Below are 55555 nucleotides of genomic sequence, written 5' to 3' on the forward strand. Positions count from 1 at the left end.
GAATTTGCCGAGATTGCGCAGGACGCCGTATTGGCGCGAGCTGCCGATCTCGAGATTGTCCCGCACGCTGAGCTCGCGGAAGACACTCGGCACCTGGAACTTGCGGCCGATGCCGGTCCGGGCGATCTCGAATTCGCTGAGCTGGTGGATCTCCTTGCCGTCGAAGACGATCGCGCCGGAGGAGATCCGCGAACGACCGCAGATCAGATCGAGCGTCGTGGTCTTGCCGGCGCCGTTTGGGCCGATCAGGCAGCGCAGCTCACCCCGATTGACCGTGAGGTCGAGGCCGTCCACGGCGACGAAGCCGCCGAAGGATACCTTGACGTTGCGCAGAGAAAGCTGCGCCTCCGCCGCGCCGGTCATGCCGCCCTCCCTGCCGGAGCGCCGGCGGCATCGACGGGGCGGGACTGCTGCGCCGCGGCTTTCTGGGGTATGTCGCGACGGCGCAGGCCGGAGACGATGCCGGCCAGTCCGCGCGGCATGAACAGCACGATCAGGACGAACAAGCCGCCCATCACCAGCGTCCAGGTGCTGAGGAAGGTCTCGGACTCCGACAAGCTTCCCTGCACCCCGGTCACCAGCAGCGCGCCGAGCATGGCGCCGAGCAAGCTCTGGCGGCCGCCGACCGCAACCCAGATGACGATGGACAGGCTGAGCGGCACGCCGAGGAAGGTCGGCGAGGCGAACTCCATCACGATCGTGTAGAGCATGCCAGCCAGGCCTGCGATTCCGGCGGAGGCTGCGAAAACGAAGGTCTTGTAGCGGGCGACGTCGTAGCCGAAGAAGCGGACGCGCTCCTCCTGATCGCGGATCGCCTGCAGGATCAGCCCGGTCTTCGAGCGTGTCAGCGCGAGCGCGGCGAAGAGCGCCAGCGTCAGGCTGCCCGCGACCAGGAAATAGGTCGAGCGCGCATAGGCGTCGAAAGTGATCCCCAGCACCTCGAAACGGGCGAGGTCGGTGATGCCGTTGAAGCCGCCGGTATAGCTCTGCTGGTCGATGATGATCAGGTTGACCACGACCATCGCGGCCAGCGTGATGATCGCCGAATAGACGCCGGCGACGCGCCCTCCGAACATGAACCAGCCGAGCAGCGCGGCGAAGGCGGCGGGAACGAGGATGCCGGCCGCGACGGCGAAGGGCAGCGACTGGAATGGCCACCAGAGCCAGGGCAGCGCGGTGACGTTGTTCCAGACCATGAAGTCCGGCAGACCCTCGGCGCCGGTATGGATCGGCACGGTCTTCAGCTTCAGCGCCATGGCCATGCAATAGGAGCCGATGCCGAAGGTCGTCGCCTGGCCGAGATTGAGGATGCCGGCATAGCCCCAGGACAGGCTCAGCGCGACGGCAAGCATGCCGAAGATCAGGTAGCGCGCGAATTTGTTGAGCAGGAAGGCGTCGTCGATGAAGGCCGGGATCAGGAGGAGCGCCAGGCAAACGGCCCCGTAGATCGACAGCTGCAGGATTGGTTTGTTGGACATTGGTAGGTTTCGTCTCATGAAGGTGTTAGGCGCGGATGCGGGGCGTGAAGAGCCCCTGCGGCCGGAAGCGGATGATGACGACGACCGCGGCGAGCACGAGCGCCTTGGCGATGGTGTCGTTGCTGAGATAGGCGAGCGCGCCGGTTAGCTCTCCGAGCAGGCCGGAGCTGACGACCGTGCCGAACAGGCTCTGGACGCCACCGACGACGACGACCATGAAGGCGTCGACGACATAGCCCGTGCCCATCTCCGGCGAGACGCTCTTGAGCGGCGAGATCAGCGCCCCGGCCAGCCCGGCGATGCCGGCGCCGTAAGCGAAGGTCAGCTGATAGGCGCGGCCGGCATTGATGCCGAAGCTCGAGGCGATCTGGCGGTTCTGGGTGATCGCCCGCAACTGCAGGCCGATCGAGGTATGGCGGTAAACGTACCAGGTCAGGGCGAACAGCCCGAGTGCGACCGCCAGCACGAACAGGCGATAGGCGGAATCGGTGGCGCCGAGAATGTTGACGCTACCCGAAAGCGCCGCCGGCATCTGGACATAGCGCAGTTCGCCGCCCGCCAGCAGGCGCACGATCTGCTGGGCCATGACGCCGAGCCCCCAGGTCGCGAGGATGGTATCGAGCGGCCGGTCATAGAGATGCCGGATGACCAGATATTCGATGGCGAGGCCCAGCAGCGCCACCGCGACGAAGATCGGGATCAGGCTCGGCAGCAGCCCCCAGCCGAGCTGGGTCTGCAACAGCCAGGCGCAATAAGCTCCGAGCATCACGAACTCGCCATGGGCGAGATTGATGACGCCGGTGACGCCATAGATGATGGCAAGACCGAGCGCGACGAGCAGCAGGATCGACGACAGGCTGAGCCCGGTCAGCAATTGAGAAACGACGAAATCCATAACGAACCTGTCCGGAGGCGTGCAGGGCGGCCGCGTGGCGCGGCCGCCGGCGAAATCGAAAGATCAGATTTCCTTCAGCCCTTCGGCCGTGCACTTCTGGTTCGGATAGGCGCTGTAGGGGTTCGGCTCGAGCCAGTTCGCCGATTGCTTCAGGATCTTGAACTGCCCGTCCGACTGGCACTGGCCGATCTTGGGATGCAGCCAGCAATGCAGGTTTTCGGGCTCGACCTTGACCAACCCCTGGGGCGCCTGGAACTGCTCGCCCTTCAGGGCCTCGCGGATGGTGAGCGGGTTGATGTCGCCCGCCTTCAGCTTCGCCACCGCCTGCTTGAACAGATAGATCTGGAAATAGGCCGATTCCGACACGAAATGCGTGACCTTGTCGGCGCCCCAACGCTTTCGGTAGGCCTCGACGAACCGCTTGTTCTCGGGTGACTCGTGCACCATGAAATAAGGAGCCGAGGTGAAGTGGCCGGCGGCCGCATCACCGCCCATCGCCGCGACCTCGTTTTCCGAAGTGGTCAGGCTCGCCATCGGCATCGTCGCCGGGTCGAGGCCGGCGGCGCGGTACTGCCGGTGCAGCGCCACGACCGAATCCCCGACCACGGTAGAGAAGATCACGTTCGGCTTCTCGGAGCGGAACTTATTGATCACCGATGAGAATTCGGAATGTCCGAGCGGAACGTATTCCTCGGCGATCACCTCGGCGCCGAGGCTCTTCAATTGCTTCTTGCAGTAGTTGTTCTCTTCCTTCGGGTAGATGTAGTTCGAGCCGATCATGTACCAGCGCTTGCCGAACTTCTCGACCAGCCAGGGCACGAAGTCGTCCTGCTGCTGATTGGGGACGGCGCCGGTATAGATGACGTTCTTCGAGCACTCGCGGCCCTCATAGAGCGTCGGGTAGAAAAACAGGTTTGCCTGCCTCTCGAAGACCGGCAGGACCGCCTTGCGGCTGGCCGAGGTATAGGACCCGAACACCGACACGCATTTGTCGCTGAGCACGAGCTTGCGGGCCTTCTCTGCGAAGGTCGCGGGATCGGACGCCGGATCCTCGACGACGGGCACGATCTTCATGCCGTTGATGCCGCCGGCGGCGTTGATCTCCTCGATCGCCATGATCGTCGCCTTGTTCAGCGACTCCTCGATGATGGCGGTGGTGCCGGTGAGAGAGAAGAGGACGCCGACCTTGATCTGCCCGCTCTGGGCATAGGCCAGCGAAGCGTTCTTCGACCAGATATGCGGAAACCCTGCGGCGGTGAAAGCACCCGCCGCGGCAGCGTGTTTGATGAATGTGCGCCTGTCGTTTTTCACCCTCTTCCCCTTTTTTCTTGCAAAAGAAAAAGCCCCGAGCGGCGCCGTCCGGAGGGACGGAGTCGTTCGGGGCTTCTTCGCCTCGGAATGTGGACTGCGGCAGCTTCGCCGCGCAAACGCGTATCGAACTGGGCCTAGAAAACAAAAAACCCCACGCTTCGCTTCCGCGACTGCGTGGGGGCATCATGACCCGCTATGTGCCGACGGCGTCCTTGCCGTCTTGAAACTATAGCAACGCTAACTAAGCAAATCATGCGAGTCAATCACGGCCGTGGCGACTGCCGCGATAGTGACGCGCTTTTCCATGGCCTGCTTGCGCAGGAAGTTATAGGCCTCGTCCTCGGTCAGGTTCTTGAGCCGGATCAACAGCACCTTGGCGCGCTCGACAACCCGCATCGTGCGCAGATTCTCGTCGAGCTTCTCGATCCGGCCGCGCAAGCGCCGCTCGTACTGAAAATGCTCGCGCGCCAGCATCAGCACCGACTGGATCACCCGCGACGAGGCCGGATAATGCAGCAGGCCGTGCGCGGCGCAGTTGTGGATGAGCTTGAGGTTCAGCGGCGCCTTGCCGTCATCGACCAGGATCAGCGCCGAGGAAGGCTCCCCCGGAACCCAGGGGATGCGCTGCGGCAGATCCGCAGACAGCGCACAGAAGATGGCGTCGTATTGCAACGGAATCTGCGACGGCAGCGGCCAGATATGCCGCACCGTGACGCGCTGGCGTTGCAGTTCGCGGATCAGGAACTCGCCATGGTCGTCGCGCTCGACCATCACGGCGATATTGAGTTCCGGTTCGACGGAACCCTGCCGCGCCGGTCGTTCGGAAACGGCGGCGCGGGGCTCGGCGGGATGCGGCCCGCCAGCGCGTTCGTATGCGTAGCCTGACATCGCCATGAAGCTGGTCGCCTCTTTCCCGTCGCGGCCGGTGGCCATTCCAATATGTTCAGCAGAGCTCGAGCGTGCGGCCCTGTCCCATCAGATAGGGGTCGGACTTCACGCTCGTGGCGGACTGGAAGACGATATCGAACTGCCCGTTGCGGTTGGCGCGTCCGATCCGTGTCCAGACATCGGCGTGCCCCCAGACCGGGTTGATCGAGACGCAGCCCTGCGGCGCGTCGAATTCGGCACCCATGACCCAGGAACGCAAGCAGCGCGTATCCAGCGAGTTCGTCGCTTCCAGTGACTTCGCGAAGACATTGACCTGGAAGTAGGACGATTCCAGGCACATGTTCGTCGGCTCGTCGTCGCCGTAGCGCTTGTGATAGCGGGCGACGAAATCCGAATTGCGCTCGTTCTCGACACATTGGAAATAAGCCGCGGCGGTGTAGTGGCCCTCGCCGACATCGTGGCCCATCGCCCGGATCTCGGCCTCGGTGGTGGTCAGGCTGGCAATCGGGACTGTCTTCGGATTCAGGCCGAGGTCGTGATAGGCCTGATAGAGGAAGGTGGTGGACTCGCCGACGACGGTCGAGAAGATGACGTCGGGCTGGGCGCGCTTGATCTCGCGCAGCAGGGGCACGAACTCGCTGCGGTCCGCTTCCAGCCGCAAATACTGCTCGCCGACGACCGTGCCGCCATTGCTGCGGACGAGATCGCGCATCACCCGGTTGGACTCGCGCGGATAGATGTAGTCGGAGCCAATGAAGAAGAAGCGGGTGCCGAATTGCTGCATCAGCGCCCGGCAGAGCTGTACGGAATTCTGGTTCGGCGTCGCGCCCGTATAGATGACGTTGGGCGAAAACTCGAAACCCTCGTAAAGCGTCGGATACCAGAGCAAGCCGTCGAGCCGCTCGACCACGGGCAGGACGGCCTTGCGACTCGAAGAGGTATAGCAGCCGAAAATCGTGCTGACCCCGTCCTCGACCATCAGTCGCTTGGCATATTGCCCATAGGAACGGGCATCCGAGCCCGGATCGTAGATCACCGGCTCGATCGGCCGACCGTGAATACCGCCGCGATCGTTGATCTCGTCGATCGCGATCAAGGTTCCGCGCAGCTGCGTCTCTTCGATGACCGACATGAAGCCGGTCCGCGAAAACAGCACGCCCACACGCCACGGAGCGGATGTCCGCTCCGCGCAACGAACCGCTTTTTTCATCGATTCTTTTCTCCTCCCGCGTCCCTCAACGCGTTGGGCGGCGTCTCGTTTTTTGCGCTCGCCCTGAGTAATCCCTGCTCAGGCAACCCCTTCCGGCCGTCTCTCCGCCAAACAAAAATGCCCCCACGACCGGGGTCGAGCCCGATCGATGGAGGCAGCATCGCCTGTTATGTTTCCGCAGCCTCGTCGCTGCGCCTGTAACGCTAACGGCATGAATGCTAGTTTCAGAATGCCGGGTGTGTCAACGAGATGAGAGCTTGGCTGCGCCAGATCGTCGAAGAGATACCCGACTGGCCGCTCACAGAGGCGATCGGCTCAAGTCGGCGGTGCCAGCGCATAGGCCTGAAACACCGCCCCATAGAAGCAGCCGGACGCCACAAGCACGAAAGCGTGCCAGATCGCATTCTGGAATGGCAGGCTTTCCCAGACGTGGAAAACGACGCCTATCGAATAAAGGAGGCCGCCTGCGAGAATGAACCATAAGGTGGTCGCTGGTAGAAGCGCGACGCTGTCCCAGATTGAAAGACCGCTCCACCCGATCAGGAGATACAGCGCAATCGAAAGCCGATCGAGCTTGCCCGGCAAAACCACCTTGAGTCCGATACCGGCGGCGGCCGCGAGCCATACGATCGCCAGAAGAGCCTGAGCGAAAATGCTCCCGCTCAGCTTCATCAGAAATGGGGTGTAGGTCCCGGCGATGAGGACGTAGATCGCGGAATGGTCGAAGCGCCTGAGAAACCATTTGCGCGGCGAGACTGGCCACATGTTGTAAGTGGCCGAGACGATGAGAGTTGCGAGGAGAGCCGCGCCATAGATCGAAACGGGGATCAGATCGAACAGCGGAGCGCTGTTCGCGACTTGAACGATCAGTGCCGCGACAGCAACCAGCCCTAAGACAACGCCGAGCACATGGATCACGCCATCGGCCCAAAGTTCGGCGCGCCTGAAGACGAAGCGTCCAATGACGGGGGCGTTCACAAAAGTTCCTAACACGCTTGAGTTGGTTCGGCAGGTACGCGGTACCGGTGTCATCTCAGTGTCGTTGCCTGGGCGGCGGCATGATGGTGCCTGCGAGCTCTCCAGTTGGCCAGTCGGGATTGCCGACTTGGGTGGAAAGCAGCGATCGAATAGCACAGCCTCGTCGGCGAGCTTCCCCCGAAACAGTCGTGGAGACAGCCGATGCGCCGCTCGCTTGCGCAGTTAACAACACTTTTGGGACTTGCAGCCCTGCACCCTGCAGATGCCGTTCTTCGGGCGGGCGATCGGCGATGATGCTCCGGCCCCGGCTCAGCCGTCGAGGAAGGTGGCGATCTCCGGCGAGGTCCGCAACGTCGCCAGCTCCTCCGACGTCGGCAGCGCCGGGCGGTCGCGGCTCGCGTCGACCAGACAGAGGAAACCGAGTGGCTCGTCGGGTGCGGCCCGGAACTGGTGCCAGGTCCAGCCGGGGATGGTGACGAGGTCGAACGGGCCGATCTCGCTCACTTCAGAGCCGACGAGGCAGCGTCCATGGCCGCGCACGATCATGACGCCGTGGACATGGCCATGGCGCTCCAGCGTGGTGTGGCCGCCCGGGGCGACCTCGAAATAGCGCAGTTCGCCGGCGAGGTCGGGCCGCGAGAACAGGATCTGGCGCGAGACATCGCGGAACGGCGCATCGCCATCCTGCTTGTAGGCGAGGCGTTCGACACCTTGCCAGGCAAAATCGCTCTGATGGCGGCGCAGGAGCGCATCGTCCTTCGTGGCGTCAGACATGAGATTCCGCCCGGGCTTCTGCCTGCGAATGGTGGTGGACCTTGGCGACGAACTCGGCCGTGGCCTCGCTCAGCCTGTCGCCTTCGGCGAGCAGGTTGCCACCGATCAGTAGCATGACATCGCGGCCATAGAAGTCGAGCATCTCCGGCACACGCGCTACGCTCATCCCGCCGGCCGGCACCGGGGCTGCTGCTGCGAGCCCGGGCTCGGGCGCGAGCGCGGCCTCGGCGATGCGCCGGCAGGTCTGCGCGGAATAGCCGAAGCGGCCGCCATGATTGGGGAAGATCACCGCGTCGACGCCGACGAGCCGCCAGAGCTTCGTCAGGCAGGCCGGGTCGATCCGCGCTGCGCCCGCCAGACTCGGATGGGCGAGGAAGGCGATATCGGGATAATCGCGCCTGAGCTGCTGGACATTGGAAAGACCGAGGATCGCCGGCGCCACCATCGCCGTGTCGAGGCCTTCCTGGGCGATGATGCGCAATTGCTCACGCACGGCGTCGAGGCTGCCGGAGAGGCTAGGGACATAGCGGGTCGGATGGCCGGTCCGCGTAGTGGCGCGGCGCACCGCGGCGGCACAGGCCGAAACGCGCTGCGCGAACGGGCTGTAGGCTTGCGCTGCCAAGCCATGATCGTCCTTGACGTAGTCGATGTCGCCAAGCGCGAAGGCCTCGGCCAGCCGCGCCAGCTCCTCCGGCGGCAGCCCTTGCGGCTTCAGGGCTGAGCAAGTCAGGGCTCGCCCTGCCGCATTGACGCGGCGGCGCAGGCCGTCGAGCCCGATCTGCGGGCCATCGCCGAAAGCGGCACGCAGCTCGGGCGGCAAGGCGAAGTCGGCGAGCGTCAGGTCATCGTGGAGCGAGGAGTTGCCGAACAGCATGTTGAGGAGCTGGCCGGCATCGTCGCCCACCGTGGCGGCAGAGAGCAGGATGCGGATCGCATGCACCCCGTTGCCCATGGGCTCGACCGCGACGACGCGGCCGAGGATCTCGCCGAGCACATAGGGATCGTCGACGGCCTCGGGCGGCATCTCGATGCTCTGCTCGACGGCGATCGCCCTGGCACGCGCCTGGGCATCCTCGGGCGAGCCGCGCAGGTGATAGGTGACTTCGATCCAGCTCATCGTCGATCCCGCCGTGGCGGGGCTCCGCCATTCCGTTTCACACCACCATTATAGCGCCGCCGGCGCGGAGGCACCTCAGCGCAGCGCGAAGCCGAGTGCAGCCAGCGCATCGCGCATGCGGTCGCGTCCGCTCAGGGATTGCGGCCCGGCGACCCGGGCGAGCGCCTGCCGCGACCATGGGATCTGCGGGGTTCGCTGCTCGCTCTGGAAGCCTTGGATCGCCGCGTCATAGGCCGCGACCGGTTCCGGCGCATAGCCGGCACCATATTGTTCGCGGTGGAGGACAAGCGCGGGCGAGAGGCGCGGCTTGATGCCGGTGACGACTTCGGGGGCGGGGTAGCCGACGCACAGGCCGAAGACGGGAAGCACCTTCGGTGGCAGGCCGAGCTCGCGCGCGACCCGCTCGGGATCGTTGCGCAGCGCGCCGATATAGACCGTACCGAGGCCGAGGCTCTCTGCAGCCAGCACGGCATTCTGTGCGGCGAGCGCTACGTCGATGATCGCGACGAACAGGGTCTCGAGATAGTCGAGAGCCTCGACCGCATGCTCACGAGCGGCCCCGAGCTCGCCCAGCCGGCTCAGATCGGCGAGGAAGACCAGCAGGGTCGGGGCCTGCAGGATGTGCTTCTGGTTGCCGGTGACCTCGGCAAGCCGCGCCTTGCGGGCGGGATCGGAGACGGCGACCACGCTCCAGGTCTGCAGGTTGGACGAGCTGGCGGCAGATTGTGCGGCGGCGACCAAGGTCTCGATCGTGCCTTCGGCCAGCGGGTCGGGCTTGTAGGAGCGCACCGAGCGATGCGCCAGAATCTGGCCGATGACTTCGTTCCAATGCGCAGGCTCTAGCTGGCTCTCGGCGCGATAGCGCGCCCGCAACAAGGCCCTCGGATCGTCTCCAGCGGAGGCCTCGGAGATTGCCGAGGGAGGAGCATCGGCGAAATGCAGGGCAGCGGTCATCGATGGAGATCCGTGCAGAAAGGCATGGGTCAATGCGAGCGACAGCGGCATCAGCGCGCCATGCCCCAGCGCCTGATCGTCGTCTTTTCGATCGCCGCGAAGACAAGGTTCTCGACGATGAGGCCAATCAGGATCACCAGCAGGAGGCCGGCGAAGACCTTGTCGGTGTAGAGCTCGTTGCGGTTCTGGAAGATGTACCAGCCGAGGCCGCCGCGGCCGGAGGAAGCGCCGAAGACGAGCTCGGCGGCGATCAGCGTGCGCCAGGCGAAGGCCCAGCCGATCTTGAGGCCGGACAGGATCGCCGGCAGCGCGGCCGGCACCAGGATGCCGAAGACATAACGCAGGCCGTTGAGCCCGTAATTGCGGCCGGCCATGCGCAGCGTCTCGGGCACGCCCTGGAAACCGGCGAAGGTGTTGAGCGCGACCGGCCAGAGCACCGAATGGATCAGCACGAAGATCAGGCTGCCCGAGCCCAGGCCGAACCAGAGCAGCGCCAGTGGCAGGAGCGCGATCGCCGGCAGCGGGTTGAACATCGCGGTCAGCGTCGAGAGCAGGTCGCGCCCGATCTGGGTCGAGATGGCGAGCGTGGTCAGCAGGAAGGCGAGGGTCAGCCCCGCCGCATAGCCCTGCGCCAGCACGACCAGGGAGAGCCGGGCGCGTTGGAGCAGTTCGCCGCTGGCCAGCCCCTCGACCAAGGCCTGGACCGTGGCGAGAAAGGTAGGCAGCAAGAGCTCGTTGTCCTGCCAGCGCGCCAGAGCCTCCCAGAGCAAGGCGAGCACGACGAGGATCAAGCCCTTGCGCAGCCAGCCCTGCCCGGCGAGCCGCTCGACCAGCGGACGCGGACGCTCAAGTGCCGTCGCGACGAAGGGCGGCAGCGGCTGGTCGTATTCCGGCCGGATCGGCGGCTGGGCGAGGCTCATCGTTGTGCCTCTCCCGCGCCGGCGTGCTCATGCTCGAACAGACGTTCGTGCAGGCGTCGGACGGCGGCCTGGAACGGGGCTCCGCCGGTGCTGGCAAGATCGAATTCGTGGCTGTTGAACTCTGCCCGCAGCCGGCCAGGATGGGCTGAGAGCACCGCGACCCGGTTGCCGACGATCAGCGCTTCCTCGATCGAATGGGTGACGAAGAGCAGGGTGAAGCGGGCCTCATCCCAGAGCGCCAGCAGCTCCTCCTGCATCCGGCGCCGGGTCAGTGCGTCAAGTGCGGCGAAGGGCTCGTCCATCAGGAGGATGCTGGGCTGCATCGCGAGCGCGCGGGCGATCGCGACCCGCTGCTTCATGCCGCCGGAGAGCTGATGCGGATAGCTGTCGGCGAATTTGGCGAGCCCGACCTTCTCGACATAGTGGCGCGCCCGCTCGAGGGCCTCGCGACGCGGCAGCGTGCGCGAGGCCGTCAGCGGGAATGCGACGTTCTGGAGGACGGTCTTCCAGGGCGGGAGCTGGTCGAATTCCTGGAAGACGACGATGCGGTCGGGGCCCGGTCCGACAACCGGCCGGCCGCCGAGCCTGATCTCGCCCTCGACCGGGGCGATGAAGCCGGCGACCGCCTTGAGCAGGGTCGACTTGCCGCAGCCGGACGGGCCGAGCAGCACGAAGCGGTCGGCCTCGTAGACGTCGAAGCCGACCTGGTGCGTGGCGCGCACGATCGTCTCGGCCGTACGGTATTCGAGGCTGACGCCGTCGACCTGCAGCAGCGGCGCGGGCAGGGCAGGTGCAGCCTGTCCTTCGCCGGCTGTCGTTATGGCTACGCGGGCGGGCAAAGGCAGCGGGCTGTCCTGCGGCCGTCTCTCGGCGACGAGCGTCATGCCGGCGCTCAGCTGCCCGCGGCGATGCGCGGATCGGTGAAGAAATAGTCCGTCAGCGCCTTGGGCTCGTTCTTGATCGCGCCGACGCGGTGCAGGAACTGGCCGAGGCCGAGCGTGTTCTGCGGCTCGACCTTGAAGGTCACCTCGGGGTTCTTGATGACCTGGAGCAGCAGTTTACGGTCGCCCTTGCCGCCATTGGCCTTGAGATAGATATCGGCCGCCTGCTCGGGATTGTTGGTGATGAACTTCGCGGCTTCGTCGAGCGCGTCGAGGAAGGCGCGATAGGTCTTCGGCGCCTCCTTGTAGAATTTCTCGGTGCCGTAGAGCACGGTCGACGAGGCCGGCCCGCCCTGGACGTCGTAGGATTTGAGCACGATGCGGGCGTTCGGGTTCTCGGCCAGCTCCTGCTCCTGGAAAGGCGGGTTGCCGAAATGGCCGGTGATCTCGGTGCCGCCCTTGATGATCGCGGCGGCGGCTTCGGGATGGGGCAGGGCGACGCTGATCTTGTCGAGCTTCGCAAATTCCTTGTCGCCCCAGAGCTTGGCCGAGGCCCATTGCAGGATGCGCGACTGCACGGAGACGCCGACGGCGGGCAGGGCGATCCTGTCCTTGTCGGTGAAGTCGGCGATCGTCTTCACATTGGGATTGTTGCTGACGAGGTAGTAGGGGAAGTTGCCGAGCGAGGCGACGCCCTTGACGTTCTGCTTGCCCTTGGTGCGGTCCCACAGCGTGAAGAGCGGGCCGACGCCGGCGCTGGCGATCTCGATCGAGCCGGAAAGCAGCGCGTCGTTCACAGCTGCTCCGCCGGAGAGCTGGGTGAACTCGACCTTGATGTCGACGCCGGCCGCCTTGCCGTGCTTCTCGATCAGCTTCTGCTCGGCCGCGACGTCGAGCAGCAGGTAGACGACGCCGAACTGCTTGGCGATGCGCAGCTGTCCCTCGGCGGCGGCAGTCGCCCCGGTGAAGCCGAAGGACAGCGCTGTACCGACCATCAAGGCCGCTGCCTGCCGCCGCGACAAAAGCTTGCTGGAAACCGGCATGGCGAAACTCCAAAAATGCTGAGCCGGCCCGGGCCGGGACGTGAATGAGCGATGTCGGAAGCTTGGGAGGCAGTTCCGTCCGCGTCAACGAGAATGTTCTTTTTGAAGAACGATCAAAGAGAGAGATTTGTTACCTGTCACGCCGCTGATGGAGATGATTACCCTTTCACCATCACTTTGTGTATCGTCTGCTCTGCGGAATATGAGGTCAGGCGAATTATTTTGGCGCAGTCGTTCTCTTTAAAAAACGCATCCTTGATGTGCTCGGCGCGATTGCGGCCGCGCCGAGTGATACCGGAGCCGCTCGCGATCTCGGCTTGCGAAGCATTCGCTGCTTGGGGGCTGTGAGCAGGCGCGCGACCTGCTCGACGTCGTAACCGGGCCCTGGGCCCGGTTCAGCGGAGGACAGTCGTTCATTCGCGGCAGGCGGCGCGATCCTCCCGGCGCGCAAGGCTCCTGCGTCTGCACGAAAATCATGGCGATTCCGGCAATCTCGCTCCGCCCGTCGATGATCCCGGCAGGACGATGGCCTCGCCGCAATCATCGGCGAGGCCGCCCTTATGTCAGTCAGAATCCGAGCTCAGCAGGATCGGCACTCGAACGGGCTGATCCGGGCCTGGCCCTGCAGGACGACGATCCGTTCCGCGACGCCATCCGGCTTGACGCGGATCACCCCGTCATCGGCGCATTCGTCGAGGAAGTAGGCGGGGAGCCCGGCACGAAGGGCCTTCTCGATCGATTGCTTGCGAAATTGCTTCAGCTTCTCGGTATCCATGGCGAAGCTCCGTTGCGCGATGCGGCGAGGGCCCCTTTCGAGTAGCGATTTGGGTAGTCCGGTGGCCTGTTCAAGCCCTGGCCGTCTTGACGAGGTCGTCATTGGCGTCACGGCAAGGCGATCTTCGGCGCCGATCGGTCTCCTGTGAACTGTCGCGCTCGGCTCAGCGCGGGTCGATCGGCGCGGTCGGCAGCGCAAGCTCGCGTTCGATCCAGGCGGCGAGCCTGAACAGGTCCGCTTCGCGCCGGCCATGCGACAGGATCTGAATCCCGATCGGCAGGCCCACCGGCGAAAAGCCGATCGGGATCGCGATTGCCGGAAGCCCGGTCAGCGACCAAATCGCGGTGATCGAAATCCAGTCGAGATAGTCCTGCATCGGCCGGCCTTCGATCTCGGTCGGGAACAGCGTTTCGGCAGGGAAGGGCAGGACCTGTGTTGCCGGGCAGATCAGGAAGTCGTGCTCGTCGAGAAGATCGACCGTGCGGCGGTAGAGCTCGCTGCGATAGCGATTGGCCGCGACGACCGCCGCTCCGGATTGATCGCGGCCGCGAACGAGATCGGCCAATACCGGCGCCGGGAATTGCTCGCGATGTTTGTCAAACAGCGGTTCCCAGGTCGCGAAGAATCCCTCGCCGCGCAGCGCCCGAAACGCGTCCATCGCTCCGGTCACCGAGGGAGCATCGCGATGGACGATGGTTCCGGCCTTTTCCAGCAGCACCGCGAAACGGTCCAGGGCATTCCGGATCGCCGGAGCAATGGGCAGTTCGCCGAGATCCGCGGACAGGGCGACCCGGGCCGGTCGCCTCGGATCCTGCGCGGCGGCGAGGAAGGGCGGCTCGTACGACGGGCTGGTCAGGAAGTCGCCGGGGTCGAAGCCGATCATCGCGTCGAAGAACAGCGCGAGATCGGCGACGTCGCGCGCCATCGGTCCTTCGACGGCGATAGTGTCGAACGGATCGGCGAGGCGCTTGCGCGGAACGCGGCCGGGGGTGGGGCGCAAGCCCGTGATGTTGCAGAAGGCCGCGGGGATCCGCAGGCTACCGCCATAGTCGTTGCCATGCGCCAGCCAGGCTTCGCCGGTCGCCAGCGCGACGGCCGCGCCACCTGAGGAGCCGCCGCAGGTGAGGCGGGTGTCGTAAGGGTTACGCGTCGTGCCGTGGACGCTGTTGGTGGTCTGGGCGCCGCCGAGCTCCGACAGGTTCGACTTGCCGAGCACGACCGCGCCATTGGCCTCCATCAAGGCGACGGTGCGGTCGGAAGTCTCGGAGATCCGGTCGCGGAAGATCGAGGTTCCGCCGGTGTTGCGCACGCCGCCGACGTCGTTGTTGTCCTTCACGACGATCGGGATGCCGCCCAGAATGCTGCTCTGGCCGGCGCGCCGTTGAATGTCCTGCTCCGCGGCCCGCGCCAGGGCCCGCTCGATGCAGAGCGTCGGTACGGCGTTGACCAGCGGCTCGACGACGGCGAGGCGCGCCTGCGCCGCCTGGACGAGCTCGACCGAGCTCACCTCGCCGGCCTGCAGCAGCGCGCGCACGCTCACCGCGCTGAGCGAGATCAGATCATTCGCCATGGAAGCTCCTGATGGGCTGGGGCGTACCGCAGGAGCGGCGAACGATGAGCTCCGGCGGCATCACGACAGTGCTGCCGGGGCCCAGACGCGTTCCGGCGATCCGCTGGGCAAGCATGTCGAAGGCTGCCTCGCCCATGGCTCGAACCGGCTGAACCATCGCTGTCAGGCGTGGCTGCACCGCATCGGCCCAGGGCAGGTCGTCGATGCCGACGAGCGATATGTCGTTGGGGCAGGCGAGGCCGCGATCGGCCAGGGCCTTCATCGCGCCGATGGTCATGAGGTTGTTGGTGGCGAGCACGGCCGTTGGCGGATCGTCCTGCGCCAGCAGATCGGAAAGCGCCTCGACCGCCGGCTGTTCCTGGAAGCCTGCATCGCGAACAAGTGCCGGATCGAAGGGGAGGCCATTGGCCAGCAGGGCCTCGCGATAGCCTTGCATGCGATCGGCTGCGGTCCTGAGAATCTCCGGTCCATTGATCAGGGCGATGCGCCTGTGTCTGCAGGCGATCAATTGGCTCGTCGCTTCGAAGCCCGCTTTGCGGTTGTCGAGGGTGACGGCATCGTAGCCGAGCCCGTCCATCGCCCGGTCGACCAGGACGATCGGCACTTCGAGCTGCGCGAGAAGCGAGGCGCGATGGATCGAGACCGCACCGGTCGGCGCCAGGATCAGCCCGTCGATCCGCTGGTTCCTGAGCATGCGCAGATGGGCTTCCTCCCGCTCGCTGCGCTCGCTCGAATTGCAGAGCAGCACGAGATAGCCGCGGGCGGCCGCGGCGTCCTCGATCGCCTCGAACAGGTCGGAGAAGAACGGGTTGGTGATGTCGGCGACGATCAGGCCGAGCAGCCCGCTCGAGCGCTTCCTGAGCGAGCGGGCGCCGGCATGCGGGGCATAGTTCAGCTTCGCCATGGCTGCGCGAACGCGGCCGAGCAGCTCCGGGCTGACACGCTCGGCATTGTTCAGGGCATTCGAGACGGTCGCCACCGACACGTCGGCCAAGCGAGCCACGTCACGGATCGTCGCCATGGGCCTCTCTGTGAAACGGTTCAAAATACTTCTAGAGGGCAAGCATTTTTGACGCAAGCTGCCGAAATGTGGGGCTTGCGGCTGTCTATAAGGTATGAGAGCTTGCGTTGAAACGTTTCAAAACGTGAACGCTGCTTGGGGAGGCTATCGTGCCGAAGCCGTGCTGCCGCCGGCGCGGAAGTGGGGGACGCGCATCGTGATGCCGTTCTTCCTGCGCCGCCTTGCCGCCACCGTGCCGGTCCTCGCCTTCGTCGCGCTCTTCGTCTTCTTCCTGCTGCGCCTGACCCCGGGCGATCCTGCGATCCTGATCGCCGGCGATCAGGCGACGACGGCGCAGATCGAGACCATTCGCGAGCAGCTCGGTCTCAACCGGCCCCTGATCGACCAGCTAGCCGCCTGGGCCAGTCAGATCGCGCGCGGCGATCTCGGGCGCTCGGTCTTCTCCGACATGCCGGTCACGCAACTGATCCGGATGCGGGCCGAGCCGACCGCCATGCTGGCGCTGGTTGCGATCGTGTTGGCGCTGGCGATCGCGCTGCCGCTCGGCACCATCGCCGCAGTGAAGGCGGGCAGCCGCTTCGACCGGGTGGTGATGGCTTTCGCGATGCTGGGTTTCTCGTCGCCGGTCTTCGTCGTCGCCTTCCTGCTCGTCTACGTCTTCGCACTGACACTCGGCTGGTTCCCGACGCAGGGCTATGTGCCGCTCGCCGAGGGGCTGCTGCCTTGCCTGCACAGCCTCGTCCTGCCCGGGACGGCACTGGCGATGCTCTATGCCGCGCTGCTGGCGAGGATCACCCGGGCGAGCCTGCTCGAGGTGCTGGCCGACGACTATGTCCGCACCGCCCGGGCCAAGGGCGTGGGGCCGCGCCGCATCGTCATTCGGCACGCCTTGAAGAACGCCGCCATCCCGATCGTCACCGTGGTCGGCGTCGGCATCGCCGCGCTGCTGGGCGGCGTCGTCGTCACCGAGACGGTCTTCAACATCCCCGGCCTCGGCCGGCTGACCACGGATGCGATCCTGCGCCGCGACTACCCCGTGGTGCAGGGGCTGATCCTGGTCTTCTCGGTCATCTATGTCGTCGTGAATTTCCTCGTCGATCTCAGCTACGCGCTGTTCGACCCGCGCATTCGCTATTGAGGCGAGCGATGGCGATGGTGGAAACCGAGCACTCGGGACCAGGCGCGGTGGCGCCGAACAAATCTGCGCTGGCGGTCTCGGCCTGGCGCTTCGTTCGGGCCAACCCGGTCATCCTTGCAGGGTTGTGCGTCGTGGCCTTCTTCGTGCTGGTCGCGCTGTTGGCACCGGTCCTGCTGGTCGATCCCGTGCGATTGAACCCGCTGCAGCGCTTGCGTCCGCCCAGTCTCGATCACCTGTTCGGCACCGACCAGGTCGGGCGCTCGACCTTCTCGCGCACTATGAACGGCGCTGCGATCTCGTTGACCGTCGGGGCGCTCGTCATGGCGGTCACGGTCGTCGTCGGCCTGCTGGTCGGGCTCGTCACCGGCTATGTCCGCTGGCTCGACGGCATCGTCATGCGGGTCATGGACGGGATCATGGCAATTCCCGGCATCCTGCTCGCCATCGCCCTGATGTCGCTGTTCGGCTCGAGCGTGACGAATGTCGTCATCGCGATCAGCGTGGCCGAGATCCCGCGCATGGTCCGGATCGTGCGCGCGTCCGTGCTGGTCGTGCGCGAGCACGCCTATGTCGAGGCAGCCACCGCCAGCGCGGTGCGGCTGCCGCGCATGCTCTTCGTCCACATCCTGCCCAATGCCGCGGCGCCGATCATCGTGCAGGCGACCTATGTCTTCGCCTCGGCGATGATCGTCGAATCGATCCTGTCCTTTCTCGGTGCCGGCACGCCGCCGACCATACCGAGCTGGGGCAACATGCTGGCCGAGGCCAGGCCCTTCATGCAGCGCGCGCCCTGGATGATCGCCTTTCCCGGGATCGCGCTCGCGCTGCTGGTGCTCACCGTCAACGTGCTTGGCGACGCCTTGCGCGACTCCATCGACCCGCGCCTCGCCCGCAAGCTCAGGAGCTGAGCCGGCCGGCAGGCGCTCGGGAGAATTCAAGAAGAACGCCGCCGCTCAGGCGGGCTGGGACAGGCTGCAATCAGGGAGGACAGGATGACGGGTTTCATCAGGCGAATGGCGCTCGGTTCGGCGGCACTGGCATTAACGCTGGCGGCGCTGCCGGCAGCGGCGCAGAGCGTGCTCAAGGTCAGGCCCTTCGGCGATCTGCGCACGCTCGATCCGATGACCACCTCGGACTACATGGTCCGCAACCATGGCTACATGGTCTACGACATGCTGTTCGCGCAGGATTCGGCCGGGCTGATCAAGCCGCAGATGGTCGCGAACTACACGACCTCGCCGGATGGTCTGACCTGGACCTTCGTGCTGCGCGACGGGCTGAAATTCCACGACAACCAGCCCGTCACGGCCGATGACGTCGTCGCCTCGCTGAAGCGCTGGGGCGAGCGCGACGGGCTCGGCCAGCAGCTCTTCGCCAACACGGCTTCGCTGAGCGCGACCGACGCCAGGACGGTGACGCTCGTCCTGAAGAATCGCTGGGGGCTGGTCCTTGAGGCGCTGGGCAAGCCGAGCTCGATGCTGCCGGTGATCATGCCGGCCCGCATCGCCGCGACGCCGTCCAGCCAGAACATCACCGATGCGACCGGGTCGGGGCCGTTCATGCTGGTCAAGGAGCAATGGTCGCCCGGCGCCAAGATCGTCTACGCCAAGGCCCCGATGTATCTCCCGCGCAGCGAGGAGCCGGACGGGCTCGCCGGCGGCAAGGTCGCAAAGGTCGATCGCGTCGAATGGCAGATCATGCCGGATGCGCAGACCGCCCTGAATGCCCTTCAGGCCGGGGAGATCGACATCTTCGAGGAGTTGCCGCCGGACATGATCCCGCTGGTCAAGGGCAATGCGCGCGTCAAGATCGCCAGGCTCTCGGCCCTGCAGGGCGTCTTCCGGATGAACCAGCTGCAGCCGCCCTTCAGCAATCCCAAGCTGCGCCAGGCGATCCTGCGCCTGGTCGATCAGGAGCTGACATTGCGCGCCTATGTCGACGACAAGGCGCTCTATGCCAATTGCCCCTCCGTCTACATGTGCGACTCGCCGTATTTCACCGATGCGGCCTGGCCGAAGCCGGATGCGGCGGCGGCCAAGAAGCTGATCGCCGAAAGCGGCTACAAGGGCGAGAAGATCGTGCTGCTCGACGCGACTGAAACGGCGCTCAGCCCGCACACGCTGGTGGTGGCGCAGATGATGCGCGACATCGGCCTCAACGTCGATTACCAGGCGATGGACTGGGGCACGCTGTCCAGCCGCCGCACCAGCAAGAATCCGGTCGAGCAGGGCGGCTGGTCGGCCTTCCTCTCCGGGCCGGCGGCGCCCGACATGTCGGAGCCGGTCGGCCATCTCGCGCTGCGCTCGAACTGCGACAAGGCCTGGTTCGGCTGGCCCTGCGACGAGACGATCGAGAAGCTGCGCGAATCCTTCACCTCCGCACCGGACCTGAATGGCCGCAAGGCGATCGCGCGCCAGATCCAGGAACGCGCCGTCGAGACCGTTCCTTACGTCCCGGTCGGCCAATTCTGGCTCGTCCGTGGCCATCAGGCGAACCTGGCCGGACTGCTCACCCCGGGCGTGCCGGTCTACTGGAACGTCAGCCGCGCGCGCTGAGTTAGCCCGCTCAAGGAAGCTGGGGCGCGACTCTCTCGACGCGCCCCGGTGGAGCATGCGAAGCTTGCCGCAAGGGGCGTGGCTGGGGCGCTCCTCCTCCATCCTGGTTTGCTCATGCGTCGCCGCTCCCTTCTGGTTGCTCTGGCAACATGCGGGCTCGTCATGCCCGCTCGTCTGGCCCGGTCGGCTGAGCCGGTCAGGCGGCTCTCGGTCATGGTCGGAGTACCGCTCGATCATCCGCTCGTGCGCACCAGGATCGTCGAATTCAAACAGTTGCTGGCCGAGCGGGGCTGGGTCGAGGGACGCAATCTGCGCGTGACCTGGCGCTTCTCGGGGCCGGGCGACGGTGACCTGGTCCGGGTCGCTGCTGAGGTGGTCCGCGACAGGCCCGATATCATCCTCGTCGGCTCCAGTGCCGAGACTGCCGCCGTCCTGGCCGAAACCCGGCAGATTCCCGTGCTGTTCTCTACGGCATCCGATCCTGTCGGCAGCGGCTTCGTGCGCACGCTCGAACGCCCGGACGGCAACACCACTGGCTTCAGCAACAACGCGCCCGCCATGGCGGAAAAATGGGTCGAGCTGCTGACCGAGCTCGCGCCCGCGACGCGCCGCATCGGCGTCGTCTTCAACCCGCACACGACGCCGGCTGCCGGCAAGACTTATCTGGCCAGCATGCAAGCCAGCGTTCCGGGTGAGGCGCTCGCCTTCGAGATCGTTCACGTGACCGATCCGGTCGCGATCGGGCGTGAGATCGCCCGGTTCGCCGCCGCGGGGGCGGGGGGCGGCCTGCTGTTCCTGCCGGACAGCTTCACATTCCGCCATGCTGCTGCCTGCACAGCCGCCGCCGGGCGGGAGGCGCTGCCGGCCATCTATCCGTTCGATACGTTCACTCTGCAGGGCGGATTGATGTCCTATACCGGTGCGCGGGAGGAAGCGGCCGGGCTGATGGCATCCTATGTCGATCTCATCCTGCGCGGCGCCAATGTCGCCGAGCTGCCGGTGCAGTTCTCGCGCAGCTTCGAGCTGGTCATCCATGAGGGCGCCGCCGCGGCCCTGGGATTGAGCTTGCCGCCATCGCTGCGCATCCGCGCGAACAGGATCATCTCGTGATCGAGCGCGGCGCGGGCGCAAGCAGCAGGGGACCGCATCCGCGCGGCGGCCTTGCCCGCAAATATGCGGTTTTCGTCGGCATCGCGATCTGCCTTGCCCTCGGGCTCAATGCGGCGATCACGACCTTCTCCGCCTTTTCGGACCAGAAGGCCCTCCTGGTGCGGGTCCAGCAGGAGCAGGCCCGGGCCGCGGCGCAGCGGATCGGCGCCTTTGTCGCCGAGATCATGGGGCATCTCGACTGGGCGGCCCAGAGCGGTGCCGGCAACAGCTCAGCCGAGGAGCGCCGTCTCGACGGCCTGCGGCTGCTGCGCCAGGTTCCTGCCATCCTCGAGCTGCGTCTGATCGACCCGGCGGGACGCGAACAGCTCCTGCTCTCGCGTTTCGCGAAGGACCGGACAGGCAGTGGCATCGACTGGTCGGCTGACCCCGGCGTTCTGGCCGCGCGCGCGCAAGGCAGCTTCTATGGAGATGTCGAGTTCCGGCGCGGCTCCGAGCCTCATATGGTGCTACTCAAGCGCTCGGCATCCGCGCCCAATTGGGTCGCGCAGGCCACCGTCAATCTCGTCTTCATTCGTGATCTGGTGTCCCGGCTCAAGGTTGGAGAGGCAGGCCGCGCCTATATCGTCACGCGGTCCGGGCGGCTGATCGCGCATCCTGATCTTCGCTTCGTCCTCCGCAACACCAACCTCGCCGACCTGGTGAATGCGCATCGAGCGGCGGGTGACCGGAACGCAGGACTTCTGGTGACGGATGTCGAGGGCCGAAGGGTCCTGTCCGTCATGGCTGCCGTTCCGGCTCTGGACTGGAATGTCGTGGTCGACCTCCCGGAGAGCGAGGCTTTCGCGCCGATCTACGCCTCGATCCAGCGCTCGCTGGCACTTCTCGCCATCACGCTGATTATCGCGGTCCTGGCCGGCATCGTGCTGAGCCGCAAGCTCGTCGCCCCGATCAAGGCCCTCGGCGCAGGCGCTGCTCGGATCGGCCAAGGGCAGCTCGATGAGCGGATCGATATCCGAACCGGCGATGAGCTGCAGGAGCTGGGGGAACAGTTCAACCTGATGGCCCAGCGTCTCGCGGAGAGCCGCACTGTTCTGGAGGACCGGGTCGCTGTGCGCACGGAGGCTTTGGCGAAGGCGCTCGAACTCGCCTCTGCCGGGCAGAAGGCGGCCGAGGAAGCGACGCGGGCGAAGTCTCGATTTCTCGCCGTGGTCGGACACGACATCCGCACCCCGCTTGCGGGTGTACTCGGCGTGCTGGAGCTGATCGACCGGGGCCGTCTGAGCCAGCGCGACCGCCGTCTTGTCGCCATGGCGGCTGCTTCGGGCGAGGCTTTGGTGGATCTGGCCAATGCGACCCTCGATCTGTCGCGGCTCGAGGCCGGGACCGAGGGGCTGGATCCGCGCGATTTCGAGCTGGGTGTCCTGCTTGGCGGTGCCGCGGCGCTGATGCGCCCTCAGGCGGAGCAGAAGGGGCTGGCCCTGACGCTGCGCCGGCCGCCCGATGGGCTGCGCCTTCACGGCGACGCCGGCAAGATCCACCGTATCCTGGTCAATCTGCTGCGCAACGCGATCAGCTTTACCGAGCGGGGGGAGGTCGAGCTCGGCGCCGAATTGCAATCTGCGCCGTCGGGGAAGGGCGGGGAGTTGACGCTGACGGTGCGCGACACCGGCATCGGCATCGATCCGGCGATGCAGGGCGCCATCTTCCGGGATTTCGTGCAGGTCGATCCGGAAACCGGTCGCCGCAATGGCGGCGTCGGGCTCGGTCTGGCGATCTGCAACAAGCTGGCGGAGCTGATGGGCGGCTCGATCTCGGTCGTCAGCGCCAGTGGGCAGGGCAGCACCTTTTCGGTCAGGTTGCCGGTCGCTGCGGCGAAGGCTGCAGCGCAGTCGGGCAAGATGGCGATCGGGCAGCTGCAACGGATTCTCGTGGTCGACGATGATCCTGTGACGCGAGAGGTCGCCCGGCTCATGGTCGGCAAGGCCGGCCACAAGGTGCAGGCCGTGCCTTCGGGTGAGGCGGCCCTGAAGACACTGCGCAAGAGCGCCTTCGACCTCGTTCTGCTCGACATGCACATGAGCGGGATCGACGGCATCGAAACTGCTTTGGCGATCCGCGCCTTGCCCGGCATCGCGCTGCCGCGGATCGTGGCGCTGACGGCCGATGTCTCCCCGGAGACGATGCGGCGGATGCGGGCGGCGGGGCTGACGACGATCCTGTCCAAGCCGATCACCTCCGTCGCCCTCCTGCAGGTGATCGGGCGTGGTCGTAGCGGTCCGAGGCCGGCCTCGACTCTGTCGTCCGACCAGCCGGTCGACCTGGTCTTCTTTCAGGCCCAGAGTCGCCTGATCGGGGAGGGACGCACACGGCAGCTCGTCTCTCTGTTCACGAGCGTGTCGGAGGCGATCCTGAAGGGGATGCAGGCGGCGTTGGCGGCGCCTGATCGGGCCGAGCTCGGGCGGTTGGCGCACCAGCTCGCCAGTTCAGCTGGAGCCGTCGGCTTCGGCCGGGTCTTCGCGCTGGCCTCCGCGCTGGAACGCAATGCGGTCGGCGCCGAGCCTGCGTCGCTTGCGTTGGCGATCGAGGCGCTCGACCAGGCCCGTAGCGAGGCTTTCGCAGCCCTCGCCAGGCTGGAGCAGGCGCCGGTCGCCGTGGCCGCGCCCTAGACGTCCCGTTCGGCGGGCACGCCGAGCTTGTAGCCGATCCCGCCGACGGTCACGATCAGCCCCGGTGCTCCGGCATCGCGCAGCTTTTTCCGCAAGCGGGCGATCAACGCATCCACGCTGCGCGCGTCGACATTGGTGTTGCGATTGCTGACGACCTCGATCAGGTAGTCGCGGGTCAGGGGGTGGCTGTCGCTCTCGACGAGCGCTGCGAGCAGGTCGAACTCCCCGCGCGTCAGGCGGATGGGTTCTCCGTTGATCGTCGCGAGCTCGCGGCGCAGCAGGTCGATATGGAACGGGCCGAAGGTGGCGGTGGTGTTGCGGCGTGCCGTGTCGCGCTCGATTCTGCGCCGGCGCAGCAATGAACGGGTCCTGGCGAGGAGGTCGCGCAGGTCGACGGGCTTGCTGACATAGTGGTCGCCGGCGAGTTCGAGGCCGACGATCCGGTCGGTGTCGGCGTCGCGGTGCGTCACGAAGATGATGCCGGCGTCCGAGAACGATTGCAGCTCGCGGGCCAGGTCGAACCCATCCCCGTCGGGCAGGACGACGTCGATGAAGACCAGCTCCGGCTTGAAGCTGCGGACGGCGCGCTTCGCCTGCGCGATGGTCTCCGCTTCCTCGACGTGGAAGCCTTGATCCGTGAAGTACCCCGCAATCACCGCGCGGGTGACGGGATCGTCCTCCACGATGACGAGCCGCTCGCGAGGTGTCGCATTCATCAGCTCTGGTTTCCTGGCCAGCCGGGCCCGCATCCATGGGCCTTCCGGGATTCCGGCTGAGCGGACGATCCAACAGGGATCGATGGACTGCAAGCGGCTACAGGTCCGATTGTTGACGGTTGTTCACCGAACCATCGGGCCGCGGGCTCTTTTGCGCGGGCGCGGCCGCTCCTATCGCAGCGGCGGGGCGTATTGCAGCCCGCCCTTGGTCCAAAGGTTGTTCGTCCCGCGCGGAATGCCGAGGGGCGAGTTCGGACCGAGCGAGCGCTCATAGCTCTCGCCGTAGTTCCCGACCTGCTTGACGATTCTGTAGGCCCAGTCGTTGGACAGGCCGAGGCCTTCGCCAAGCTTGCCGTCTACGCCGAGGAAACGCTTGATCTCTGGATTGTCCGACTTGAGCTGCTGGTCGACATTGGCCGCGGTCAGGCCCAATTCCTCGGCGTTGACCATCGCGTAATGGGTCCATCTGACGATGTTCGCCCAGGCTTCGTCACCGCGGCGCACCGCCGGGCCAAGCGGCTCCTTCGAGATCAGCTCGGGCAGGACGACGAAGTCCTGCGGGTTCGCCACCTTCAGCCTGTAGGCGTAGAGCGCCGAGGCATCGGTGGTGAAGGCGTCGCAGCGTCCGGCTTCGAAGGCCTTGATCGCCTCGTCGCCGGAGGCGAAGGAGACCGGGTCGTATTTCAGCCCGTTCTTCTGGAAGAAATCGGCGATGTTGAGCTCGGTGGTGGTGCCGCCCTGGACGCAGATCGTGGCGCTGTTCAGATCCTTGGCCGATTTGACGCCGAGCGCCTTCTTCACCATCAGGGCCTGCCCGTCGAAATAGGTGATCGGCGAGAAGGAGAGGCCGAGCGAGGAATCCCGCGACAGCGTCCAGGTTGCCTGCCGGGACAGGACGTCGACCTCGCCCGACTGGACCGCAGCGAAGCGATCCTTCGGGTTCAGCGGGACATATTTGACCTTGGCCGGATCACCGAAGATCGCCGCCGCGACCGCCTTGCAGAGATCGACGTCGAGCCCGTTCCATTGACCCTGCCCATCGGGCAGGGAGAAGCCGGGCACGCCCGGGCTCGTTCCGCAGATCAGCTGGCCACGCGACTTCACCGTGTCCAGCGTCGCGGCTCCGGCCGACGTCAACGGAATCGCGATGCTCAATGCGCCCAGCGCGGCCCATGCCAATCTCATAGCCTTTCCTCCCAATTATTTTTAGGTCATTAAACTAGCCTATATTCCGTTCATGATTGGGTCAATCGGAGGGCCTTGCAGTTTTGACATGACGGCTATGGTCGTGAGGAGAAGGTGGTCTGAAGCCGGTGTCATGAACGGTTCCCTTCAGCTCTTGCCACTGTGGAGGCCTTCCTGCCGCCTCGACAAGGGGAAGGGTGGCTGCTATAGGCCATAAAACTAGCTGATAAGCTAAATGGGAGAGGCTTCGCTTGGGCAAGATGCTGCTTCACTGGTCGCCGCGATCGCCTTTCGTCCGCAAGGTGATGGTCGCTGCGCATGAGCTCGGTCTGGTCGACCGGCTGACGCTGCGGCGAACGGTGGCTGCGATGACGGCGCCCAATCCGGACCTGCTGCCCGACAATCCGCTGAGCAAGATTCCGACGCTGGTGCTCGATGACGGCACCGTCCTGATCGATTCCGGCGTGATCTGCGAGTATCTCGACTCGCTCGCGGGAGGAGGGCTCATCATCCCGGTCGCTGGTCCGGAGCGCTTCCGGGAGCTGAGCCGGCATGCTCTGGCGACTGGCCTCCTCGACGTCATGATCCTTTGGCGCAACGAGTGCGGGAAGCCGCGCGAGGCGCAGACCGCAGCGTGGCTGACGGCCTTCGAGACCAAATACCTGGCTGCGCTCGCGCGTCTGGAACGCGAAGCCGGTCCGGTCGCCCCTGGCCCGCTCGGACTGTCCTGGATCGCGCTCGGCTGCTGCCTGTCCTATCTCGATTTCCGCTTCGCCGACCTCGACTGGCGGGCAGGGCGCCCGGCGCTCGCTGCCTGGCACGAGGAATTTCGCAAGCGTCCTTCCGCCATCGCAACCGAGATCGTCGACGATGTCTGACGCTGGCCACTCCCGACAGGGCCCCCTGAGCCATGTCCGGGTGCTCGACCTCAGCCGGATCATGGCCGGGCCCTGGGCGACCCAGATCCTCGCCGATCTCGGCGCCGATGTGATCAAGGTCGAGCGCCCGGATGTCGGCGACGATACACGCTCCTGGGGCCCACCCTTCCTGAAGGACAAGCAGGGACAACCGACGCGCGAGGCCGGATATTACCTCTCGGTCAACCGCGGCAAGCGCTCGATCACGCTCGATATCGCGACGGAGGAGGGCCAGGAAGCAATCCGCCGCCTCGCCGCGGTCAGCGACATCGTCGTCGAGAACTACAAGGTCGGCGCTCTCAAGCGCTACGGGCTCGACTACGACGCGTTGAAGGTGGTCAATCCGCGCCTGATCTACGCTTCGGTGACCGGCTTCGGGCAGAGTGGACCGCGCCGGGAGGCTGCCGCCTACGACTTCGCAATCCAGGCGATGGGCGGCCTGATGAGCATCACCGGCGAGCGTGACGGCATGCCCGGCGCCGGGCCGCAGAAGGTCGGCGTCCCGATCGTCGACATCATGACCGGCATGTACACGACCATCGGCGTGCTGGCGGCGCTGGCGCGGCGCAGCGAGACGGGGCAGGGCGACTATATTGATCTTGCCATGCTCGATGTGCAGACGGCCTTTCTGGCCAATCAGGCGATGAATTGGCTGCTCTCGGGCAAGCCCCCGGCGCGCGGCGGCAATCGCCACCCCAACATCCAGCCGCAGGACGTTTTTCCCTGCGCCGACGGCTCGATTGTCCTGGCCGTGGGGAACGACGGCCAGTTCGCCAAGCTCGCCGCCATCCTGGGGCAGCCCGGCTGGGCGAACGACGAGCGTTTCGCCACCAATCCGGCGCGCGTCCGCAATCACGCTGCGCTCGACCCGATGCTGCGCACGGCGCTGGCGAGCCGCAATCGCGATGACCTGATCGCGGCACTCGACGCAGCCGGCGTGCCCTGCGCGCCGATCAATACCGTGCCTGAGGTCTTTGACGATCCCCAGGTCAAGCATCGCGGCCTGTTGCGGGAGCTGCCGCATCCCAGCGCCGGACAGGTTCCGCAGGTGGTCAGCCCGCTGAACTTCCGCAACGAACCGCTCGCCTTCGACCGGGCGCCGCCGCTGCTCGGTCAGCACACCGACGAGATCCTGCAGGAGATCGGGCTGGCCTGAGGCCGGCCCTTGGAGATCAGCATGGCCCGCCTTCACCTCCCGACACCCGACGAACTGAGCGACGAGCAGCGCAAGGTCTATGACGAGGTCGTCTCGGGCCCGCGTGGCCGGCTCGTCGGGCCGCTGCGCGCGGTCATCCACAGCCCCGAGCTGGCGACGCGCTGGTCGCGCATGGGCGAGTTCCTGCGCTATTCGACCTCGCTCCCGGCAAAGCTGAACGAGCTCGCGATCATCGTCGTGGGCCGCTACTGGAACAGTCAGCTCGAATTCCACATCCATGCCGAGGCGGCGCGCGCGGCCGGGCTCGATCCCGCCTGCATCGAGGCGATCCGGCTCGGCGAGAGCCCCGTTTTCGCGGCGGCGGCCGAGGTCGAGATCTACGATTACGCCCGGCTGCTGCTGCAGACCGGGCGCCTTCCCGATGCGGTTCATGCGGCCGTCGTGGCGCGCTGGGGCGAGCGCGGAGCGGTCGAGCTGACCGGAGTCATCGGCTACTACACCATGGTGTCGCTGACGTTGAACGCGCATGAGATCCCGCTGCCCGATGGCGCACAGCCGCCATTGCCGGTCGAAGGAGCTGGCCCGACCATGCTGCCGGCGTCGCGACAGGCGAAGAGCGCGGTGCAGGCGGGATGAGCGAAACCACGACACCGCGGTCGCATCGTGCGCCGGGCTGGGCGCTACCTGACGGCGCCAGCGACTGCCATGCCCATGTCTTCGGCCCCTACGATGCCTTTCCGGTATCCCATGCGATGCACTATGTGCCGCCGCTGGCTCCGGCGGCGGCGCATCGTGACATGCTCCACGGGGTCGGCCTCACTTGCGGCGTCCTGGTCCAGCCCGGCGCCTATGGCAGCGATCCAGCTGCGATCGTCGCTGCGACGGGCCGATCGGGCGGGCAGATCAGGGGCGTGGCGGCGGCCGACGCCGGTGTGACCGACGCTCAGCTCGACGACTGGCACGAGCTCGGCGTGCGCGGCCTGCGCTTCAACGACATGACGGTGCCGGGTGGCACCGGGCGCTTTCCGGGTGCCGTCGGCACCGATGCGCTGATGGAGCTGGCGCCTCGGCTGAGCGCACGCGGTTGGCATGCCGAGGTTTGGGCGAGCATCGATCAGCATGTCGCGCTGCTGCCGCTCTATCGCGCAACCGGTCTTCCCGTGGCGCTCGATCACATGGCCGGCCTCGCCGTCGCGCGCGGTGTCGACGACCCTGCCTTCCGGGCGATCCTGGCCGCGCTCCGCGAGGGCTGGCTCTGGGTCAAGCTCGTGCTCTGCCGCTGCTCGCAGGCATTTCCCGACTACGTCGACTTGCGCCCGTTTCATGACGCGCTGATCGACGCCAATCCGGAGCGAATGGTCTGGGGCTCGGATTGGCCGCACTTGCGCCTCGCCGACAAGGCGCCCGATATCGGCCATCTGCTCGATCTGTTCCGGGACTGGGTTCCGGGCGAAGCGCTCCGGCAGCGCATTCTCGTGGACAATCCCCGCGCGCTCTACGGCTTCTGAGCCGGCGCGGACGAAGGAGGCCGACATGACCGACAGCTATGAGTGCTTCAAGGTTGAGATCGCCGACTACGTCGCGACGGTGACGCTCGATCGAGCACCCGTGAACGCCCAGAATCGCCGGTTCCGAGAGGAGATCGTCGCCATCTTCGACCGGCTGAACGATAGTGCCGAGGTCCGGGCCATCGTGCTGACCGGCGCTGGCAAAGCGTTCTCGGCCGGCGCCGATCTCAAGGAGCGACCGGGCCTTGCAGACGAAGCCGGAGCCTATCCGCGCCATAACCGGCTGGTGCGCGCTTCCTTCGACGCCGTGATGGAATGCGGCAAGCCGGTGATCGCCGCCGTCAATGGCGCCGCGATCGGCGCCGGCTGCGTGCTGGCGCTGTGCTGCGACATCATTCTCGTGGCGGAGGAGGGCTTCTTCGCCATGACCGAGGTCGATGTCGGCCTCGCTGGCGGCGTCAGCCATATCCGCCGCTTCTTCCGCGAATCCGACGCCCGCATGCTGATCTACACGGCGCGGCGGATCCACGGGCCCGACCTCTACCGGATGGGCGTCGCTTCGGCCTGCATGCCGGCAGCGGAATTGCTCGGCTTCGCACAGGACATGGCGCGCGATATCGCGAGCAAGAGCCCGCTCGCCGTCCAGGCCGCCAAGCGCTCGTTCAACGTGACCGAAGGGCTGGCGCTGCGCGATGCCTATCGCTTCGAGCAGTCGCAGACCGTCGCGCTGGCGCAGACCGAGGACACGAAGGAGGCGCAGCGCGCTTTCGCCGAGAAGCGCAAGCCGGTCTTCACCGGGCGCTGATCGCTGCTCGCTGGCGGTCGCGTCACTTCAGCTTGACGTCGAACCGGACCACGTCGCCCCGGTAGAGGCCCTTCGCGCTGAGGACCAGCACGCCGCGCTGGTCGACGGCCTGGCGATGCACGAAGGCGACCGGCGCATCGAGCGAGATCGTCAGGGCCTCGGCGGTTTCGACATCGGCGGTGCCGACGGTCAGCGTCTGGCGTGCGTCGGCGATCTCGACGCCGGGCACCTCCGAGATCAGGCGCAGCGCTGTCTTCGATTCGAGGTCGTGCTGCGAAATCCGCTCGCGCAGGGATTCGTCGATATGCAGGTCCGCCAGCAGGAAGGGCTGGCCGTGCCGCCAATGCCGGCGGCGGACTTCGCGATAGGCTGGCGCGAGTTCGCCGATCTGTCCTTCGAACGGGTGCAGGACCCGGTCCGGTACGTCGCGCAGGATCTCGATCGTGGCGCTGTAGCTCGGCCGCAGCAGGCCGGACCAGTCCGTGCCGACCTCGCACCACAGATCCTCGGTGGGCCGCTTGCGGACGAAGGTGCCTCTGGCGCGGTAGCGCTCGATCAGCTGCTCCGCCTCGAGCAGGTCGAGTGCCTGGCGGATCGTTGCGCGCGCAACGCCGCATTCGACGGCGAGATCGTCGACCGTCGGTATCTGGCCGCCGACCGGCCACTGACCGGCTTCGATCCTCCGGCGGAACAGGGTCGCGAGCTGATTGTAACGGGAGACCCCGGTGCGTCTGAAATCCAGCGGCTTCGCTGCGGCGCGGCTGACGGTCATGCGGCTCCCTTCGCCGGCGTGACTGCCCGGCTAGCCAGATAAGTTAGCTCATACTCCCGCCGAATGTAAGCCCGGTGACCGGGTTTCGGTCATAAAACATAATCAACTAGCTTATTGCCCTTTATGCCTCGAATGCGCATGATCGGGCCCGCCATGGCGTCTGGCGGCCTTGGCTGATTGGAAGGGTAGATTGGAATGTCTGGCACGATCGACATCACCGGGCGGGATCTCGACCCCGCGACGATCGTACGGATCGCGCGCCAGGGCGCGAAAGTCGCGCTCAGCGCCGAGGCCCTCAGCCGGATCGAGGCCTCGCGCAAGGTCGTCGACGACATCGTGCGTCGCGGCGAGAAGGTCTATGGCGTCACCAGCAGCGTCGGCGCCAAGACCGGGGTCATGCTCGCGCCCGAGCGGGTGGCCGAGTTCAACCGGCGCCTGCTGCTCACCCACAATATGGGACACGGGCCGCTCGCCTCGCATGAGGCGGTGAGGGCGATGATGGCCGTGCTGCTGAACGGGATGGCCAGCGGCTATCTCGGTGTCCGGCGCGTGCTCGCCGACCGGCTCGTCGATGCCCTCAACACGAACCGCCAGATTCCGGTGCATCTCTGGGGCTCGATGGGCGAGAGCGACATGTCGCCGATCTCCGATCTCGCCCTCGAGCTCTACCGCGACCACGATTTCGCGGCCGGCGAGGCGCTCGCTCTGCTGAATTCGAGTGCGCTCTCGCTGGGCATGGGCGCGATGGCGTTCCATGACCTGTCACGGGTGCTGGACTTCGCCACCCTGGTCGGGGCGCTCAGCATGGAAGGCTTCGCGGCGAACCCGTCGGTGGTGTCGGAAGCCGCCTTGGCGTCGCGCCCGTTCGACGGCGTGCTGAGCCACGGCGGCGCGATCCGGCACTATCTCGCCGGCAGCTACATCACGAAGCCGGGCGGTCCTCGCCACCTGCAGGATCCGCTGAGCTTCCGCTCGCTGCCGCTGATCCACGGCACCGCCGCCGACAGCCTCGCTTTCGCCGGCCGGCAGCTCGCGATCGAATTGCGCGCGAGCCAGAACAATCCGATCGTCTCAGTCGAACGGGGCGAGCTGGTCTCAGTCGCCAATTTCGACATGGTCGCCCTGGCGATGGCGCTCGACGTCGCGCGGCTCGCTCTGTCGCCGGTGGTGACGAGCTCGACCGAGCGCCTCGCCAAGCAGGCCGATTCCTTCTGGTCGGGCCTGAGTGTCGGCCTGATCGAGGAGGACGGGGTCGGACTGCCCGGCTTCAATGGCCTTGCGCAGTTCCACAAATCGATCACCTCGGAAGCGCGCCTGCTGGCGGCGCCGGTCGTGGGTGAGCTCGCGAGTTCGAGCCACTCGAACGGTAATCTCGACCGCGCCAGCATGGCAGGCCTCGCCGCCCGCCGTGCCGGCGATCTTGCGACGCTGTGCCGCTCGATCTTTGCGATGGAGCTGCTCGTCGCCGCACAGGCGGTCGAGATGCGCAAGGTCTCGCCGCTGGGTGCGGTCACGGTCCGGCTCTTCGCCTTGGTGCGCGAGGCCGTGCCCTATGCCGGGCCGGGGCAGCGCGTGCCCCACATCAAGGCGCTACTCGACCATCTCGACGCGCAGGCGGCGCGCATCGATCGGCTGATGGCGCCGGCACGGGAGAGTTGATCCACCTGGGCGGGACCGACCTGCCCGACCGGGAGCGGGCCGATTCAATACAATAGAAAAAGGGGAGACGACCATGACATCATTGCGCTTTCGAAGTCTTGCCGCCGCGTTCGGGCTGCTCGCTCTGAGCCTCGGTGGTGCCGCCGCCCAGAGCTATCCGACCAAGCCGGTCAGGATGATCGTGCCATTCGCGCCGGGCGGACGTGTTGAGGCGGTCGCCAGGCTGATCGCCGATGCGCTGAGCAAGGATCTCGGCCAGCCCTTCCTGGTCGAAAGCCGGCCCGGTGCGGGCGGAGCGATCGGCGCCGATTTCGTCGCCAAGGCCCAGCCCGACGGCCATACCTTGCTGCTTTCCTCGGCCGGCGTGCTGGCGATCCTGCCGAATGTCGACAAGAAGCTGCCCTATGACTCCGTCAAGGACTTCACGCCCGTCGCCCGGCTGATCGAGGGCTTCACCTTTATTGGCGCCTATCCCGGCCTGCCGGTGAAGTCGATCGCAGAGATGGTCGCGCTGGCCAAGCAGAAGCCGAACACGCTCGGCTATGCCTCCAGCGGCATCGGTACCTACAGCCATCTTGCGGGCGAACTGGTCGCCATCGCCTCGGGCGCGCCGATCAAGCACATCCCCTATCGCGGCAGCGGGCCGGCTTTGAACGACATCGTCGCGGGGCACGTGCCGCTGATGATCGGCGGCGAGCTCGGCGACCTCGCCAAGGCCGGCAAGATCCGCATCCTGGCGACCACCAACGAGAAGCGCTCGCCCGAATTCCCGGATGTGCCGACCATGAAGGAGAGCGGCTTTCCTCAGTTCGTCGCGCATTCCTGGGTCGGGCTGGTCGGTCCGGCCAAGCTGCCGTCGGCGATATCCGACAAGCTGAACGTGACGCTCGCCCGTGTCATGGCCGATCCGGCGACGCAGGAGAAGCTGCGCGGGCTCGGCGGCGAGCCGGCCTATCTCCCGGCAGCCCCGTTCGGCAAGATCATCGCGGACGATATCGCCATCTATGCCGAGATCATCGCCAAGGCCGGGCTGAAGTTCGAGTAGGCTGCCTCACTCGGCGAGCGTCAGGCCCGTGCCGGCTCCGGCCGGTACGGCGACCTCGCCCCGCTCCAGGCTCAGGCCCGAGAAGCGGTCGTCGTTCAGGAGTGCCATCTCCGAGAACTCGTGCGGGAAGCGCGGCGCCGGCAGGCTCGCCGCCAGCTGCACGGTGTGGGCGTGGATGATGCTCGAGCCGAACACGGCGCCGAAGCGGAAGCCGAGATTGGCGGCGCGGCAGATCGCGACCGCCTGCGCCGTCCGGCTCGGGCCGCCATGGTTGAGGATGCGCAGATTGATCGATTCGACATGGCCGGCCTCGGCGATCCTCAGGATCGAGGGCAGGTCCTGCGCGCTCTCATCGGCTTCGACCGGAACATCGAGCGCCTTCGCGACGGCGATGAAGCTCTTGAAATCGGCGGCGGCCGTCGGCTGCTCGACGAGTTCAAGTCCGAAACGGGCCATGGCGTTGATCGCCTTCACCGCCGCCTTCGGCGTGTAGGATTCATTGGCGTCGATCATCAGCGCGATCTCGGTGCCGACCGCATTCCTCACCGCGCGGACGCGGTCGAGATCGAGCTGCGGCTCGCCTGAGACCTTGACCTTCAGATGCTGGAAGCCGGCGGCGACCAGCCCCTCGGCGACCTCAGCCATGCGCTCCGGCGATTTCAGCGGAATGATCCGCGTATTGGCAAAGCGGTCCTGGCGCTTGCCGCCATAGAGATCGTGCAGCGGCACGCCGAGCGCCCGGGCCCTCAAGTCGAGCAGGGCGCATTCGATCCCGGCCTTCACCGGCAGGGCGCCGTGCAGGCGCCGGTCGAGCCGGTCCATGATCGCACCGATCGCGGTCTCGTCCTGTCCGACCAGACCGTCGCAGAGATAGTCGAAGCTGGCTTTCACCACCTCCAATGGCTCGGTCCAGGGTGGCATGGCGCGAACATAGCCGTGCCCTTCGACACCTTGCTCGTCGCTGACGATCACGGCGAAGCCCCGGATGCGCGTGAGCGGCCCCTGCGCGAAGCGCCATTCGGGATCCGACAGCGTCTGGTCGATGGCGACCGTCCTGACTGTGCTGATGGCCATCGAGATTCCCGAGCTGCGATTATCGGTCCAGCTGACCCTATCACACCGAGCTTGTCATCAGGTCGATAGTATATAAAACTGACCTAATGACATAAAGCGCCGGTCAAGGCGTTGGTCATGCGGCGGGAGGCGGAATGCAGGACCAGGATCAGGCTCCCCCGACGGGGCCGGCAGAGCTCGTTGCCGACGATCAGGCGGTGCGCGCGACCGGCGATATCCTCGCCGGCCTGCTGTTTGCGGCTCTGGGCATCGCCGCGCTTCTCATGGGCCGCGCCTATCCGGTCGGCAGTTCGCTGGATATGGGGCCCGGCTACCTGCCGCGCGTCGTCGCGGGTGCCCTGGTGCTCACCGGCCTCGTCGTGACGGTCAGGGGCATGCGGCTGCGCGCCTTTCGCTGGCCTGCCTTCCCGCTGCGCGCGATGGGCTGGATCGCCGCCGCGATCCTGCTCTTCGCCGGCCTGGTCGAGCGGGCCGGCCTGTTCGTCGCCTGCCTCGTCTGCATCCTGGTGGCGGCGCTTGGAGATCCGCAGCCGCGCTGGCGCGAGGTGCCGGTGGTTGCCGTGCTGTTCGCCGGCCTCTGCGCGCTGCTGTTCGGCTATCTGCTGAGGCTTCCGGTCCGGGTCTGGCCGCTGTGAGCGAGATCATCTCATCGCTCGGCGTCGGGCTGACGGTCGCCGCGACGCCGATCAACCTCTGGTACTGCTTCCTCGGCGCCTTGGTCGGCACGCTGATCGGTGTGCTGCCCGGGCTCGGGCCGATCGCCACCATGGCGATGCTGCTGCCGCTGACCTATTACCTCGAGCCGACCGGGGCGCTGATCATGCTCGCCGGCATCTACTACGGCGCGCAATATGGCGGCTCGACCACGGCGATCCTGATGCGGCTGCCGGGCGAATCCTCCTCGGTCGTCACCTGCCTCGACGGCTACGAGATGGCGCGCCAGGGCAGGGCAGGCGCGGCGCTGGCTGCCGCGGCTCTCTCGTCCTTCCTCGCCGGCACGGTCACGACCCTGCTGATCGCCTTCTTCAGCCCGGCGCTGACCGCCGTGGCGCAGCGCTTCGGCCCGGCGGAGTATTTCTGCCTGATGGTTCTCGGGCTGATCGCGGCGATCGTGTTCGCGCAGGGCTCGCTGCTGAAATCCTTCGGCATGATCCTTGTCGGATTGCTGCTCGGCCTCGTCGGCGCCGACGTCAACACCGGCCTCGACCGCTTCACTTTCGGCGTCGCCGAATTGCGCGACGGCATCGGCATCGCCGCCCTCTCGATGGGCATGTTCGGCATCGCCGAGATCGTACTCAACCTGGCGCGGCCGGAGCAGGGCGGCGAGCGCGCCCAGGCCGTGTCGACGCTGCGGCTGACCGCAGCTGACTTCCGGGCGGCCTGGCCGGCAGCCTTGCGCGGCACCGGCATCGGCGCGCTGCTCGGGATCCTGCCGGGCGGCAGCGCCATGATGGCCTCCTTTGCCTCCTATTCGACCGAGAAGAAGCTGTCCTCGTCGCCCGAGCGCTTCGGCCACGGTGCGATCGAGGGCGTCGCGGGCCCCGAAGCCGCCAACAATGCCGGCGCCCAGGCCTCCTTCATCCCGATGCTCGCTCTGGGCATCCCGAGCAATTCCGTGATGGCGATGATGGCCGGCGCGATGCTGATCCACGGCATCGCGCCGAGCCCGAACCTTGCTTCCGTCCAGCCCGGGCTGTTCTGGGGGCTGATCGCCTCGATGTGGCTCGGCAATCTGATGCTGCTCGTCATCAACCTGCCCCTGATCGGCCTCTGGGTCCGGCTGCTGCAGGTGCCTTACCGGCTGATGTTCCCGGCGATCCTGCTGTTCTGCTGCATCGGCATCTATTCGGTGAACTACAGCCCCTTCGAGGTTGCGCTCCTTGCCCTGTTCGGAGTGCTCGGCATCGTCCTTTCGCTGCTGGATTGCCCGCTGGCGCCGCTCGTCCTCGCCTTCATCCTCGGCCCGGCCATGGAGGAAAACCTGCGCCGCGCCATGCTGCTTTCGAACGGCAGCGTCGACATCTTCGCCAGTCCCGTCTGCATCGCCTTGCTCGTGATGGCGGCAGCGCTGCTGGCGATGATCCTGCTGCCCTCGTTCCGGCGCGTCAGGGCGGTGGCAGCAGAGGCTTAGCGATGGTCACCGCAGCACGACGACCTTGGTGCCGGGCCTGACGCGGTCATAGAGGTCCATGACGTCGCGATTGGTCATGCGGATGCAGCCCGACGAGACGGCGGCTCCGATCGTGTCGGGCTCGTTGGAGCCGTGGATGCGGTAGAGGCTTGAGCCGAGATAGATCGCCCGCGCCCCGAGCGGATTCTCCATCCCGCCAGGCATGTAGCGCGGCAGGTCGGGGCGGCGTTTCAGCATCGCCGCGGGCGGGCGCCAGTCCGGCCATTCGCGCTTCCTCGTCACGGTCTTGGTGCCTGACCAGCTGAAGCCCTGCCGTCCGACGCCGACGCCGTAACGAAGGGCCTGTCCGCGGCCGAGAACGTAATAGAGCCGCCGTTGGCTCGTCGAGACCACGACCGTACCGGGCGCCTCCCTGCCGGCCCAGGGCACGACCTGGCGCGGGACCGGTTGTTCGCTGAAGATGTTGAGGAAGTCCGCGAGACCGCGGCTGATCGGGTTGTTGTAGGCTTGGGCAGGCGCCGCGAAAGCGAGACAGGTGGCGGCGAGTATGGCGATGCGTAGCATGATAGGCCTCTGAAGGCCCCCCGCCCGGATATAAGGGGAAGAGCTAAAACCGGGTCAAGGCCGGAGCGCCGATAGTCCTGGCGATGATGCCGCTGCGCGACGAGAGCCTGGCGAGATCGTCGCCGGTATGCGGCGACCACCGCAGGCCTGTTCACCTGGCGCAGGGCGACGCGCTTGCCCGGCGTCGATGCGGCCCTAGACTAGACGCATGGCACACTCCCTCAAGGCCGGCGCGGCGCCGGCAATCTCCGCCGGCCTGAACCAGCCGAACCTCGATTCCGATGCTGTCTGGGAGGCCCGGCGCGATCTCGCCGCCTGCTTCCGCATGGCGGCGCGCTACGGCTTCGAGGAGGGCATCTGCAACCATTTCTCGGCGCTTGTGCCGGGCTATGACGATCTCTTCATCGTCAATCCGTATGGCTGGGCCTTCCGCGAGCTCACCGCTTCGAAGCTGCTGATCTGCGATTTCCACGGCAATGTCGTCGCCGGCGAGGGCCAGCCCGAGGCGACCGCCTTCTACATCCACGCCCGCGTTCACAAGAACCTGCCGCGCGCCCGCGTCGCCTTCCACACCCACATGCCCTATGCGACGGCGCTCTCCATGACCGAGGGCGAGCCCTTGATCTTCGCTGGGCAGACGGCGCTGAAGTTCTATGGCCGCACCGTGTTCGACCGCGACTATAACGGCTTGGCCCTCGACGAGCGCGAGGGGGATCGCATAGCCGGCGCGGTCGGCGAGGCCGACATCGTCTTCATGAAGCACCACGGCGTCATGGTGCTCGGCCCGAACATCGCAGAGGCCTGGGACGATCTCTATTATCTCGAGCGCGCCTGCGAAGTGCAGACGCTCGCGCTCTCGACCGGCCGCAAGGTGCTGCCGGTGAAGCCGGAGATCGCCGAGGCGGCCTACCAACAGATGCGCGAGGGCGACCCGGAATCGGCGCGGCTGCACCTGGCCTCGATCCGCCGGCAGCTCGATGCCGAGGAGCCGGTCTATCGCGATTGAGACCTAGGCGCCGAGTTCCCGCAGCAGCCCATCCAGCCGCGCGATGCCGGCCGCGATCTGCGCCTCGTCGAGCGCGGCATAGCCGATGACGAGACCGGCGCGGCGCTCGGGATCATCAGGCCGGTCATAGAGCCCGCTGACGCCGTAGAGGCCGAGCGAGGCGGCTGCGGCCCGCTCCGTCAGCTCGTTTTCGCGCGTTTGCGGCAGCCTGTTGATCCAGGCGAGAACATGCAGGCCGGCATCGGTGCCGACGATGCTGACGCGCTCGCCGAGCCGCTCGCGCAGGGCCTTCAGCAGGGCGGCCCGCCGCTCACCATTGCGGCGCCGGATGCGGCGGACATGCCGCTCATAGGCCCCGCTCGCGATCAGTTCGGCCAGGGCGGCCTGTTCGAGTTCGGGCGTATGCCGGTCGACCATGCGCTTGGCCCGGGCAAAAACCTCGCGCAGTGCTAGTGGCAGCGCGAGATAGCCGAGCCGCAAGGTCGGCGAGAGCGTCTTCGAGACTGTGCCGAGATAGATGACGCTGCCGGCCTGGTCGAGCGAGCGCAAAGGCGGCACCGGCCCGACGCCGTGGCGATATTCGGCGTCGTAGTCATCCTCGATGATGGAGGCGCCATGCCGCGCCGCCCAGGCGAGCAATTCCTGCCGCCGCGGCGCCGAGAGAATGCTGCCGAGCGGCAATTGGTGCGACGGCGTGACGAAGGCGAGCCGCGCCGGCGGCAGGTCCGCGGTGCGCATGCCCTCGCGATCGACCGGCTGCGGCGAAAGCTCGGCGCCCGCCGTCAGGAAGGCCTGGCGCGCCAGATTATAGCCGGGATCCTCGATCACGACGCGGTCGCCGGGATCGAGCAGTAGCCTTGTGCAGAGGTCGAAGCCTTGCTGCGAGCCGTTGACGACGAGGATGTCGTCGATATCGCAGCGCAGGCCGCGGGCCCGCCAGAGATAGCCCTGCAGCGCCGCGCGCAGCTCCGGCAGGCCGCGCGGATCGCCATAGCGCAGGCGGCTCGGCCGCTTGGTCACCGCGTTCGCCAGCGCGCGCCGCCAGGCAAGCGTCGGGAAGTCGCCGCCGGCGAGCTCGCCATAGCGGAAATCGAGCGCGAAGGGCTGCGGGTTCCACGGAATGGGCGCAGCGGCTGCGAGCCGTCGGCCATAGGCGGAAAGTTCGGTCGGACGCGGTGAGGGCGCGCTTCCCGGTGTCGGCTCTGGCCGCGCCAGACCGGCGGCAACCCGGGCGCGCGCACCCGGGTGTGTTTCGAGATAGCCTTCGGCGGCCAACTGCTCGAACGCGGCCGTGACGGTGGTGCGCGACAGGCCCCATTCGGCCGCGAGTGCACGTGTCGATGGCAAGCGCGAGCCGGGGGCGTGGACACCGGCCGCGATCTCACGCTTGATCGCCGCGATGACCCGGCGTTGGGCGCCGATCTCGCCTTCGACTGGTCCAGTTTGAATGCTCGAAACTGGTCGTTTCATGCAGGCCAGATTAGCGGCATGACGACGGCGACCGCAAGGAGACCCTTACGATGTATACCCCGCCGGCCTTCCGCGTCGACGATCGCACCGAGATCCACGCGATGATGCGCGCCTGCCGGCTCGCAACGCTTGTGACCGCCACGGCCGAGGGACTGCTCGCGACGCCGCTGCCGCTGATCCTGGCGGAGGAGGAGGGCGAGTTCGGCGTGCTTCACGGCCATCTCGCCCGCGCCAATCCGCAATGGAAGGCCGCGGCGATCGGCGAGGCCATGGTCCTGTTCAACGGGCCCGACGCCTATGTCACGCCGTCCTGGTACGAGACCAAGCGCGAGACCGGCAAGGTCGTGCCGACCTGGAACTACCAGGCTGTCCACGCCTACGGTCCAGCCGAGTTCTTCGAGGATCCCGAACGCCTGCTCGACGCGGTCACGCGTCTCACCAATCTGCACGAGGCCACGCGGGCGCAGCCTTGGGCGGTCGATGACGCACCGCCAGCCTTCGTGCAGGCACAGCTGCGCGGCATCGTCGGCCTGCGCATCCCGATCACCCGGCTCGAAGGCAAGCGCAAGATGAGCCAGAATCGCCCGGCTGCCGACCGTCGCGGCGTCGCTGAGGGCCTGGGAGCGAGCGAGCGAGCAAGCGATCTGGTCGTTGCCGCGATGGTGCCGGTCGAAGGCTGACGGGTCGTCTTTCCGAGGCAGGCCGTAGGCCTGAGCCCGGAACCCAGAACCGATGCCGTGGCCGGAAGTTGCTCCGATCGCAGCGCCATTTTCATGACCGGCATCGGCTCTGGATTCCGGGCCCTTCGCTACGCGAAGTCCCGGAATGATGGGGGCGATACAGAACTGGCATCAGTCCTGCGTCTCGCCCTCATAAGGCGTGGCGCGCATCGACGGACGCTGGTTGAAGCGGTCGTACCAGCCGGCGAGCCGCGGCGCCCGCGCGCGGAAATCCGGTAGGCGCCGGAAGCTGAGCCAGGCCAGAGCCGTCGCGAGCCCGATCTGGCCGACGGTCGCCGGGCCGTCGAGATCGGCCTGGGTTTCCAGGTAGTCATAGGCTTCGAGCAGCTTGGTCGTCTGACCCGCCGCGAGCGCTGGGTAGCGCAGCGCCTCGGGTCGGCGCTCGGTATCCCAGCGCACCGCAATCCCGGCATCGCACAGGCCCTGTGCCAGCGCCTGCAGGCGCAGGGCTTCGTAACGCGCCGGCCCTTCGCGCGGGATCAGCGATCCCTCGCCGGCGAGCCGGTCGAGATAGTCGCAGATCACCACGGAATCGAAGAGGGCGCCGGCATCCGGCGTCAGCAGCACCGGCACCTTGCCGAGCGGGTTCTGCGCGAAGACGGCGTCGTTGCGGTTGGTCGGGCTGGTCTCGTGATGGACGACGTCGAGGCGGTCCGCCAGCCCGAGCTCATGGGCGCTGACCAGCACCTTGCGGGCATAGGGTGAATGGCTCTGGTAGAGCAGTGTGAGCTTGCCGGACATCACGCGGCCTTCCCGGTGACCTCGGCTGGCGTCAGCCCGACCAGTTCGGCATAGCGCTCCGGATCGGTCGCGCCCTCGGTGACGACGGCGAAGACGCGCGAGGAGGCGTCGAGCTTCAGCGCCGCGCGCGCCTGCGGATCGCGCAGCGCTGCGAGCAAACCGGCGAAACCGGCCGCGCCGCTTTCGCCGGCAACGATCGCAGGGTCGCCGCCGTTCGGGCGCGCCAGCCGGTTCATCGCCTCGACCGCCACTGCATCCTCGACGGTCATGAAGGCATCAGCAGCTCGCGACAGCACGCGCCAGGCGAGCGGCGAGGGATCGTAGCATTCCAGCATCGCCATCACCGTCGGCGCGCCATGGGCGATCTTGGTCGGTCGCCCGGCGCGGGCGCTCTCGAACAGGCAGGCGGCGCGCGCCGGATCGACCACGGTGAAGACCGGCCGGTTCTCGCCGAAAACCAGCGAGAGCTGCGCCGCGATCGCTGCGGCGATGCCGCCGACGCCGGCCTGGACGAAGACGTGGGTCGGCGGCTCCGGCAGCTGCCGCAGGGCCTCGCGGATGATCGCGGTATAGCCCTGCATGACGAGGCCGGGGATGCGCTCATAGCCGTCCCAGGAGGTGTCGGAGACGGTCGTCCAGCCCTTCTCATTGGCAACGCGAGCGGCCTCTACGATGGAATCGTCATAGGTGCCGGGGACGCGAACGATCTGCGCGCCGAAGCGGGCGATCGCCGCGGCGCGCGGCTCGCTGACGCCGCCATGCATGAAGATCACCGACTTGGCGCCGACGAGCTCTGCGCCCTGTGCGACCGAGCGGCCATGGTTGCCGTCGGTGGCGCAGGCGAAGGTCATCCCGGCCGCGATCGCGCGAACCTCGGGCGAGGTCAGGTCAGCTTCGTCGAGCGTCCGTCCGAGCCGTTCGCTCGCCGCCTCCAGCACCAAGCGCGTCACGGCATAGGCGCCGCCCAGCGCCTTGAAGCTGCCGAGGCCGAGCCGCTGGCCTTCGTCCTTGAGATGCAGCGCGCCGATGCCAAGCTCCGCGGCGAGGCTGGGCAGGGCGCGCAGCGGCGTCGGCACATGCTCGGAGCGGCCGGCGAGATGCCGCTCGATCGCGTCGGCTCCCGCCGGGCCGAGCGTCTCCGCATCGACCGGGTGGAGCGGCTGGAGGAAATCCGGGAGCTGGTTGAGCAGGAGCATGGCTTGCCTCTTTGCGATGTCCAGCGAAGAGATATTGCAAGCGTTGCGAAAAAGGCGCTGCAATCACCTACCTTCCTTGCAAGTTTGTTTCACGACCCTTGTTCTTGGAGCTGCGCTTGAGCGAGACATCCGCTTCCGCCCTCGATGCCTTCGACCGGGCGATCCTCGCCATCCTGCAGCAGGACAACACGACACCGCAGCGCGTGATCGGCGAGAAGGTCAACCTGTCGGCGCCGGCCGTTCAGCGCCGCATCCGCCGGATGGAGAAGGACGGTGTCATCACCGCCAATGTCGCGGTGGTCGAGCCGGCGGCGCTCGGCCACCCGATCACCATCTTCGTCGAGATCGAGCTGGTCAGCGAGACGGCCAGGGATATCGACGCCGCCAAGCGCGCCTTCCTTGCCGCGCCGGAAGTACAGCAATGCTACTACGTCACCGGCGAGGTCGATTTCATGCTGGTCGTGCTGGTGCCGAGCATGACGGCCTATGAGGCGCTGACCCGCCGGCTCTTCTTCGCCGACGCCAATATCCGCAAGTTCCGCACCTTCGTCGCGATGGACCGGGTCAAAGCCGGGCTGGCTGTTCCGGTGGGATGAGGCGCCGCCTCACGAGGTCAGCGCGCCCGCCGTCATGCCCTGGACCATGAATTTCTGCAGGAAGATGAAGGCCATCACCAGAGGCAGGCTGGCCAGCACCGAGAAGGCCATCATCGTGTTCCAGTCGGTGACGAACTCGGCCATCAGGCTGTAGATCGCCATGGTCAGCACCCGGTTCTCCCAGGATTCGATCAGCACCACCGCGAAGAGGAACTCATTCCAGGCGAGCAGGAAGGTGTAGAGCCCGGCGCCGATGAAGGCGGGGTAGGACATCGGGACCAGCGTCCGGAAGATCGCCCCCAGCCGCGAGCAGCCGTCGACCATCGCCGCTTCCTCGATGTCGCGGGGAATGTTGATGAAGTAGCTGCGCAACATCAGGATGCAGAAGGGCAGGGTGAAGGTCAGGTAGACCACGATCAGCGATGTCCGGGTGTCGTAGAGCCCGAGCGTGATGAAGATCCGGAAATAGGGGATGCAGAGCAGTACCAGCGGGAACATCTGCGTGGTGATCAGGAACATCAGCACCGCCCGCTGCCCGGCGAACTTGAAACGCGCCAGCGCATAGGCCGCCATCGCCCCGAGGATCAGCGAGAGCACCGTCACCAAGAGCGAGATCACCATCGTGTTGGCGAAGACGAGGAGATAGCGCGGGCTCGCGAAGATCTTGCGGTAGCCCTCGAGCGTGAACACCTGCGGCAGCCATGTCGGCGGCATCCGCATCACCTCGATATTGGGCCTGACCGAGACGGTCAGCATCCAGGCGAGCGGGAAGAACACGATCGCGATCGCGACCAGCAGCAGCAGATAGGAGGCGGCGTTGACCAGACGCTCGCGCCCGCGAATGCCGATCTTGCCGAGATAGGGGCGTGGGTGCGCCGCGGCGACGGGCTGGGCGAAGGTCATTGCTGATTGCTCATGGTTCGGCGGACATAGATGGCGCTGACGATGAAGAGCACGATGAACATCACCACGGCCTCGGCCGAGGCGTAGCCGAATTTCAGCTTCTGGAAGCCGTCGAAATAGATCGCCGTCGCCAGCACCTCGGAGCCGTGCGCCGGCCCGCCGCCAGTCATCACATAGACGGGATCGAAGGCGCGGAAGGTCCAGATCGAGTCGAGCAGGACGATCGTGGTGATGACGCCGCGCAGCTGCGGCAAAGTGATGTGCCAGAACTGCCGGAACAGCGAGGCGCCGTCGATCTCGGCCGCTTCGTAGAGCTGCTTCGGGATCGCCTGCAGGCCGGCGAGCAGCATCACCATGAAGAAGGGAAAGGCGCGCCAGACGTTCATCGCCGTCACCGAGCCGAGCGCCGTCGAGGGATCGCCAAGCCAGGAGATCGTGAAGTTGACGTCGATGATCCCGAGCGAGGCGAGCAGGCCGTTGAGCACGCCGAAGGGCTGCAGCATCAGCACCCAGATCATGCCGGCGACGGTCGGCGCCAGCAGCCAGGGCACGATCAGGAGGCCACGTGCGACGGTGCGGAAGGCCGGGTCGAGATTCATGTTGAGCAAGAGCGCGAGGCCGAGCCCGATCACCAAGTGCAGCACGACGCTGAAGAAGGTGAAGACGACGGTCTGCCAGAAAGCGCGCCAGAACAGCGGGTCATTGGCGAGCGCGATGTAGTTGCCGAAGCCGACCCAGACCTCGCGCTGGAGATTGCTGTCGTGGAAGCTCAGGCGGACGACGTCGATCAGCGGATAAATCAGCAATGCGACGAGGATCAGCAGCGACGGCCACAGGAAGGACGCGGCCAGGAATTCCTCGCGGTATTTGCGTTTGAGCGTAAGCAGCATGACTCGCCGATCGTTGCGGAACCGGCCGCCTGCCTTTGCGGGCGGCCGGCACTGAGCGAGGGGAGAGGGACCGGCCGGAGAAAAGCTCCGGCTGGATAGTTGTGACGTCAGCCGGTCACTTGGCGCCGGCGAGGACCTTGTTCCATTCGGCCGCGGCGTCATCCAAAGCTTGCTTGGCGGTCTTCTTGCCCTGCACGGCGTTCTGAATCTCGGTGGTCATCACCTTGTTCATCTGCACGGCGTTGGGCATCGACAGGAACGGCGACTGCGCGTTCGGCTGCGCCATCTGCGTCACGAAGGCCTGGAAGAGCTTGCGCTCCTTGAACCAGTCCTGGCTGGAGACGTCGGTGCGGGCCGGGAAACCGCCGGTGCCCTTCGCCCACATCTCGATGCCCTTCGGCCCCGAGAGCCACTTCATGAAGGTCCAGGCCGCGTCCTTGTCCTGCGCCTGGCTGCTGATGGTGTTGAGCGAGCCGCGCACCATGGTGCCGGTGCTCTTGCCTTTCGGCAGCGGGGCGATGTCGTAGTTGAGGTTCGGGTTGAGCTGCTTCTGGATGGCGACGCCCCACGGCCCCTCGAACATCATCGCGACATTGCCGGAGGCGAAATTGGCGCGCTTTTCCTTCTCGCCATTGCTCAGCACACCCGGCACCGAGACTTTGTCCTTGTTCATCCGCTCGATGTACCACTCGATCGCGGCGACGCCCTCGGGGCTGTTGAACACGGCCTTGTTGGTCGCGGCATCCATGATCGTCGCACCGCCCTGCAGCAGCAGCGGGTAGATGTCATAGGTCATGTTGGTCGGCGGCTCGGCCTGGAGCGTGCCGGTGACCGCGAACTGGCGCTTGTCGGGATTGGTCAGCTTGCGGGAATATTCGGCGAACTCATCCCAGGTCTTCGGCGGGCCGGAGAGGCCTGCTTCCTTGAACCGGTCGGTGTTCCAGAACAGCGCTACCGCGCCGCTCTCGATCGGCAGGTAGTACTGCTTGCCCTTCCATTTGGCGTGGAAGGTCTCCGGGATGTTCGCGAAGAACTCCTTCGGCTCCTTGGCGATGCGCGCATCGAGCGGCTCGATCATGCCGAGATCGGCGAACTCGGCGACCCAGTCGACCTGGACCAGCAGCACGTCCGGCAGCTTCTTGGCCTGGTGCAGCACGATGGCGCGGTCATGGAAGCCGGTGAACGGCGAGTCGACCGGCGTCAGCTTGATGTCGGGATGATCCTTCTCGAAGGCGGCCTTGAGCTCACCCATGAACTTCTCGCCGACCTCGGTGCCTTTCCACTGGCCCCAGCGCACCTCCTTCTGCTGGGCGAGGGCGAGGGTCGGCAGGCTGATCGCCGAGGCGAGCGCCATCGCCGCGAGTGCCAGCAAGGAAGACCTGCGATGCTGATCCATATGCGTTTCCTCCCGTTGATCGTTGATTTTGTTCGATCTTTTTATTGTCGCTCCGCTTTCTGCGGATGCGTGGTCTGGCGGCTTCAGGCCGCGCGCGCCTTGAGCAGAGCTTCCGGCACCGGCGGGGCGACCTTGACCAACGTGGTGTTCTCATCGACCAGCTCGCTCGTCCCGCCCACATTCATCCAGGTGAACATGTTGCGGAACATCTCCTGCAGCGAGGCCATGATCGCGGTCTCGGCCGCCTTCGGCATCTCCCAGAACGGCTTCTTCATCACCTTCCAGGACTTCTTGCGGGTGTTGTAGAAGAACTGCGCGTCGGTCTCGCCAGCCCCCTTCTCGGAGAGGTGATTGGCGAAGGTGTACTCCTTGATCTGATCCCTCAAGGCCTGCGGCAGGGCAGGGTGATCGAAGATCAGGTTGTTGAAGCCGAGCGCAAGATGGACCTCGACGGCTTCCGCCACCGGAAGCTTGGCGAGCTGCGTGCCGGGCAGGGTCGAGGCGCCGTGCTGGACAGCCCCCGCCATGTTGTACTCCTTGCGGCAGATGGTCGAGATCGTCTTCAGCAGATCGTAGTCGACGTTGACATCGGCGAGTGTGCCGTCCGGCAGCACCTTGCCGCCGTGATAGGTGCCGGAATTGATCGAGATCTTGCTCACGATCGGCAGCTTGGTGCTGCGCTTGGCCATCTCGGCAAGATAGACCTTCATGAAGGCACGCAGCTCTTCCGGCGTGGTGTTCTCATGGCCGACCTCGCCGATCTCGGCGCCGAGCGAGATCGAGACCCCCTTGGGCTCGATGCCGCGGACGAACTCGGTGAAATGCGCGGTGAGTTCGGCGTTGACGCGCTGCTGGTCCTCGACCGTCGCCAGCGACAGGTCGACCACCGTCGAGGCGTCGATGTCGATGCTGTACATGCCGGCCGCGACCTGCTCGCGCATGATGGCCTCCAGCTTGCGGATCTCCGTCTTCGGGTCGGCGAGATAGGCCTTGGCGTTGATCTGGTCGTGGTCGGCCTGCAGGAAGACCGGGCCGGTGTGGCCTTCGCGCAGCGCCGCCGCGAGCACCGCCCCAGCGTATTCCAGCGGCGGCTGCTGGGCGTAGAGCGCTTCGCCCACCGCCTGCTCGAAGATGAAGAGCTTGGAATCGAGCTCCTGGCCGGCGCGGAAGACCGCGCGGCAAGTATGGTAGCTCCAGCCGCGCAGGTTCATCGCCGGCACGGTCTTGCCGGACCATTTGCCGGCGGCGCAGGCGAGATAGAGCTCCTGGATCGAGGCGGGCACGATGCCGGCGGCATGGGCAGCCTCGCGGATCGCCCAGATCGCCACCGCGCGCGTCTCCGGCTCGGCCAGCGCCGCGGTCTCGGCCCAGCGGTCGATCATCGCATCCGGCGGGCGCTTGCTTTTGCTGAAGTCGGGCGAGGAGCCGGCGAGATCGACGCCGATCGTCTTGAGGTCGTCGGTCAGCTCAGCGAGCGAGGCGCATGCCATGGGTCATACCTTCGAAAACGGCTTCGAGGCGGAGAGCACCGGTGGGCTTCCGGGCTTCCGGCGGGCGGGCTGGAAGCCCGCCTCATCACGTTCGTAATCAATGCATGCTGTTTTCGTTATCGCAAGTCGTATTATCGTTTTCGCGCATTGCAGCATAAGCCATGTTGCAATGCGCAATCGGCCGGAGCGTCAGTTCGGATGCGTCTCTCCGGTTGCCAGCAGGGCCTGAACGGCGGCGCGATCGGGCATGCCGTCCCAGCCATTGGCGCGCTCGGCCTTGAGCGCCGCGACGGCTGCCGCCAGGCGCGCGGCTTCGACCGGGCTTTGCCCCTCGCAGAGCCCAAGCGCGTAGGCGCCGTGGAAGACGTCACCGCAGCCGGTGGTGTCCTTCGCCGCGACCTTGAAGGCGGGGACGCTGACGAGCTCGCCATCGACCAGCCAGAGGCTGCCGGCGCTGCCGCGCGTCACGGCGAAGACCTTGTCGGAGCCGTTGGCGCAGTGCCGCAGCAATTCCTCGGCCGGGCCGTTGCCGGCGTAATCGCGCAGGCCCTCGGTCGAGAAGACGATGTGGTCGGCCTTGGCGATCAGGCGGCGGTTATCCTCCGGCGTGCCGCCATCGACATCGAGCACGCTCGGGATGCCGGCGGCATGGGCGCGGTCGAGCACGATAGCTGCGCCAGACGGCCAGCGCGTATCGGCCAGCACAGCGCCAGCCTGTGCGAGCCCGTCCGGCGGCAGTACGCTTGCATCCTGTGACAGGCTCCGCCGGTTCGAGACGATGCTGCGCTCGCCGCGCCGGTCGACGAGGACGATCGCCCGCAGCGTGCGTCCCTGAGGCAGGACGGCGACGCCGCTGCAATCGACGCCGTGGCCGCGCAGTAGCCGCAAGCCCGTCTCGCCGGCCGCATCGGCGCCGACCCGGCCCCAATAGGCGGCTTCGCCACCGAGATGGCAGATCGCCACCGCGGCCGTCGCCGCCGGCCCGCCGAAGCGCTCGACATAGCCAAGCACGCCGGTCTTGATGCCGGCAGAGGGCAGGGCCTCGACTTCGAAGACCTCGTCCTGGACAAGGTTGCCGACGCAGACGATCTGGCGGCCGCTCATGCCGGGTATCCCCAGTCTGGAGGGGCGATCGATTGGATGAGGCGCGCGCAGCGTATCCGCCGGCTCCCTGGCCGCGTGGTCAGCATGTTTCGTCCCGCCGGATCTCGTTCTGTGTCTGCCGGCAGGATCCGTTTGCGCGGCAAAGGCGATGATGCCCTACGCTTTCACTTTCGCAATACCATTTTCGCAAACGCGCATTGCGCGCAGGGGTCTAGTGGTCGTAGAGACGGTTTCACCGATAGGTTGATGCAACCCGTCCGGGTTCGGCTCTGAAGCAGGCCTGCCATGGAACCGCTGAGCAAACGTCACGCCGACATACTCGAAATCCTCGGCAAGCGCGGCTATGTCGCAATCGAGGAGATCGTCTCCGCCTTCAACGTCACGCCGCAGACGGTGCGGCGCGACCTGCAGGACCTCGCCGATCGTGGCCTGCTGCGTCGCCATCATGGCGGGGCCAGCGCCAATCTCTCGACTGCCAATACGGATTATGGCCTGCGGGTCGTCGAGACGGCGGGCGAGAAGGCGGCGATGGCGCGGGCCGCTGCAGAACTCGTCACGCCCGGAACCTCGTTCTTCATCACCCCTGGCACAACCATGGACGCGCTCGCCAAGGCGATTGCCGAGCGCCGCCCGCGCGGCCTGCGCGTCGTCACCAACAGCACGGCGGCGGCGGCGATCCTCGACAAGTGCCCGGAGATCTCGATCCTGATCACTGGTGGCCATTGGCTCGGGCCGAACCGCGCCTGCGGCGGCATGCACGCTGCCAGCTTCATCGAGAATTATCGCTGCGACCTGCACATGACCAGCATCGGCGGCATCGACGCCGCCGGGAACCTGCTCGAATACCGTGATGACGAGGCGGTGGTCGGGCGCACCATGCTGCGCAATGCTCGCCGTTCGATCCTGCTCGCCGATCACACCAAGTTCAGCCGCGTCGCCATGGCGCGCCTCGCTCATCTCAGCGAGATCTCGACTCTGGTGACCGATCGCCAGCCGCCGGCCGCGACAGCGCAGGTGATCCGCGATGCCCGCTGCGAACTGATCGTAGCTGACTGATCACGCAACGGTGAGCGCCGGTGCGTTGCGCGCCGCCGGGCCGGGCTCCTATCCTATGTGACGGCCGCCCGCGCCATATGGGCGTTTCCCGCAGCGGCCTCGTCAGTCGAAAAATCCTATCGTCGAAAGAGACACGTCATGCGCTATCAAACGCTTGGCCAGACCGGCCTGCTCGTCTCCGAACTGTGCCTGGGCACCATGACCTTCGGGGGTGGCGATGCTGGCATCTGGGGCAATATCGGCCGGCTCGACCAGCAGGAGGCCGACGGGCTGGTGAAGACCGCGCTCGATGCCGGCATCAATTTCATCGACACCGCCAATGTCTACGCCGAAGGCAATTCCGAGCAGATCACCGGCCAGGCCTTGCGCAATCTCGGCATCGCCCGCGACGAGGTCGTCGTCGCCACCAAGGTCTACGGCCGGATGGGGCAGGGGCCGAACGGCTCCGGCGCCAGCCGCTACCACATCCTCGAGCAGGCCAAGGCCAGCCTGAAGCGGCTCCAGCTCGACCATATCGACCTCTACCAGATCCATGCCTTCGACAGCATCACGCCGATGGAGGAGACTCTTGAGGCGCTCGATACGCTCGTCCGGCAAGGGCTGGTGCGCTATGTCGGCGTCTCGAACTGGGCGGCCTGGCAGGTCGCCAAGGCGCTCGGCATTTCCGAACGCCGGCACCTCGCCCGCATCGCCTCGCTGCAGGCCTATTACACTATCGCCGGCCGCGACCTCGAGCGTGAGATCGCGCCGATGCTGCTCTCCGAGAAGGTCGGGCTGATGGTCTGGAGTCCGCTCGCCGGTGGCCTGCTCTCCGGCAAATATGATCGTCGCAACGAGCAGGGCGGCGAAGGCCGGCGCGCCAGCTTCGACTTCCCGCCGGTCGAGCGCGAGCGCGGCTACTACGTGATCGACGCGATGCGGCCGATCGCCGAGGCGCACAAGGCCAGCGTCGCGCAGGTTGCGCTCGCCTGGCTGCTGCACCAGCCGGCCGTGACCAGCGTGATCGTCGGCGCCAAGCGGCCAGAGCAGCTCAGCGAGAACATCGCCGCGACCGAGATCACCTTCACCGCCGATGAGCTGGCGAAGCTCGACGAGGTCAGCGCCCTGCCGAAGGAATATCCGGGCTGGATGCTGGAGCGCCAGGGCGCCAACCGCAGCAAGCCCGATCCGCGCAGGGCGGGCTAAACCGTCAGAAGCGGTCGCTGGCTTCGAGATAGAGGTTCGCGATCGCTTCGATCCCGGCCTGGTCGTCTGTGTCGAAGCGGCCGGGCTCAGGACTGTCGAGGTCGATCACGCCGATCACCTCCCCATTGCGGATCAGCGGCACGACCAGCTCCGAGCGCGAGGCGGCGTCGCAGGCGATGTGACCGGGGAAGGCGTGCACGTCCTCGACCAGCACGGATTCGCGTCTTGCGACCGCCGTGCCGCAGACGCCGCGTCCGACCGGGATGCGCACGCAGGCCGGCTTGCCCTGGAACGGGCCGAGCACCAGTTCGCCGCCGCGCATCAGGTAGAAGCCGGCCCAGTTGAGCTGCGGCATCGCATCATAGAGCAGTGCCGAGAGGTTGGCGGCGTTGGCGATCGCGTCACGCTCGCCATGCAGCAGGCCTTCGAGCTGCTGGATGAGCTCCCTGTAGAAGCCCGGCTTGTCGCTGGCCGTAATCGTCGCCGCCTGGAACATCGTCGCCTCCGTAAAGTCGAGGCTGGATATGCGCCGCCGGGGCGGATTTTGCGAGGGCTATTGCCGGCCGGAGGGCGGGGGGCAGCTGCGCGTCCAGAGCAGGAAGGCGGAGAGCCGCCGCAATTGCCGCCTGGCGTAATAGAGCACGTAGACCATCATGCGTCTCCAGATCGGGAGCCCACGATAGTCTCGTGGCGCTTTTAGCTTTGGTGACGCGGTGCAAGCTGCTCCGGCAAATCCCGCGACCGGCCCGCATCGCTGCGGTTCGATGTTCAGATCATTCGCAATCGCCGCTGCGGGGTCAATGAAACGCCTTTTCAAAGATCTGATGACAGTCGGGACAATCCTCCACAATGACTGCCCTCCAAGGAATGTTCAGGCGAAATGCCGGTTGGCCGGCCGCGGCAGGCCGAGATGGTCGCGCAGCGTCGGCCCCTGATACTCCCGGCGGAACAGGCCGCGCCGCTGCAATTCCGGCACGACCTTGTCGACAAAGTCATCGAGCCCCTCCGGCAGATAGGGGAACATCACGTTGAAGCCGTCGCTGCCGCGCTCGGTCAGCCACTGCTCCATCTCGTCGGCGATCGTCTTCGGCGTGCCGACGAAGGCGAGCCCGCCATAGCCGCCGAGCCGCTGGGCGAGCTGGCGGACGGTCAGGTTCTCACGGCGAGCGAGCGCGATCGTCCGCTCGCGGCCGCTCTTGCTGTGATTGGTCTCGGGGATGTCAGGGATAGGGCCATCCGGGTCGAAGCCGGTCGCGTCATGGCCGAGCGCGATCGAGAGCGAGGCGATGGCGCTGTCGTAATGGACGAAGGAGTCGAGCAACGCCCGCTTCTCGCGGGCTTCCTCGACGCTGTCGCCGACGACGGTCAGCGCGCCCGGCAGGATCTTGAGGTGGTCGGGATTACGTCCGATCGTCTCCATTCGCCCCTTCACATCGGCATAGAAGGCTTGCCCCGCCGCGAGCGTGCCATGCGCCGCGAACACGACCTCGGCCGTCTCGGCCGCGAGCTGGCGGCCGGGTTCGGAGGCACCAGCCTGCACGATCACCGGCCAGCCCTGCGGCGGCCGCGCGATGTTGAGCGGCCCGCGCACCGAGAGATGTTCGCCCTTGTGATCGATCCGCCGCATTTTATCCGGGTCGAAATAGAGCCCGCTCTCGCGGTCGCGGATGAAGGCGTCGTCGGCAAAGGAATCCCACAGGCCGGTGACGACATCGTAGAATTCGCGCGCCCGGTCATAGCGTTCGCCGTGGTCGACCTCGGCGTCGAGCCCGAAATTCAGCGCCGCGTCCGGGTTCGAGGTGGTGACGATGTTCCAGCCGGCGCGGCCGCCGCTGATATGGTCGAGCGAGGCGAAGCGCCGGGCGATGTGATAGGGCGCGTCGAAGGTGGTCGAGGCGGTGGCGACGAGGCCGATGCGCTCGGTCGCTCCGGCAAGCGCCGAGAGCAGGGTGAACGGCTCGAACGAGGTCACCGTATGGCTGCGCTTCAAGGCCTCGACCGGCATGTTCAGCACGGCGAGATGGTCGGCCATGAAGAAGGCGTCGAACTTACCGGCCTCGAGCTTCCGCGCGAAGCGCTTGAGGTGCCCGAAATTGAAGTTCCCATCCGGGTAGGCGCCGGGATAGCGCCAGGCGCCGGTATGGATGCTGACGGGGCGCATGAAGGCCCCCAAATGAAGCTGGCGCGCGGTCGTCATGATCAGCCTCGGCAGGCGGTTGCTCAGTGGAAGCTGAGCTATGTCCGCGCCCGCCGCCGCGCCATGGCGCCGCGCAAAAAAGCCAAGAATCGTTTCTGGATGGCGGCCGATGGAGAGGGTTCGTTTCAGTTTGCCCATGAACCGGAGAAATTCGGTTCTGGACTGACACGCCCTTTCCGTCATGGTCGGGCTTGTCCCGACCATCCACGTCTTTCCCGATGCAACGCGGTGTTCAAGACGTGGATGCTCGCCACAAGGGCGAGCATGACGGTTTGGGAGCCGCAGCGTCAGACCGCCGCCTTCTTGATCGCGTCCAGCGTCTCGCTGCCGTACTTGCCGACGAACTCCTTCTCGACCTCGGCCGTGACGATCTTGGCGAAGGAGTCGCGGTCGGGAGACTCGACCGCCTGCATGCCGGCCTTCTTCAGCGCGTCGAGGCTGGAGCCTTCGGTGTCCTCGTTCATCTTGCGCTGGATGCCGGCGCATTCGATCGCGATGGCAGCCAGCACCTGCTGGATATCGGCCGGCATCGCGTCGAACTTGGTCTTGTTCATCACCAGCGGGCCGGTGGTGAAGGCATGGCGCGTCAGCGAGAGATGCTTCTGCACCTCGTTGAACTTGGCGTTGAGGATCAGCGTCACCGGATTCTCCTGGCCGTCGACGGTGCCGGTCTCCAGCGCGGTGAAGAGCTCGGTGAAGGCCATCGGAGTCGGAATTGCGCCGAGCAGCTGGAAGGCCTTGATATGAGCCGGGTTCGGCGTGGTGCGGATCTTCAGGCCCTTGAGGTCGGCGGCAGTCGCAACCGGGCGGCGGTTGTTGGTCAGGTTGCGCCAGCCGATCTCCCAGGTGGCGAGGGCCTTCAGGTTCGAGCCTTCGAGCTCCTTGCGCAGGCCGTCGCCGATCGGGCCGTCCATCACGGCGGCCGCATGCTTGCGGCTCTGGATCAGGAAGGGCAGGTCGAGCACGTTGAGCTTGGGCGCCAGGCCCGTGAAGAACGGGTTGCCGGTCAGGCAGATGTCGAGCGAGCCGCCGCGCACCGCGCTGATCGTCTGCGCGTCCGAGCCGAGCGCGCCATTGGCGAAGACCTGGACCTCGTAGCGGCCCTGGCTCTTGGCCTTGACCTGCTCGGCGAAGAGCAGCGCCGCCTTGTGCCAGCTATCGGCTTCCGGATGCGGATGGGCGAAGCGCAGCTTGACCGCCTGCGCCAGCGCCGGTGAGGGCAGTCCTGCGGGTGATGGTCATGAGCGTCTCCTCCCTGTGTTGTTGTTGGACAGGCGCGTCAGCGCCCGTAGAGCCAGCGCGCCGGGACCGTGACGATCTCGGGCACGAAGATCAGCAGCAGCAGCACGGCGAGCTGCGCCAGCAGGAAGGGCATCACGCCCTTGATGACGCGATCCATCGGGATGCGGCCGACGGCGCAGACGACGTTAAGCACGGTGCCGACCGGCGGGGTCAAAAGGCCTATGGCGTTGTTGATGATGAACATCACGCCGAAATAGACCGGGTCGATCCCGGCCTGCTTGACGATCGGCATCAGCACCGGCGTCAGGATCAGCACGGTCGGGATGAAGTCGAGCGCGGTGCCGACGATGACGACAAGGAACATCATCGCCAGCATCAGCAGCGTCTTGGATTCGATCAGCGGGCCGAGCAGGCTGGAGACCTGGGCAGGGATGTCGGCGATGGTGATCAGCCAGGCCGAGACCATCGCCGCCGCGACCAGGAACATCACCGCCGCCGAGGTCTTCAGCGCCGCGAGCAGGGCAGGGCGCAGATCGCCGAACTTCAGCTCGCGATAGATGAAGCCGCCGACGAAGGCGGCATAGACCGCAGCGACCACCGCGGCCTCGGTTGGCGTGAAGACGCCGGCCTTCATGCCGCCGATGATCAGCACCGGCAGGCCGAGCGCCCAGAGGCCATCGATGACCGCGTGTCCGATCTCCCTCAACGATGCGCGCTGGACACGGGCGGCCGGCTCGTCGCGGGCGACGATGTACCAGGTGATGAGCAAGGCGAGGCCCATCAGGATGCCGGGCACGACACCGGCGAGGAAGAGCCGCGTGATCGAGACGCCCGCCGCGACGCCGAAGACGACGAAGCCGATCGAGGGCGGGATCACCGGCGCGATGATGCCGCCGGCGGAGATCAGGCCGGCGGCGCGCGGCAGGTTGTAGCCGGCCTGCTTCATCATCGGCAGCAGGATCGCCGCGAGCGCGGCGGTGTCGGCGACGGCCGAGCCGGAGATGCTCGCCATCACCAGCGCCGCCAGCACCGCGACATAGCCGAGGCCGCCGCGGACATGGCCGATCAGCGTGACTGCGAGCGCGATGATCCGGCGCGAGAGGCCGCCGGCATTCATCAATTCGCCGGCGAGCATGAAGAAGGGCACCGCCATCAGCGGGAAGGAATCGGCGCCGCCGATCAGGTTCTGCGCCAGGATCTGCGAGTCGAAGGTGTCGAGCTGCAGCATCAGCGCGACGCCGCAGACCAGCAGCGCCATCGCGATCGGCATGCCGAGCGCCATCGCGCCGATGAGCGATCCCAGGAAGATGAGGACCGTCATCAGCGCTTCTCCGCCGCCTGCTGGTTTTCGAAGGCGGTGAGCTCCTCCGATTCCGCCCCGACGACGAGCTCGTCATCCGGCATGCGGCCGGTCAGCAGTCGCGTCAGCGCGATCAGGTTGAGGGCGCCGATGCCGAGGCCACCGACGAGGCCGGCGAGATAGGTCACTGCGACCGGGACGCCGGTGACCGGCTGGTGGTTCTCGAT

The 55555-nt window shown here is 66.5% G+C and carries 53 protein-coding genes (2 of these 53 running past the window's edge); 19 read left to right on the forward strand and 34 right to left on the reverse strand.

Annotated features, from left to right (window positions below; all coding sequences use genetic code 11):
• The 16 genes from urtD to AC07O0_RS26695 all read right to left on the reverse strand — a co-directional run.
• On the reverse strand, nt 1–363 hold the beginning of the coding sequence (gene urtD / locus AC07O0_RS26620; RefSeq protein ID WP_494627282.1) for an urea ABC transporter ATP-binding protein UrtD. Its footprint begins 402 nt before the window's first position; the window shows 363 of its 765 coding nt (coding positions 1–363); its start codon is at nt 361–363; its stop codon lies beyond the left edge, outside the window.
• On the reverse strand, nt 360–1478 hold the full coding sequence (gene urtC / locus AC07O0_RS26625; RefSeq protein WP_494627283.1) for an urea ABC transporter permease subunit UrtC: 1119 nt from the start codon (nt 1476–1478) through the stop codon (nt 360–362). The genes urtD and urtC overlap by 4 nt, the downstream gene beginning before the upstream one ends.
• Before the next feature lie 25 nt (nt 1479–1503).
• Nucleotides 1504–2373: an urea ABC transporter permease subunit UrtB gene (urtB, locus tag AC07O0_RS26630; RefSeq protein ID WP_494627285.1), complete on the reverse strand. Its 870-nt coding sequence runs from the start codon at nt 2371–2373 to the stop codon at nt 1504–1506.
• 63 nt (nt 2374–2436) lie between these two features.
• A complete protein-coding gene (locus AC07O0_RS26635) occupies nt 2437–3684 on the reverse strand; it encodes a transporter substrate-binding domain-containing protein (protein ID WP_494627287.1) in 1248 nt (415 codons plus the stop codon).
• A gap of 237 nt (nt 3685–3921) precedes the next feature.
• Nucleotides 3922–4617, reverse strand: coding sequence for an ANTAR domain-containing response regulator (locus AC07O0_RS26640; RefSeq protein WP_494627288.1), 696 nt, complete (start codon nt 4615–4617; stop codon nt 3922–3924).
• A 10-nt stretch (nt 4618–4627) separates the two neighbouring features.
• A complete protein-coding gene (locus tag AC07O0_RS26645; RefSeq protein WP_494627289.1) occupies nt 4628–5782 on the reverse strand; it encodes a transporter substrate-binding domain-containing protein in 1155 nt (384 codons plus the stop codon).
• A 315-nt stretch (nt 5783–6097) separates the two neighbouring features.
• Nucleotides 6098–6760, reverse strand: a complete 663-nt coding sequence (trhA, locus tag AC07O0_RS26650; RefSeq protein WP_494627291.1) for a PAQR family membrane homeostasis protein TrhA — start codon at nt 6758–6760, stop codon at nt 6098–6100.
• Nucleotides 6761–7069: 309 nt separating this feature from the next.
• Complete coding sequence (locus tag AC07O0_RS26655; protein WP_494627292.1) at nt 7070–7534, reverse strand: cupin domain-containing protein; 465 nt, start codon at nt 7532–7534, stop codon at nt 7070–7072.
• Nucleotides 7527–8651, reverse strand: a complete 1125-nt coding sequence (locus AC07O0_RS26660) for a RuBisCO large subunit C-terminal-like domain-containing protein (protein WP_494627294.1) — start codon at nt 8649–8651, stop codon at nt 7527–7529. Before AC07O0_RS26660 ends, AC07O0_RS26655 begins: the two co-directional genes overlap by 8 nt.
• Nucleotides 8652–8726: 75 nt before the next feature.
• Complete coding sequence (locus AC07O0_RS26665) at nt 8727–9605, reverse strand: NADPH-dependent oxidoreductase (protein ID WP_494627296.1); 879 nt, start codon at nt 9603–9605, stop codon at nt 8727–8729.
• A gap of 50 nt (nt 9606–9655) precedes the next feature.
• On the reverse strand, nt 9656–10525 hold the full coding sequence (locus AC07O0_RS26670; protein WP_494627298.1) for an ABC transporter permease: 870 nt from the start codon (nt 10523–10525) through the stop codon (nt 9656–9658).
• Nucleotides 10522–11409 (reverse strand): ABC transporter ATP-binding protein, encoded by an 888-nt coding sequence (locus AC07O0_RS26675; protein ID WP_494627299.1) that lies wholly within the window; start codon nt 11407–11409, stop codon nt 10522–10524. The genes AC07O0_RS26670 and AC07O0_RS26675 overlap by 4 nt, the downstream gene beginning before the upstream one ends.
• An 8-nt stretch (nt 11410–11417) precedes the next feature.
• Nucleotides 11418–12449: an ABC transporter substrate-binding protein gene (locus AC07O0_RS26680; RefSeq protein WP_494627301.1), complete on the reverse strand. Its 1032-nt coding sequence runs from the start codon at nt 12447–12449 to the stop codon at nt 11418–11420.
• A 580-nt stretch (nt 12450–13029) separates the two neighbouring features.
• On the reverse strand, nt 13030–13224 hold the full coding sequence (locus AC07O0_RS26685; RefSeq protein WP_494627303.1) for a hypothetical protein: 195 nt from the start codon (nt 13222–13224) through the stop codon (nt 13030–13032).
• Nucleotides 13225–13387: 163 nt separating this feature from the next.
• Nucleotides 13388–14794 carry an amidase gene (locus tag AC07O0_RS26690; RefSeq protein WP_494627305.1) on the reverse strand — a complete coding sequence of 469 codons (1407 nt, stop codon included), beginning with the start codon at nt 14792–14794 and terminating at the stop codon, nt 13388–13390.
• Nucleotides 14784–15815 carry a LacI family DNA-binding transcriptional regulator gene (locus tag AC07O0_RS26695; RefSeq protein WP_494627307.1) on the reverse strand — a complete coding sequence of 344 codons (1032 nt, stop codon included), beginning with the start codon at nt 15813–15815 and terminating at the stop codon, nt 14784–14786. Before AC07O0_RS26695 ends, AC07O0_RS26690 begins: the two co-directional genes overlap by 11 nt.
• A 196-nt stretch (nt 15816–16011) precedes the next feature.
• Between AC07O0_RS26695 and AC07O0_RS26700 the strand changes: the two genes are divergently transcribed.
• The 5 genes from AC07O0_RS26700 to AC07O0_RS26720 all read left to right on the forward strand — a co-directional run bounded on the left by AC07O0_RS26700 (nt 16012) and on the right by AC07O0_RS26720 (nt 23284).
• Nucleotides 16012–16953, forward strand: a complete 942-nt coding sequence (locus tag AC07O0_RS26700; RefSeq protein ID WP_494627404.1) for an ABC transporter permease — start codon at nt 16012–16014, stop codon at nt 16951–16953.
• 8 nt (nt 16954–16961) lie between these two features.
• Nucleotides 16962–17861, forward strand: coding sequence for an ABC transporter permease (locus AC07O0_RS26705; protein WP_494627309.1), 900 nt, complete (start codon nt 16962–16964; stop codon nt 17859–17861).
• Nucleotides 17862–17945: 84 nt separating this feature from the next.
• Nucleotides 17946–19508: an ABC transporter substrate-binding protein gene (locus AC07O0_RS26710; RefSeq protein WP_494627311.1), complete on the forward strand. Its 1563-nt coding sequence runs from the start codon at nt 17946–17948 to the stop codon at nt 19506–19508.
• A 48-nt stretch (nt 19509–19556) separates the two neighbouring features.
• On the forward strand, nt 19557–20618 hold the full coding sequence (locus tag AC07O0_RS26715) for an ABC transporter substrate-binding protein (RefSeq protein WP_494627313.1): 1062 nt from the start codon (nt 19557–19559) through the stop codon (nt 20616–20618).
• Nucleotides 20615–23284: an ATP-binding protein gene (locus AC07O0_RS26720; RefSeq protein ID WP_494627315.1), complete on the forward strand. Its 2670-nt coding sequence runs from the start codon at nt 20615–20617 to the stop codon at nt 23282–23284. The genes AC07O0_RS26715 and AC07O0_RS26720 overlap by 4 nt, the downstream gene beginning before the upstream one ends.
• Here AC07O0_RS26720 and AC07O0_RS26725 read toward each other — a convergent pair.
• Entirely contained in the window at nt 23281–24033 is a 753-nt protein-coding gene (locus AC07O0_RS26725) for a response regulator (RefSeq protein WP_494627317.1), read from the reverse strand. The two genes, AC07O0_RS26720 and AC07O0_RS26725, sit on opposite strands and share 4 nt — an antisense overlap.
• Before the next feature lie 138 nt (nt 24034–24171).
• Nucleotides 24172–25185 carry an amino acid ABC transporter substrate-binding protein gene (locus tag AC07O0_RS26730; RefSeq protein ID WP_494627319.1) on the reverse strand — a complete coding sequence of 338 codons (1014 nt, stop codon included), beginning with the start codon at nt 25183–25185 and terminating at the stop codon, nt 24172–24174.
• 260 nt (nt 25186–25445) lie between these two features.
• On the opposite strand from AC07O0_RS26730, the gene AC07O0_RS26735 reads away from it, so the two are divergent.
• From AC07O0_RS26735 to AC07O0_RS26755, 5 genes are read left to right on the forward strand one after another with little or no spacing between them, the layout of a single operon-like run.
• Nucleotides 25446–26063 carry a glutathione S-transferase family protein gene (locus tag AC07O0_RS26735; RefSeq protein ID WP_494627406.1) on the forward strand — a complete coding sequence of 206 codons (618 nt, stop codon included), beginning with the start codon at nt 25446–25448 and terminating at the stop codon, nt 26061–26063.
• Complete coding sequence (locus tag AC07O0_RS26740) at nt 26056–27258, forward strand: CaiB/BaiF CoA transferase family protein (RefSeq protein WP_494627320.1); 1203 nt, start codon at nt 26056–26058, stop codon at nt 27256–27258. The genes AC07O0_RS26735 and AC07O0_RS26740 overlap by 8 nt, the downstream gene beginning before the upstream one ends.
• A gap of 21 nt (nt 27259–27279) precedes the next feature.
• Nucleotides 27280–27894, forward strand: coding sequence for a carboxymuconolactone decarboxylase family protein (locus AC07O0_RS26745; protein WP_494627322.1), 615 nt, complete (start codon nt 27280–27282; stop codon nt 27892–27894).
• Nucleotides 27891–28766: an amidohydrolase family protein gene (locus tag AC07O0_RS26750; RefSeq protein WP_494627324.1), complete on the forward strand. Its 876-nt coding sequence runs from the start codon at nt 27891–27893 to the stop codon at nt 28764–28766. Before AC07O0_RS26745 ends, AC07O0_RS26750 begins: the two co-directional genes overlap by 4 nt.
• A gap of 25 nt (nt 28767–28791) precedes the next feature.
• Nucleotides 28792–29571, forward strand: a complete 780-nt coding sequence (locus AC07O0_RS26755) for an enoyl-CoA hydratase/isomerase family protein (RefSeq protein WP_494627326.1) — start codon at nt 28792–28794, stop codon at nt 29569–29571.
• 22 nt (nt 29572–29593) lie between these two features.
• Here the strand turns inward: AC07O0_RS26755 and AC07O0_RS26760 are convergent, their stop codons facing one another.
• Complete coding sequence (locus tag AC07O0_RS26760) at nt 29594–30343, reverse strand: GntR family transcriptional regulator (RefSeq protein ID WP_494627328.1); 750 nt, start codon at nt 30341–30343, stop codon at nt 29594–29596.
• Between the two features lie 195 nt (nt 30344–30538).
• On the opposite strand from AC07O0_RS26760, the gene AC07O0_RS26765 reads away from it, so the two are divergent.
• Nucleotides 30539–32002, forward strand: coding sequence for an aromatic amino acid lyase (locus tag AC07O0_RS26765; RefSeq protein ID WP_494627330.1), 1464 nt, complete (start codon nt 30539–30541; stop codon nt 32000–32002).
• A gap of 73 nt (nt 32003–32075) precedes the next feature.
• On the forward strand, nt 32076–33047 hold the full coding sequence (locus AC07O0_RS26770; RefSeq protein WP_494627332.1) for a Bug family tripartite tricarboxylate transporter substrate binding protein: 972 nt from the start codon (nt 32076–32078) through the stop codon (nt 33045–33047).
• 6 nt (nt 33048–33053) lie between these two features.
• Here AC07O0_RS26770 and AC07O0_RS26775 read toward each other — a convergent pair whose 3' ends face one another.
• Nucleotides 33054–34121, reverse strand: a complete 1068-nt coding sequence (locus AC07O0_RS26775; RefSeq protein ID WP_494627334.1) for a mandelate racemase/muconate lactonizing enzyme family protein — start codon at nt 34119–34121, stop codon at nt 33054–33056.
• A 134-nt stretch (nt 34122–34255) separates the two neighbouring features.
• On the opposite strand from AC07O0_RS26775, the gene AC07O0_RS26780 reads away from it, so the two are divergent.
• Together AC07O0_RS26780 and AC07O0_RS26785 are read left to right on the forward strand one after the other, a co-directional pair.
• Nucleotides 34256–34756 (forward strand): tripartite tricarboxylate transporter TctB family protein, encoded by a 501-nt coding sequence (locus AC07O0_RS26780; protein ID WP_494627336.1) that lies wholly within the window; start codon nt 34256–34258, stop codon nt 34754–34756.
• Nucleotides 34753–36252, forward strand: a complete 1500-nt coding sequence (locus tag AC07O0_RS26785; RefSeq protein WP_494627337.1) for a tripartite tricarboxylate transporter permease — start codon at nt 34753–34755, stop codon at nt 36250–36252. The genes AC07O0_RS26780 and AC07O0_RS26785 overlap by 4 nt, the downstream gene beginning before the upstream one ends.
• 6 nt (nt 36253–36258) lie before the next feature.
• Here AC07O0_RS26785 and AC07O0_RS26790 read toward each other — a convergent pair whose 3' ends face one another.
• Nucleotides 36259–36816, reverse strand: a complete 558-nt coding sequence (locus AC07O0_RS26790) for a L,D-transpeptidase (protein ID WP_494627339.1) — start codon at nt 36814–36816, stop codon at nt 36259–36261.
• 208 nt (nt 36817–37024) lie between these two features.
• On the opposite strand from AC07O0_RS26790, the gene AC07O0_RS26795 reads away from it, so the two are divergent.
• Nucleotides 37025–37822 carry an aldolase gene (locus AC07O0_RS26795; protein ID WP_494627340.1) on the forward strand — a complete coding sequence of 266 codons (798 nt, stop codon included), beginning with the start codon at nt 37025–37027 and terminating at the stop codon, nt 37820–37822.
• A 3-nt stretch (nt 37823–37825) separates the two neighbouring features.
• On the opposite strand, the gene pdxR is transcribed toward AC07O0_RS26795, so the two are convergent.
• A complete protein-coding gene (gene pdxR / locus AC07O0_RS26800) occupies nt 37826–39292 on the reverse strand; it encodes a MocR-like pyridoxine biosynthesis transcription factor PdxR (RefSeq protein ID WP_494627342.1) in 1467 nt (488 codons plus the stop codon).
• Nucleotides 39293–39342: 50 nt separating this feature from the next.
• Here pdxR and AC07O0_RS26805 point away from each other — a divergent pair, with 50 nt between their 5' ends.
• Entirely contained in the window at nt 39343–39972 is a 630-nt protein-coding gene (locus AC07O0_RS26805) for an FMN-binding negative transcriptional regulator (RefSeq protein WP_494627344.1), read from the forward strand.
• A gap of 171 nt (nt 39973–40143) precedes the next feature.
• Here the strand turns inward: AC07O0_RS26805 and AC07O0_RS26810 are convergent, their stop codons facing one another.
• On the reverse strand, nt 40144–40773 hold the full coding sequence (locus AC07O0_RS26810; RefSeq protein WP_494627346.1) for a glutathione S-transferase family protein: 630 nt from the start codon (nt 40771–40773) through the stop codon (nt 40144–40146).
• Nucleotides 40773–41969, reverse strand: coding sequence for a diaminopropionate ammonia-lyase (locus AC07O0_RS26815; RefSeq protein WP_494627348.1), 1197 nt, complete (start codon nt 41967–41969; stop codon nt 40773–40775). Before AC07O0_RS26815 ends, AC07O0_RS26810 begins: the two co-directional genes overlap by 1 nt.
• A gap of 116 nt (nt 41970–42085) precedes the next feature.
• Here AC07O0_RS26815 and AC07O0_RS26820 point away from each other — a divergent pair, with 116 nt between their 5' ends.
• On the forward strand, nt 42086–42565 hold the full coding sequence (locus AC07O0_RS26820) for an Lrp/AsnC family transcriptional regulator (RefSeq protein ID WP_494627349.1): 480 nt from the start codon (nt 42086–42088) through the stop codon (nt 42563–42565).
• A gap of 9 nt (nt 42566–42574) precedes the next feature.
• Here AC07O0_RS26820 and AC07O0_RS26825 read toward each other — a convergent pair whose 3' ends face one another.
• The 5 genes from AC07O0_RS26825 to AC07O0_RS26845 all read right to left on the reverse strand — a co-directional run bounded on the left by AC07O0_RS26825 (nt 42575) and on the right by AC07O0_RS26845 (nt 48348).
• Nucleotides 42575–43468: a carbohydrate ABC transporter permease gene (locus tag AC07O0_RS26825; protein ID WP_494627351.1), complete on the reverse strand. Its 894-nt coding sequence runs from the start codon at nt 43466–43468 to the stop codon at nt 42575–42577.
• Nucleotides 43465–44358 (reverse strand): carbohydrate ABC transporter permease, encoded by an 894-nt coding sequence (locus AC07O0_RS26830; protein ID WP_494627352.1) that lies wholly within the window; start codon nt 44356–44358, stop codon nt 43465–43467. Before AC07O0_RS26830 ends, AC07O0_RS26825 begins: the two co-directional genes overlap by 4 nt.
• Before the next feature lie 115 nt (nt 44359–44473).
• Nucleotides 44474–45754, reverse strand: coding sequence for an ABC transporter substrate-binding protein (locus AC07O0_RS26835; RefSeq protein ID WP_494627354.1), 1281 nt, complete (start codon nt 45752–45754; stop codon nt 44474–44476).
• An 83-nt stretch (nt 45755–45837) separates the two neighbouring features.
• Nucleotides 45838–47244 (reverse strand): hypothetical protein, encoded by a 1407-nt coding sequence (locus tag AC07O0_RS26840; RefSeq protein WP_494627356.1) that lies wholly within the window; start codon nt 47242–47244, stop codon nt 45838–45840.
• Nucleotides 47245–47433: 189 nt separating this feature from the next.
• A complete protein-coding gene (locus tag AC07O0_RS26845) occupies nt 47434–48348 on the reverse strand; it encodes a PfkB family carbohydrate kinase (protein ID WP_494627357.1) in 915 nt (304 codons plus the stop codon).
• Between the two features lie 285 nt (nt 48349–48633).
• Here AC07O0_RS26845 and AC07O0_RS26850 point away from each other — a divergent pair, with 285 nt between their 5' ends.
• Nucleotides 48634–49404, forward strand: a complete 771-nt coding sequence (locus AC07O0_RS26850) for a DeoR/GlpR family DNA-binding transcription regulator (protein ID WP_494627358.1) — start codon at nt 48634–48636, stop codon at nt 49402–49404.
• Nucleotides 49405–49542: 138 nt separating this feature from the next.
• On the forward strand, nt 49543–50589 hold the full coding sequence (locus AC07O0_RS26855) for an aldo/keto reductase (protein WP_494627360.1): 1047 nt from the start codon (nt 49543–49545) through the stop codon (nt 50587–50589).
• A 4-nt stretch (nt 50590–50593) separates the two neighbouring features.
• Here the strand turns inward: AC07O0_RS26855 and AC07O0_RS26860 are convergent, their stop codons facing one another.
• From AC07O0_RS26860 to AC07O0_RS26880, 5 genes are all read right to left on the reverse strand, one after another.
• Nucleotides 50594–51085: a GAF domain-containing protein gene (locus AC07O0_RS26860; RefSeq protein WP_494627362.1), complete on the reverse strand. Its 492-nt coding sequence runs from the start codon at nt 51083–51085 to the stop codon at nt 50594–50596.
• 375 nt (nt 51086–51460) lie between these two features.
• Nucleotides 51461–52786, reverse strand: a complete 1326-nt coding sequence (locus tag AC07O0_RS26865; protein WP_494627364.1) for an LLM class flavin-dependent oxidoreductase — start codon at nt 52784–52786, stop codon at nt 51461–51463.
• 287 nt (nt 52787–53073) lie between these two features.
• The gene (locus AC07O0_RS26870) at nt 53074–54009 is read right to left on the reverse strand and encodes a TRAP transporter substrate-binding protein (RefSeq protein WP_494627408.1); all 936 of its coding nucleotides are present in this window, start codon (nt 54007–54009) and stop codon (nt 53074–53076) included.
• Nucleotides 54010–54065: 56 nt separating this feature from the next.
• Nucleotides 54066–55349 (reverse strand): TRAP transporter large permease subunit, encoded by a 1284-nt coding sequence (locus AC07O0_RS26875; protein WP_494627365.1) that lies wholly within the window; start codon nt 55347–55349, stop codon nt 54066–54068.
• A protein-coding gene (locus AC07O0_RS26880) for a TRAP transporter small permease (protein ID WP_494627367.1) crosses the window boundary here: on the reverse strand, nt 55349–55555 show its final stretch. 336 nt of this gene lie beyond the right edge of the window; the window shows 207 of its 543 coding nt (coding positions 337–543); its start codon lies beyond the right edge, outside the window; it ends in the stop codon at nt 55349–55351. The genes AC07O0_RS26875 and AC07O0_RS26880 overlap by 1 nt, the downstream gene beginning before the upstream one ends.

The sequence above is a fragment of the Allobosea sp. GW821-FHT10B12 genome, assembly GCF_059415545.1.

What these genes read in the sequence shown, in the direction of transcription:
- AC07O0_RS26660 (WP_494627294.1), bottom strand. Translation starts at nt 8,651, where the DNA reads ATGAGCTGGATCGAAGTCACCTATCACCTGCGCGGCTCGCCCGAGGAT.
- AC07O0_RS26865 (WP_494627364.1), bottom strand. Translation starts at nt 52,786, where the DNA reads ATGACGACCGCGCGCCAGCTTCATTTGGGGGCCTTCATGCGCCCCGTC.
- urtC (WP_494627283.1), bottom strand. Translation starts at nt 1,478, where the DNA reads ATGTCCAACAAACCAATCCTGCAGCTGTCGATCTACGGGGCCGTTTGC.
- AC07O0_RS26770 (WP_494627332.1), top strand. Translation starts at nt 32,076, where the DNA reads ATGACATCATTGCGCTTTCGAAGTCTTGCCGCCGCGTTCGGGCTGCTC.
- AC07O0_RS26735 (WP_494627406.1), top strand. Translation starts at nt 25,446, where the DNA reads ATGCTGCTTCACTGGTCGCCGCGATCGCCTTTCGTCCGCAAGGTGATG.
- AC07O0_RS26840 (WP_494627356.1), bottom strand. Translation starts at nt 47,244, where the DNA reads ATGGCATGCGCCTCGCTCGCTGAGCTGACCGACGACCTCAAGACGATC.
- AC07O0_RS26665 (WP_494627296.1), bottom strand. Translation starts at nt 9,605, where the DNA reads ATGACCGCTGCCCTGCATTTCGCCGATGCTCCTCCCTCGGCAATCTCC.
- AC07O0_RS26745 (WP_494627322.1), top strand. Translation starts at nt 27,280, where the DNA reads ATGGCCCGCCTTCACCTCCCGACACCCGACGAACTGAGCGACGAGCAG.
- AC07O0_RS26655 (WP_494627292.1), bottom strand. Translation starts at nt 7,534, where the DNA reads ATGTCTGACGCCACGAAGGACGATGCGCTCCTGCGCCGCCATCAGAGC.
- AC07O0_RS26845 (WP_494627357.1), bottom strand. Translation starts at nt 48,348, where the DNA reads ATGAGCGGCCGCCAGATCGTCTGCGTCGGCAACCTTGTCCAGGACGAG.
- AC07O0_RS26675 (WP_494627299.1), bottom strand. Translation starts at nt 11,409, where the DNA reads ATGACGCTCGTCGCCGAGAGACGGCCGCAGGACAGCCCGCTGCCTTTG.
- AC07O0_RS26740 (WP_494627320.1), top strand. Translation starts at nt 26,056, where the DNA reads ATGTCTGACGCTGGCCACTCCCGACAGGGCCCCCTGAGCCATGTCCGG.
- AC07O0_RS26710 (WP_494627311.1), top strand. Translation starts at nt 17,946, where the DNA reads ATGACGGGTTTCATCAGGCGAATGGCGCTCGGTTCGGCGGCACTGGCA.
- AC07O0_RS26750 (WP_494627324.1), top strand. Translation starts at nt 27,891, where the DNA reads ATGAGCGAAACCACGACACCGCGGTCGCATCGTGCGCCGGGCTGGGCG.
- AC07O0_RS26835 (WP_494627354.1), bottom strand. Translation starts at nt 45,754, where the DNA reads ATGGATCAGCATCGCAGGTCTTCCTTGCTGGCACTCGCGGCGATGGCG.
- AC07O0_RS26680 (WP_494627301.1), bottom strand. Translation starts at nt 12,449, where the DNA reads ATGCCGGTTTCCAGCAAGCTTTTGTCGCGGCGGCAGGCAGCGGCCTTG.
- AC07O0_RS26695 (WP_494627307.1), bottom strand. Translation starts at nt 15,815, where the DNA reads ATGGCGACGATCCGTGACGTGGCTCGCTTGGCCGACGTGTCGGTGGCG.
- AC07O0_RS26795 (WP_494627340.1), top strand. Translation starts at nt 37,025, where the DNA reads ATGGCACACTCCCTCAAGGCCGGCGCGGCGCCGGCAATCTCCGCCGGC.
- AC07O0_RS26645 (WP_494627289.1), bottom strand. Translation starts at nt 5,782, where the DNA reads ATGAAAAAAGCGGTTCGTTGCGCGGAGCGGACATCCGCTCCGTGGCGT.
- AC07O0_RS26690 (WP_494627305.1), bottom strand. Translation starts at nt 14,794, where the DNA reads ATGGCGAATGATCTGATCTCGCTCAGCGCGGTGAGCGTGCGCGCGCTG.
- pdxR (WP_494627342.1), bottom strand. Translation starts at nt 39,292, where the DNA reads ATGAAACGACCAGTTTCGAGCATTCAAACTGGACCAGTCGAAGGCGAG.
- urtB (WP_494627285.1), bottom strand. Translation starts at nt 2,373, where the DNA reads ATGGATTTCGTCGTTTCTCAATTGCTGACCGGGCTCAGCCTGTCGTCG.
- AC07O0_RS26810 (WP_494627346.1), bottom strand. Translation starts at nt 40,773, where the DNA reads ATGTCCGGCAAGCTCACACTGCTCTACCAGAGCCATTCACCCTATGCC.
- AC07O0_RS26640 (WP_494627288.1), bottom strand. Translation starts at nt 4,617, where the DNA reads ATGGCCACCGGCCGCGACGGGAAAGAGGCGACCAGCTTCATGGCGATG.
- AC07O0_RS26670 (WP_494627298.1), bottom strand. Translation starts at nt 10,525, where the DNA reads ATGAGCCTCGCCCAGCCGCCGATCCGGCCGGAATACGACCAGCCGCTG.
- AC07O0_RS26815 (WP_494627348.1), bottom strand. Translation starts at nt 41,969, where the DNA reads ATGCTCCTGCTCAACCAGCTCCCGGATTTCCTCCAGCCGCTCCACCCG.
- AC07O0_RS26855 (WP_494627360.1), top strand. Translation starts at nt 49,543, where the DNA reads ATGCGCTATCAAACGCTTGGCCAGACCGGCCTGCTCGTCTCCGAACTG.
- AC07O0_RS26685 (WP_494627303.1), bottom strand. Translation starts at nt 13,224, where the DNA reads ATGGATACCGAGAAGCTGAAGCAATTTCGCAAGCAATCGATCGAGAAG.
- AC07O0_RS26765 (WP_494627330.1), top strand. Translation starts at nt 30,539, where the DNA reads ATGTCTGGCACGATCGACATCACCGGGCGGGATCTCGACCCCGCGACG.
- AC07O0_RS26755 (WP_494627326.1), top strand. Translation starts at nt 28,792, where the DNA reads ATGACCGACAGCTATGAGTGCTTCAAGGTTGAGATCGCCGACTACGTC.
- AC07O0_RS26875 (WP_494627365.1), bottom strand. Translation starts at nt 55,349, where the DNA reads ATGACGGTCCTCATCTTCCTGGGATCGCTCATCGGCGCGATGGCGCTC.
- AC07O0_RS26850 (WP_494627358.1), top strand. Translation starts at nt 48,634, where the DNA reads ATGGAACCGCTGAGCAAACGTCACGCCGACATACTCGAAATCCTCGGC.
- AC07O0_RS26805 (WP_494627344.1), top strand. Translation starts at nt 39,343, where the DNA reads ATGTATACCCCGCCGGCCTTCCGCGTCGACGATCGCACCGAGATCCAC.
- AC07O0_RS26780 (WP_494627336.1), top strand. Translation starts at nt 34,256, where the DNA reads ATGCAGGACCAGGATCAGGCTCCCCCGACGGGGCCGGCAGAGCTCGTT.
- AC07O0_RS26705 (WP_494627309.1), top strand. Translation starts at nt 16,962, where the DNA reads ATGGCGATGGTGGAAACCGAGCACTCGGGACCAGGCGCGGTGGCGCCG.
- AC07O0_RS26725 (WP_494627317.1), bottom strand. Translation starts at nt 24,033, where the DNA reads ATGCGGGCCCGGCTGGCCAGGAAACCAGAGCTGATGAATGCGACACCT.
- AC07O0_RS26760 (WP_494627328.1), bottom strand. Translation starts at nt 30,343, where the DNA reads ATGACCGTCAGCCGCGCCGCAGCGAAGCCGCTGGATTTCAGACGCACC.
- AC07O0_RS26830 (WP_494627352.1), bottom strand. Translation starts at nt 44,358, where the DNA reads ATGCTGCTTACGCTCAAACGCAAATACCGCGAGGAATTCCTGGCCGCG.
- AC07O0_RS26790 (WP_494627339.1), bottom strand. Translation starts at nt 36,816, where the DNA reads ATGCTACGCATCGCCATACTCGCCGCCACCTGTCTCGCTTTCGCGGCG.
- AC07O0_RS26860 (WP_494627362.1), bottom strand. Translation starts at nt 51,085, where the DNA reads ATGTTCCAGGCGGCGACGATTACGGCCAGCGACAAGCCGGGCTTCTAC.
- AC07O0_RS26730 (WP_494627319.1), bottom strand. Translation starts at nt 25,185, where the DNA reads ATGAGATTGGCATGGGCCGCGCTGGGCGCATTGAGCATCGCGATTCCG.
- AC07O0_RS26775 (WP_494627334.1), bottom strand. Translation starts at nt 34,121, where the DNA reads ATGGCCATCAGCACAGTCAGGACGGTCGCCATCGACCAGACGCTGTCG.
- AC07O0_RS26825 (WP_494627351.1), bottom strand. Translation starts at nt 43,468, where the DNA reads ATGACCTTCGCCCAGCCCGTCGCCGCGGCGCACCCACGCCCCTATCTC.